General features: G+C 46.2%; 46 protein-coding genes and 2 tRNA genes (2 of these 48 cut by a window edge). 26 read left to right on the plus strand and 22 right to left on the minus strand.

The features are described 5' to 3' along the window. The 9 genes from IX95_RS19645 to hemL all read right to left on the minus strand — a co-directional run. Positions 1-395, minus strand: partial view of an ABC transporter ATP-binding protein gene (locus IX95_RS19645; protein ID WP_038163374.1) — the 5' portion only. 601 nt of this gene lie to the left of the window's left edge; only the first 395 of its 996 coding nucleotides appear in the window; its start codon is at positions 393-395; its stop codon lies beyond the left edge, outside the window. A 39-nt stretch (positions 396-434) separates the two neighbouring features. Beyond that, a complete protein-coding gene (locus IX95_RS19650; RefSeq protein WP_019276910.1) occupies positions 435-1,418 on the minus strand; it encodes an ABC transporter ATP-binding protein in 984 nt (327 codons plus the stop codon). 2 nt (positions 1,419-1,420) lie between these two features. Next, positions 1,421-2,446: an ABC transporter permease gene (locus IX95_RS19655; protein ID WP_038163377.1), complete on the minus strand. Its 1,026-nt coding sequence runs from the start codon at positions 2,444-2,446 to the stop codon at positions 1,421-1,423. Between the two features lie 2 nt (positions 2,447-2,448). Further along, positions 2,449-3,435, minus strand: coding sequence for an ABC transporter permease (locus tag IX95_RS19660; RefSeq protein ID WP_006958093.1), 987 nt, complete (start codon positions 3,433-3,435; stop codon positions 2,449-2,451). Positions 3,436-3,605: 170 nt separating this feature from the next. Further along, positions 3,606-5,288 (minus strand): ABC transporter substrate-binding protein, encoded by a 1,683-nt coding sequence (locus IX95_RS19665; protein WP_006958092.1) that lies wholly within the window; start codon positions 5,286-5,288, stop codon positions 3,606-3,608. 686 nt (positions 5,289-5,974) lie between these two features. Then, entirely contained in the window at positions 5,975-9,361 is a 3,387-nt protein-coding gene (locus IX95_RS19670) for a response regulator (RefSeq protein ID WP_038163380.1), read from the minus strand. 194 nt (positions 9,362-9,555) lie between these two features. Next, positions 9,556-10,578: a 16S rRNA (guanine(1207)-N(2))-methyltransferase RsmC gene (rsmC, locus tag IX95_RS19675; protein ID WP_038163562.1), complete on the minus strand. Its 1,023-nt coding sequence runs from the start codon at positions 10,576-10,578 to the stop codon at positions 9,556-9,558. 78 nt (positions 10,579-10,656) lie between these two features. Beyond that, positions 10,657-11,742, minus strand: a complete 1,086-nt coding sequence (locus IX95_RS19680) for an AI-2E family transporter (protein ID WP_038163383.1) — start codon at positions 11,740-11,742, stop codon at positions 10,657-10,659. Positions 11,743-12,006: 264 nt separating this feature from the next. Then, positions 12,007-13,299: a glutamate-1-semialdehyde 2,1-aminomutase gene (gene hemL, locus IX95_RS19685; RefSeq protein ID WP_038163386.1), complete on the minus strand. Its 1,293-nt coding sequence runs from the start codon at positions 13,297-13,299 to the stop codon at positions 12,007-12,009. 255 nt (positions 13,300-13,554) lie between these two features. Here hemL and erpA point away from each other — a divergent pair, with 255 nt between their 5' ends. The 3 genes from erpA (at position 13,555) to IX95_RS19700 (ending at position 18,286) form a co-directional block, all read left to right on the plus strand. Then, positions 13,555-13,896: an iron-sulfur cluster insertion protein ErpA gene (gene erpA / locus IX95_RS19690; RefSeq protein WP_019276906.1), complete on the plus strand. Its 342-nt coding sequence runs from the start codon at positions 13,555-13,557 to the stop codon at positions 13,894-13,896. A 184-nt stretch (positions 13,897-14,080) separates the two neighbouring features. After that, positions 14,081-15,160: an efflux RND transporter periplasmic adaptor subunit gene (locus IX95_RS19695; RefSeq protein WP_038163388.1), complete on the plus strand. Its 1,080-nt coding sequence runs from the start codon at positions 14,081-14,083 to the stop codon at positions 15,158-15,160. Between the two features lie 12 nt (positions 15,161-15,172). Beyond that, positions 15,173-18,286, plus strand: a complete 3,114-nt coding sequence (locus IX95_RS19700) for an efflux RND transporter permease subunit (RefSeq protein WP_038163392.1) — start codon at positions 15,173-15,175, stop codon at positions 18,284-18,286. A gap of 36 nt (positions 18,287-18,322) precedes the next feature. Here the strand turns inward: IX95_RS19700 and IX95_RS19705 are convergent, their stop codons facing one another. After that, entirely contained in the window at positions 18,323-19,609 is a 1,287-nt protein-coding gene (locus tag IX95_RS19705; protein ID WP_006958078.1) for a peptidoglycan DD-metalloendopeptidase family protein, read from the minus strand. A gap of 128 nt (positions 19,610-19,737) precedes the next feature. Here IX95_RS19705 and tyrS point away from each other — a divergent pair, with 128 nt between their 5' ends. Together tyrS and IX95_RS19715 are read left to right on the plus strand one after the other, a co-directional pair. Then, positions 19,738-20,925: a tyrosine--tRNA ligase gene (gene tyrS / locus IX95_RS19710; protein ID WP_038163395.1), complete on the plus strand. Its 1,188-nt coding sequence runs from the start codon at positions 19,738-19,740 to the stop codon at positions 20,923-20,925. Positions 20,926-21,318: 393 nt separating this feature from the next. Then, positions 21,319-22,164 (plus strand): magnesium transporter, encoded by an 846-nt coding sequence (locus IX95_RS19715; RefSeq protein ID WP_038163398.1) that lies wholly within the window; start codon positions 21,319-21,321, stop codon positions 22,162-22,164. Here the strand turns inward: IX95_RS19715 and dacB are convergent. Next, entirely contained in the window at positions 22,143-23,573 is a 1,431-nt protein-coding gene (gene dacB, locus IX95_RS19720; protein WP_006958075.1) for a serine-type D-Ala-D-Ala carboxypeptidase, read from the minus strand. The two genes, IX95_RS19715 and dacB, sit on opposite strands and share 22 nt — an antisense overlap. Positions 23,574-23,674: 101 nt before the next feature. After that, positions 23,675-24,721, minus strand: coding sequence for a porin (locus IX95_RS19725; protein ID WP_006958074.1), 1,047 nt, complete (start codon positions 24,719-24,721; stop codon positions 23,675-23,677). A 526-nt stretch (positions 24,722-25,247) separates the two neighbouring features. On the opposite strand from IX95_RS19725, the gene greA reads away from it, so the two are divergent. After that, the gene (gene greA / locus IX95_RS19730) at positions 25,248-25,721 is read left to right on the plus strand and encodes a transcription elongation factor GreA (protein ID WP_006958072.1); all 474 of its coding nucleotides are present in this window, start codon (positions 25,248-25,250) and stop codon (positions 25,719-25,721) included. A 76-nt stretch (positions 25,722-25,797) separates the two neighbouring features. Here the strand turns inward: greA and yhbY are convergent, their stop codons facing one another. Continuing rightward, positions 25,798-26,094 carry a ribosome assembly RNA-binding protein YhbY gene (gene yhbY, locus IX95_RS19735; RefSeq protein ID WP_006958071.1) on the minus strand — a complete coding sequence of 99 codons (297 nt, stop codon included), beginning with the start codon at positions 26,092-26,094 and terminating at the stop codon, positions 25,798-25,800. A gap of 113 nt (positions 26,095-26,207) precedes the next feature. Here yhbY and rlmE point away from each other — a divergent pair, with 113 nt between their 5' ends. From rlmE to rimI, 6 genes are all read left to right on the plus strand, one after another. After that, complete coding sequence (rlmE, locus tag IX95_RS19740; RefSeq protein ID WP_006958070.1) at positions 26,208-26,837, plus strand: 23S rRNA (uridine(2552)-2'-O)-methyltransferase RlmE; 630 nt, start codon at positions 26,208-26,210, stop codon at positions 26,835-26,837. A 107-nt stretch (positions 26,838-26,944) separates the two neighbouring features. Continuing rightward, positions 26,945-28,897 (plus strand): ATP-dependent zinc metalloprotease FtsH, encoded by a 1,953-nt coding sequence (gene ftsH, locus IX95_RS19745; protein WP_038163400.1) that lies wholly within the window; start codon positions 26,945-26,947, stop codon positions 28,895-28,897. A 51-nt stretch (positions 28,898-28,948) separates the two neighbouring features. Then, a complete protein-coding gene (folP, locus tag IX95_RS19750; protein WP_038163403.1) occupies positions 28,949-29,779 on the plus strand; it encodes a dihydropteroate synthase in 831 nt (276 codons plus the stop codon). Positions 29,780-29,805: 26 nt separating this feature from the next. Further along, entirely contained in the window at positions 29,806-31,146 is a 1,341-nt protein-coding gene (glmM, locus tag IX95_RS19755) for a phosphoglucosamine mutase (RefSeq protein WP_038163406.1), read from the plus strand. An 86-nt stretch (positions 31,147-31,232) separates the two neighbouring features. Then, the gene (locus IX95_RS19760; RefSeq protein WP_031342501.1) at positions 31,233-31,631 is read left to right on the plus strand and encodes a DNA polymerase III subunit psi; all 399 of its coding nucleotides are present in this window, start codon (positions 31,233-31,235) and stop codon (positions 31,629-31,631) included. Position 31,632: 1 nt separating this feature from the next. Beyond that, positions 31,633-32,073 (plus strand): ribosomal protein S18-alanine N-acetyltransferase, encoded by a 441-nt coding sequence (gene rimI, locus IX95_RS19765; protein WP_038163409.1) that lies wholly within the window; start codon positions 31,633-31,635, stop codon positions 32,071-32,073. A 1-nt stretch (position 32,074) separates the two neighbouring features. On the opposite strand, the gene IX95_RS19770 is transcribed toward rimI, so the two are convergent. Next, positions 32,075-34,126, minus strand: coding sequence for a putative bifunctional diguanylate cyclase/phosphodiesterase (locus tag IX95_RS19770; protein ID WP_038163411.1), 2,052 nt, complete (start codon positions 34,124-34,126; stop codon positions 32,075-32,077). A 222-nt stretch (positions 34,127-34,348) separates the two neighbouring features. Between IX95_RS19770 and prfC the strand changes: the two genes are divergently transcribed. Beyond that, a complete protein-coding gene (prfC, locus tag IX95_RS19775; protein ID WP_019274456.1) occupies positions 34,349-35,938 on the plus strand; it encodes a peptide chain release factor 3 in 1,590 nt (529 codons plus the stop codon). Between the two features lie 269 nt (positions 35,939-36,207). Here the strand turns inward: prfC and srmB are convergent, their stop codons facing one another. Then, complete coding sequence (srmB, locus tag IX95_RS19780) at positions 36,208-37,440, minus strand: ATP-dependent RNA helicase SrmB (RefSeq protein ID WP_006958062.1); 1,233 nt, start codon at positions 37,438-37,440, stop codon at positions 36,208-36,210. Positions 37,441-37,530: 90 nt separating this feature from the next. Beyond that, positions 37,531-38,250: a tRNA1(Val) (adenine(37)-N6)-methyltransferase gene (locus IX95_RS19785; protein ID WP_038163413.1), complete on the minus strand. Its 720-nt coding sequence runs from the start codon at positions 38,248-38,250 to the stop codon at positions 37,531-37,533. A gap of 305 nt (positions 38,251-38,555) precedes the next feature. Here IX95_RS19785 and brnQ point away from each other — a divergent pair, with 305 nt between their 5' ends. From brnQ to lysS, 3 genes are all read left to right on the plus strand, one after another. Continuing rightward, positions 38,556-39,869, plus strand: a complete 1,314-nt coding sequence (brnQ, locus tag IX95_RS19790) for a branched-chain amino acid transport system II carrier protein (RefSeq protein ID WP_006958060.1) — start codon at positions 38,556-38,558, stop codon at positions 39,867-39,869. A gap of 161 nt (positions 39,870-40,030) precedes the next feature. Continuing rightward, positions 40,031-41,129, plus strand: a protein-coding gene (gene prfB, locus IX95_RS19795; protein WP_096000866.1) for a peptide chain release factor 2 whose coding sequence is annotated in 2 segments (ribosomal slippage) — positions 40,031-40,105 and positions 40,107-41,129 — 1,098 coding nt in all. Because the reading frame shifts where the segments join, the coding sequence is not laid out codon by codon here. 50 nt (positions 41,130-41,179) lie between these two features. After that, positions 41,180-42,697 carry a lysine--tRNA ligase gene (lysS, locus tag IX95_RS19800; RefSeq protein WP_006958058.1) on the plus strand — a complete coding sequence of 506 codons (1,518 nt, stop codon included), beginning with the start codon at positions 41,180-41,182 and terminating at the stop codon, positions 42,695-42,697. A gap of 70 nt (positions 42,698-42,767) precedes the next feature. Here the strand turns inward: lysS and IX95_RS19805 are convergent, their stop codons facing one another. The 3 genes from IX95_RS19805 to IX95_RS19815 form a co-directional block, all read right to left on the minus strand. Beyond that, complete coding sequence (locus IX95_RS19805) at positions 42,768-43,646, minus strand: U32 family peptidase (protein ID WP_038163416.1); 879 nt, start codon at positions 43,644-43,646, stop codon at positions 42,768-42,770. A gap of 20 nt (positions 43,647-43,666) precedes the next feature. After that, a complete protein-coding gene (ubiU, locus tag IX95_RS19810) occupies positions 43,667-44,680 on the minus strand; it encodes a ubiquinone anaerobic biosynthesis protein UbiU (protein ID WP_038163418.1) in 1,014 nt (337 codons plus the stop codon). Positions 44,681-44,807: 127 nt separating this feature from the next. Continuing rightward, positions 44,808-46,847 (minus strand): sensor domain-containing protein, encoded by a 2,040-nt coding sequence (locus tag IX95_RS19815; protein WP_038163419.1) that lies wholly within the window; start codon positions 46,845-46,847, stop codon positions 44,808-44,810. Positions 46,848-47,045: 198 nt separating this feature from the next. Between IX95_RS19815 and ubiT the strand changes: the two genes are divergently transcribed. From ubiT to truB, 10 genes are all read left to right on the plus strand, one after another. Then, positions 47,046-47,573: a ubiquinone anaerobic biosynthesis accessory factor UbiT gene (ubiT, locus tag IX95_RS19820; RefSeq protein ID WP_038163421.1), complete on the plus strand. Its 528-nt coding sequence runs from the start codon at positions 47,046-47,048 to the stop codon at positions 47,571-47,573. Then, on the plus strand, positions 47,557-48,060 hold the full coding sequence (locus tag IX95_RS19825; protein ID WP_038163424.1) for a GNAT family N-acetyltransferase: 504 nt from the start codon (positions 47,557-47,559) through the stop codon (positions 48,058-48,060). The genes ubiT and IX95_RS19825 overlap by 17 nt, the downstream gene beginning before the upstream one ends. A 223-nt stretch (positions 48,061-48,283) precedes the next feature. Then, on the plus strand, positions 48,284-48,619 hold the full coding sequence (secG, locus tag IX95_RS19830) for a preprotein translocase subunit SecG (protein WP_006958051.1): 336 nt from the start codon (positions 48,284-48,286) through the stop codon (positions 48,617-48,619). Positions 48,620-48,634: 15 nt separating this feature from the next. Then, positions 48,635-48,718: transfer RNA gene (locus tag IX95_RS19835), tRNA-Leu, on the plus strand. A gap of 55 nt (positions 48,719-48,773) precedes the next feature. Then, positions 48,774-48,850, plus strand: a tRNA-Met gene (locus IX95_RS19840). Between the two features lie 211 nt (positions 48,851-49,061). Continuing rightward, positions 49,062-49,517, plus strand: a complete 456-nt coding sequence (gene rimP / locus IX95_RS19845; RefSeq protein WP_006958050.1) for a ribosome maturation factor RimP — start codon at positions 49,062-49,064, stop codon at positions 49,515-49,517. Between the two features lie 24 nt (positions 49,518-49,541). After that, positions 49,542-51,029: a transcription termination factor NusA gene (gene nusA / locus IX95_RS19850; RefSeq protein WP_019274466.1), complete on the plus strand. Its 1,488-nt coding sequence runs from the start codon at positions 49,542-49,544 to the stop codon at positions 51,027-51,029. Between the two features lie 22 nt (positions 51,030-51,051). Beyond that, positions 51,052-53,739, plus strand: coding sequence for a translation initiation factor IF-2 (gene infB, locus IX95_RS19855; protein ID WP_019274467.1), 2,688 nt, complete (start codon positions 51,052-51,054; stop codon positions 53,737-53,739). A 104-nt stretch (positions 53,740-53,843) separates the two neighbouring features. Next, positions 53,844-54,257, plus strand: coding sequence for a 30S ribosome-binding factor RbfA (rbfA, locus tag IX95_RS19860; protein ID WP_006958047.1), 414 nt, complete (start codon positions 53,844-53,846; stop codon positions 54,255-54,257). After that, positions 54,257-55,192, plus strand: coding sequence for a tRNA pseudouridine(55) synthase TruB (gene truB, locus IX95_RS19865; RefSeq protein WP_038163427.1), 936 nt, complete (start codon positions 54,257-54,259; stop codon positions 55,190-55,192). The genes rbfA and truB overlap by 1 nt, the downstream gene beginning before the upstream one ends. A 53-nt stretch (positions 55,193-55,245) precedes the next feature. Here truB and IX95_RS19870 read toward each other — a convergent pair whose 3' ends face one another. From IX95_RS19870 to gltB, 3 genes are all read right to left on the minus strand, one after another. Further along, positions 55,246-55,674: a DUF1499 domain-containing protein gene (locus IX95_RS19870; protein WP_038163431.1), complete on the minus strand. Its 429-nt coding sequence runs from the start codon at positions 55,672-55,674 to the stop codon at positions 55,246-55,248. A gap of 106 nt (positions 55,675-55,780) precedes the next feature. Further along, on the minus strand, positions 55,781-57,193 hold the full coding sequence (locus tag IX95_RS19875) for an FAD-dependent oxidoreductase (protein WP_038163434.1): 1,413 nt from the start codon (positions 57,191-57,193) through the stop codon (positions 55,781-55,783). 20 nt (positions 57,194-57,213) lie between these two features. Then, a protein-coding gene (gltB, locus tag IX95_RS19880) for a glutamate synthase large subunit (RefSeq protein ID WP_038163437.1) crosses the window boundary here: on the minus strand, positions 57,214-57,671 show its end. It continues 4,006 nt past the right edge of the window; 458 of the gene's 4,464 nt are visible here — the last part of the coding sequence; its start codon lies off the right edge, out of view — the gene reads right to left on this strand; it ends in the stop codon at positions 57,214-57,216.

Below are 57,671 nucleotides of genomic sequence, written 5' to 3' on the forward strand. Positions count from 1 at the left end.
CCCGGTTTGACCTTTTTATGGATCAGTAATGGGCGGGCAATATGATGGAAAATATTATGGGTTGGGTTTAGAGATCCAAATGGGTCTTGCCAGACCATTTGCACGCCTTCGCGATAGGCCATCAGATCAGAACGAGAGCCAATGGTCTGGATATCACGCCCTTTGTATTCAATGGTGCCGCTGGTTGGGGCATACATCTTTGCGATCATCTTGGCAGTGGTCGATTTGCCTGAGCCTGATTCACCAACCACTGACAGGCCACGGCTTTTGTACATTTTAAAAGATACGTCGTTTATCGCGCGCATCATGGGTTGCTGTAGCGCATTACTGTTAATCGGGAAGTCTTTAACTAGATTTTTCCCTTCCACTAGTAGTTCACCAAATTCTTTGCTCATCATTGTCTCCAGTAATCGTTATGTTTTTGTCTTCCAGCGCTAGAGTTTGGCTTGGGCTATTGGCTCACCATATAGGTGGCAGTTTGAGAAACGACTTGGCTCTATTTGTTTCAGTTGAGTTGGTATCTTGGTACAGGCTTCGTGGACACGATCGCATCGTGCTTGGAATCGACAACCTTGTGGAATTTCCAGCAGGTTGAGTGGGTTGCCAGGGATACCAGTCAACTTCGTTTTTGGACCAGTGAGTGGAGGGAAAGAGCTTCCCAGCCCTTTGGTGTACGGGTGGTAAGGGCTTTCTAAAATTTGCTTCGATGGCGCCACTTCGATCAACTCACCGGAGTACATAATGCCGATGCGATCTGAGAATTCGACCATCAGTGAAAGATCATGGGTAATGAACAAAATAGAGAAACCAAATTCTTCTTTCAGAGCGTAGATCTTCTGAAGAATCTCGCGTTGTACCACAACATCTAAAGCAGTGGTTGGCTCGTCCATAATGATCATTTTAGGATTCAGTGCGAGGGCAATGGCGATGACCAAGCGCTGGCGCATACCGCCAGAGAACTGGTGAGGGTAGTCAGTCAAACGGCTCGGATGAATGTCTACGATCTCCAGTAACCCTTCTGCGCGTTTGCGTGCTTGCTCACGCGTCATGTTGGTATGACGCATAATCACGTCGCAAAATTGCTCTTCCATTGGCAACACTGGGTTCAGCGCATTCATCGCACTCTGAAATACCATTGACATCTCACTCCAGCGAAAAGCTTGCATTCTTTCATCGCTGTAATTGAGGATGTTCTCGCCATTGAAGATGACTTCGCCACCGGTAATAAATGCTGGCGGCTTGTGCAGTCGCATTAACGAGAACGCGACCGTTGATTTTCCGCAGCCTGATTCGCCCGCTAAGCCAAAGACTTCTCCCGGAGCGATATCAAAGCTGACATTGTTGCAGGCGCGAACGTCGCCTGCAGCTGTGATGTAGTCAACACATAAGTTACGGATAGAAATGAGTGGTGCTGTCATGATTATTTATCTCCGCTCCAAAGTGCATTTTGTGGTGCCAGTTCTGGCTCACGTTCTTTTTTGTCTTGCTGAGCTAGCTTTTTCCAACGCTTCATCCCTTTGTGCGAGCGCAACTGTGGGTTAGCAATTTCATCTACAGCGAAGTTAAGTAATGCCAATCCAGTAACGAGTAGGATAAGTGCCGCACATGGTGCAAACAGTTCCCACCAAGCGCCAATTAGCATTGAGGAGGAGGTCTGAACGTTATAGAGCATGATGCCCCAGCTGACGGTGTTAGGATCACCTAGTCCTAGGAAGGAAATCGTTGCTTCCATCATGATGGCGTACATTACTGAGCCAATGAAACTTGCACCCACAATTGGGATTAGGTTAGGTAGGATTTCGACAAAGATGATGCGCCAAGACGATTCGCCGAGTACTTCTGCGGCTTTAACGAACTCTTTCTCACGTAGAGCTAAAGTTTGTGAGCGAATTACCCGAGCGCCCCAGGCCCATGCAGTCAGGCCAATGATCAGCGCGATGGTTAATGGCCCAGCTTCGCCAATGAAAGCGGCTAGTACGAATAGTAAAGGGTACTGTGGAATGACCAGCATGATATTCATAGCTGCAGTTAAAAAGTCATCGACACGGCCACCGAAGTAACCTGCGGAAATACCGATCACAGTCGCAAGGAAACACACGGTAATACCGGCACCAAAACCTACGGCAAGTGATACTCGAGCACCATGGACAAATTGTGACCAGACATCGCGTCCCATGCGGGTGGTGCCAAGTGTGTGATCGGCTTTTTTCGACATCAACAGCGTGCGGCGGTCTGTCGCCAGGTTTTCTGCCACCCAACCGTCTGGGTTAGCTTGTGCTGATTTCACAATGAACGCTGGGTACTCGTGTGGGTTACCTGTACGCTTGTCCGGTGCGTGTTTACTGAGCAGAGGTGCTGCAAGTGCAATAAACAAGAAGATGCCGATGATGATGCTACCAATCAAAGCGATTGGGTTACCTATGATGAGTTTGATGAATCCCTTCATGATTATTTGCCTCCCTTACGTAGGCGAGGGTCAAGAACGACATAAAGCATGTCAGCCAATAAGTTAAAGAACAGCATGAATAGCGTCATGATCAGTAGCTGGCCCTGAAGAACTTGATAGTCACGAGCTTTAATCGCATTGAAAAGCACTGAACCTAAACCTGGGTAGTTGAAGATGATTTCGATGATCAACTGACCACCAATCGCCATACCTAGCGCCATGGATAAGGCGGTTACACTAGGTAGTAAGGCATTTCGTGCTGCGTAATTGAAGACTACACGGTTTTCACTTAAGCCCTTACCTTTGGCCATTGTGATGTAGTCTTCTGCAAGTAGGTTGATCATGTTGTTACGCATGTTGACAAGGAAACCGCCGATTTGGACTACAGACGCACAGAAAAGAGGGAGGACAGCGTGGTAAGCCACATCTTTAATGAATGCCCAGCTCGTCCAATCTGGAGATGTGCCTGCTGTATAAGCGTAGCCAGTCGGGAACCACTTCAAGCCAATCGCGAAAATAAACATCGCAATCATGGCAATGACGACTTGTGGTACGGCTTGAATGATGAGCATGCCCGGTGTGATGAATGCGTCGTATTTGCTACCGCGCTTCCAAGCTGCGTAGATACCCAGAATAGAGCCGATCGAGAAAGATAGGATGACCGCTGTACCCGCAAGGAACAGTGACCAACCAAAGGCACTGCCTAGCAAGTCATTAACAGCGAGTGGGTAAAACTGGATTGAGGTGCCCAGTTCCCAACTGAGTATATTCTTCATGTAGGCGATGTACTGGACAAAGAGTCCACCATCGACAAAGCCCAGTAGTTCTTTCATGGCGGCAATGCGCTCAGGCGTCACCTGGACAGATGCGTTAGCAAACATCATGGTGACCGGATCACCCGGCATTGCACGCGGAATAATAAAATTAAGTGTCGCGGCAACTAAAAGTGCGACAAAGTAAAATGACAAACGTCTTAAAAAATAACCCATAACTTACACCTTACTCACCCAGATTTTCCCTGTTTCTGGTTTCAGGTCGCTCCTAGCGAAAGTCAAAATTGAGAGCGAACAATCCCCTGACGACTGGCGCCACACTTTAATAGGTCAAAGCTTTTGGGGATAAGGCGGCGCACGGAATGTACGCCGCATAGATAGAACGCTTACTTAACTGGTTTTAGGTCCAGAACGTGAAGTAGACGCTCAGGGATACCAGCCCAAATGTTTGGACGGCCCTTCGGATTTTCTTCATTCCACCAACCAGTGAAGCGAGTTGTGTTGTATTGATACATGTAAGCACCAGACATCACAGGTACAGTCACTTGATCTGCGGCAATGATTTGCTGGATGCCGTGAGCAATTTCTAGCTGCTCGTTTTTATCAGCTGTTTTGTAGAAGCTGTTAAGTAGGCCATCTAGCTGGTCATTTTTGTAGAAGTGCATGGCAAAGCGAGGCATGCCATCACCAGATTGCAATGCTGAGTTATAAGCACTGTTCCAGTACGTGTATGGATCCGCACCATGGAAGTAGTTGGTGTACGAGACGTCGTAGCTACCTTCCAGCATTGCTTGGTTATACACAGAGAAATCTGGTGTACGAGCTTTGGCTTTGATGCCCACTTCAGCGAGCTGTTCTACCGCTAGCTGAACAGTGTTGTTGAAGTCTGTCCAACCGTTTGGTGATTGAATCAGAAGCTCAAATGATTTACCTGATGGCGTGTCTACGAAGCCATCTTTATTGACATCTTTGAAGCCCGCTTTGTTTAGCAGCTCTTTTGCACCTTCAACATTGTAGGTGTTGTACGCTTTGTACTTGTTGTGAACATCTTCGTCAGACCAAGCTTCAAATGCGTAGCCAAGACCTGAAGCAAAGTCGTTCACTGTACCGCCACCGTAGTAAGCAATATCAATGATGGTCTGACGATCCAGTGCCATAGAGAACGCGCGACGGAAATCAACATTGTTCAATGCTTCATGCTTAGCGGCATCTGGGTTCTTGAAGTTGATGACGAATGCCTGAGTACCCGCTGGCGGATACCAGTATTGGTGGCTAGGGCTTGAAGCTGCATATGTACGGTCAATATCTGGAATGAAAGATGACGTCCAATCCATTTCGCCGTTAACCACTTTACCTAGGAACTGATCGTTGTTCGCGATTTGAGGCACACGAAGACAATCTACTTCTAAGTTGTCTGCATCCCAGTAGTTCGGGTTACGACACTGAATGTACAGTTGCGCTGTAAAGGTATCGATTTCAGTGAACGGGCCGGAACCTACAGGGTTTTCGTTAGTGAAGGTCGCTGGGTTTTTAACATCCTTCCAAATATGCTCAGGAACAACTGGCACCTTAGCAATTTCGTAAGGAACGTTAGAGTTCGCTTCCGTTAGGCGGAATTTGACTTGGTAGTCGTTCAGTTTTTCAACACCAGCCACCCAAGAGTTGATACCACTTTGGTCTAGTTCTGGCTTCTCTTTTACTAGGTTAAAAGAGTAAACAACGTCATTAGCATCAAAGGTTTCGCCATCTGACCATTTCACGCCTTTACGAATATCGAAAGTAACGCTCATTAGGTCATCAGACATCTTGAAGCTTTCAGCCAAACGGAATACAGGAGTGTTACCATGCATTTCATTAAACACAACAAGAGGCTCGTATAAGAAGTCTGTTGTTGTGTGAAGGTTAGTGGCACCTAAATACGGGTTAAAGTTACGTACAAAAGTGGTGAATTCTTTAGGGTGTACTGTTAGTTCACTGCGTTCAGCGGCGGTAGCGACAGAAGTAAATCCTGTTGTCGCTGCAGCAATAATTGCTGTTGCTAGTGTTGTTCTTTTAATGTTGGCAAGCATAGCTGTTCCTTACTATTTGCTTTCATTTCACTTATGGAATTGAATGTCATCAACTGATGGACACTCCCTAAAACCTACCTCAAGTATTATTTCACCATGCCGGAGGAGCAGGGAAATTGAGTGGCCTGTAGGCCTTAGGCAAGTTAAGAAAACACCTTTACGTTAAATTTGGCAATTGCCTATCTCGTCAAAAACGTTAAAAAGTACCTTATTGACGTCAATAACGTTAATTGGCCCCTTTTTTAATCAACAATCGAGCTATTCCTAAATTTGAACTCACTCGCACTACCATAGCTATGACTTATTGTTTGTTAGTGTTTACTTACCTTTCTGCTCATTTATATTAGTGGTATGTAGAAACTGATAGCTATATGAGATCATTATCACTAGTCTTTATCAAGGTTATTTTCTTGCGGAAAATTAATTCTGCCGTCTTGTTGTGATTGTGTTCGCAAACTGAGTTCTTTTCTTCTAGATAACGCTAAATAGGCGGTTTTTAAGTGGCTCTCCCGATGTAATTAGCGTGTCTTAGCGGAGCCTAAATCAGGTTGTTTTCTATTGTGTAAAAACTTTATAAGGCTAAAAAGTGCAGCGGGCTATTGATGGGACAGAGCCATTTATAGAAAGGTAGCGAGAGACAAAATAAAACCCGCTTAAAGCGGGTTTATATGGAATATGGGGGCTACTTAGCTGGTTAGGAGATGTTGCAGCTTATCGCGAAGGCTCTCAATATGAGTGCGCTCTGGGCTCATTTCTTTACAGTGTTCAAGGATGTACTCAAGAGAACTCAGTACCGTTCGCCAGCGCGGTGTTTTTGGTAACGTTTCGACTCGCAGGTATTTGTCCAGAGTCCGAGTCTGTAAGGTGCTACGGTCGAGGTACACACGCCATAACCCGCTTTGCTCTGCGAAAGCAAACTTGCTTTGACCAGTAACGCTTTCCCAATAAGTTAGCGCACTTGTCATTGCATCGACTAAGACTTCACGCATGACTTCTTGCTTGGATTTGCTGTCAGTGGTAGCCCGATCGGCTAACCGCGTAAACTCTCCACCTAACTCTTTTAACTCTTGCAGTTTGGCCTTATCCCCTTCAAACGCGTAGCTGGAAAGGGCTTCAACCGCGGTTTCTAGGTTATTGATCCGCGCGGCATTGACACTGCCCCCCACGTTAAAGATGTACATGGATTTGAGTCCAGAGCCTTCTGGAAGTTTGAGAATGTCTGCGGACAAGTGCTGGCGGACATCTTCGACATAAACATCAATGACGCCACAGTAGTGCGGTTGTTCGACGTTAAGGAATTTTGGTGCAATCAACTCATCTGCATTGGAGCGGCGTAATTGTTCTGTGGTGCGTTTAAATAGGCGAGACGCAGCATCATTGGTGAAGCGGATTTTATTGTCGTCACGTACGCAGATAATCGCTTCTGGTGCGGATTCCAATTGTTCCAATAAACGCCCCTGAGTTTCCAGTAAACTAGCTTCAACCATGGCGCGCTGCTTAAGCTCAGTTTGTAGTTGCTGGTTTTCAATCCGACGCTGTTCAGCTTTGCTCGCGGTCAAATGTGCTGTAATCCGTGCGGCGAGCTCTTGTTTGTTAAAAGGTTTTGATAAGTAGTCATTGGCTCCGGCTTCGAAACCTCGAACTCTGTCATCGGGCTGATTCAATGCTGTGAGCATGATGACGGGGAGCTGAGCATGATCATAGTCTTTACGCAACACTTCACACACCTGATAGCCACTCATTCCCGGCATCATGATATCGAGTAGCATCAGTTCTGGTTTTTCATGAACAACGGATTCAACGGCTTCTTCGCCATTTTTCGCGGTGCGTACTCGGTAGCCTTCGAGGCGAAGGAAGCTGTCTAAGACACGCAGATTGACCGGTTCATCATCGACCACTAACAGCAATGGCCCGTCAGGATTTTCCGGTAAATTTGAGCCTTCGATTATTTCTAGGTCACTGTTTTCAGGAGCAATGAAATGCGCGCCTTCGATATGGCTTGCGAGGCCTATCTGCTCGGTTGAGGCGATTGGCAAAGTGAAACTAAAGGTCGTACCAACCATAGGTTGGCTGCTGACGTAGAGCGTGCCTTGCATCAAATCAATCAACTGACGGCTGATAGATAGACCAAGGCCGGCTCCTTGGCGATAACGGCTACTATCACTGCCAGCCTGAATCAAGGGTTCAAAAATGTGTTCAAGCTGCTCAGCAGGGATCCCCTGACCAGTATCTACCACCTGAACGCGGATGTTATCATCGACCTGTGTGGCGGAAATAACGATTTTGCCTTCACTGGTGTATTTGATGGCGTTACCAACGAGGTTGTATAGCACTTGCTCTAAGCGTTGAGGGTCGGCGCATACCCATAGCGGATCGTTAGGAACCTGATTAATGATGCGAATGGGTTTGTTACCCACTAAGTGAGTCGACAGTTCGAGCACCAAGCGTGTTGCACCGGAGATGTCCACTGCTCGGGTTTCGATATCGAGATTACCGTAACGCATTTTGTGGTAATCAAGCAGGTCATCAACCAAGGTGGCCAAGCGTTGGCCGCTACTGATGATGATATCGAGCTGGTACTTGTGATCCGCGGTAATTGGCCCATTGGCGCCGGAGATTAGCGCTTCTGCGATACCTACCATGCCATGGAGTGGAGTTCGCAATTCATGAGAGGTGGTGGCGAGGAACTCATCTTTGAGTTTGTTCGCCAATTGCAGCTCGTCATTTTGCTTTTGGATCAGCTTTAGGTTGCTTTCCAGCTCTTCATTTTGCTGTTTTATGAGCAGTATTTTGTCGCGAATGGAGCGTTGCATGCGCTCAAAGCTGATGGCCAGTCGGCCTATCTCATCTTTTCGCTCTGTATTGATGATGTCTGTATCGAGATCGCCAGCCGAGACTTTTTCTGCCGCCCACGTCAGCTTCAACAAAGGCGCGGTAATAAAATTAGACAAGTAATGGGACGCGGCAACCACCAGTACAATTGCACATAGCATGGCAAATACGAACAGAGTTTCGAGTTGGTGGACGCGTGCAAAAGCTTCTTTTTCTGGCACTTCTACCACAATGGCCCAGTCGACACCTTTAAACGAAATCGGACTGTAAGCCGCGATGGTCGCCTCTCCTAGCGTGTTTGTGTATGTTCCAACATCGGTTTTTCCTTCCAATGCTAAATCAACAACTTCGCGGCTCTTATCGATGTCTTTTTGCTCATAAGCCATGGTTCTTGATTTATGGTCAGCGCCGACCAGCAAGGTTTTCATTGCTGAAGCGTTGTTGGTATCTGCTATTAGCTTAGTGATGCCATTATTTGGTAAACGGAACATGGCATAGCTGTGAAGATAACCTTGCTGAACGATGGGAGCACCGAGCCAAGCGACAGGTTTACCTCTGTCCATCTCAAAGTCTGAAATGATCACCGGTGTGTAATCTTCATTGGATTTACGCTTTTCAGTAACCTGAGTTTTCAGCTTGTGGAAGGTTCTGCCTAGATTGGTATCACGAAAGCGGCCAGTCAGCAGATTGGTGCCGTAGTTGTCGTGTTTAAAGATGGAGTAGGTGACGTTACCTTCTAAATCAACCAGCAAAGCGTCGTCAAAGTCTGAGCGTTTGAGCAGTTCTAGATAGGCTCTGTGATAGCGTTTATGCAGCAGTCGATATCGCTCCGTACCGGTATAAACATTGGACTGAGGCAGTATTGAGGTTTTGATCTGATCGCCTGAGCCAGGAATGTAACGCCGCTGAGCGTACTCGCGCGCCTGAGCCATATCCAGTCCTAAGCTGCGAAACGCATTGACTAAGCCGTAGAAACGCCCGCCACTGGCATAAGCCAGTTCAGAGCGAACAAAGCCCATCACTTCCGATTCTTTGGCGTACATGTAGTCAGTGACTTGTTGCTGTTTACTGTCTCGTACGGACATTAAGTGTGAAGTACTTTGCTCCTGTAAATCTTTGGTATGAGACTGGAGGAAAAAGATCGCGATGATCGTGAGTGGCGTAATACTCAATACAAGAAATGCCAGCATTAAAGTGTGTTGCAGGCGCTTAAATCTTTGTTTTCGGTACAACTTAAACATGAGCTAACTAGACTTTCCGTAATGAGGGCAGGCAATAACATGCCCAGTAAAAAACGTGACTATCCTAGAATGACAAAATTAACGAGTTTTTTTACTTTGACAAGTAAGTCTGAGTTAAAGCGTGGATGAATGCGCAATTTTTGCTGAAGGAGAGAAGCAGAGCCCGATATGAAGCGCTATATTGGGCTGAATGACTATTTTTTTGCGTAGTATATTGCGAACTTATTGGTCTTATTTAGCGTCTCACAATTACCAAATGCTTGCTGAATAATAGGTGGATACTTGAGAAAGCTATTGGCAACGATAAGTAGCTGACCACCCGAGCTTTGGTGTTTTGGTGCTTCGGCTAACAAAGTTTCGGTCGCACTGTAGCTGGTATCCAAACCCGCATGAAAAGGTGGGTTACTGATAATAAATTGATAGTCTTGGCTGGTATCAGAATAAATGTCTGAAGCAAATACTCGTCCTTTTAGACCGTTGGCTGCTAAGGTTGCTTTGCTGGATTCGACCGCCAGTGCACTGATATCGCACATTTCGAGTTCAATCTCAGCATTGAGCGTTGCCATGACAGAACCAATCACTCCAGCCCCACAGCCAAAATCTAATACTTTCCCTGACAGCGCGGGCAGGGTATCTAACAGCAATTGGCTACCAATATCGAACTGACCATGACTGAATACCCCAGGTAAGCTTTTGATCGTCAGTTCATGCCCTTGGTAGCTGACCTGATAGTGTTTAAACCAATCATTAAGATTAAAGTCTGCAGGTTGCTCAAGACATTGCCCCCAGTAAAAAGAACAACGTCTTGCGGAGTCGAACTTATTGATTGGCCCGTAGGGTTTAAACATCTTTTCAATGCTTTTTACACCTGAGCGATTTTCACCGACAACGACAACTTCAGTCTCTGGGCCTAGTTTAGCCAACAACATAGCCAGCAAAAACTCGGCTTCGGCTTTTGCTTTTGGCCAGTACAGTAGGATCATGTCGGCTTGAGTCTGGTCAGTAAACTCAGCGCCAAACACAGTTGTTACTTGGGGGGTAGACTCTAATTGACGGTAGTAACCATAGTTGGTGGTAAACACGGTGACAGATTCACAGTGTTTGCTGAGCTCTACTGGGAACAGGTCTTCTGACTCCCCAGCAACAAGAACATGTTTACCTTTAAAGTAGGCGAGTTGTCGTTGTGCAATTTGGCTCGGTGCAATATAGGCAGACATAATGGACTCTGGCTGAAAAAAGACGGGGGATTTTCGCATAATCCTCCGCATTCTTGAAGTTTTCCTGCTTCCTAGATCTTAGTTTTGATCTTGTTCATCGAGGAAATCCTGAAATTCTTCTTCATAAATATTAAACAGCACCATGGTAATGGCGAAGATCAAAGGGCCGTAGATCAATCCAATCAAGCCAAATAAGTGAAGACCGCCTAATAGAGAGAAGAAGATCATCAGAGTGTTCATTCCTGCGCTGCCTTGCATTAACAATGGTCTGAGCAGGTTATCAATTGAACCAACGACAGCGACACTCCAAATAGTAAGGAAAATCGCCCAAGTTGTATATCCAGTCAAGAACAGGTAGGCCGCCGCAGGTATCCAAATCAATGCGGTGCCGACTACAGGAATAAAGGAGGCAAAGCCCATCATCGTACCCCAGAACAGCCCAGGGAAACCAGCGAGCCACATACCGATACCGCCAGCAAGACCTTGCGCGATTGCGGTTAGAAATGAGCCCATTACGGCAGATTTGGACACTTGCTCAACTTCATCCAGCAATTTGTCTTCTTGGCTGCGAGACAGTGGCAGGATATGACGAATCTCGGCAATGATTTTGTCGTGGTCACGGAGTAAGAAGAACAAAACAAACAACATCAGGAAGAAGTTGAGTAGGAAGTTCGTCGCATCGCCAAGAATTTTTGCACTGATACCGACTAAGTTCGAGCCAAATGAGGTGGCGAACTGAGCCACTTTCTGACCGATTTCCTGAGGTTGAATCTCATCAAAAGGTAAGTAGGTATTAATGATAGACAAACCTTTTACTACCCATGGATGTTCGAACAGGGCTTGGATGCCACCGTGGGTCACCCACTGGTAGACGTTTTGTGAGAATGCTGAACCTTGTTGGACAATGGCGGCGAAAACAAAAAGAAGAGGCAGCACTATGATGACGGTGAGTAAGGTACAAGACAGCAACGACGCGATGTTTCTATGATTCGGCATTCGGTTTTCGATCCACTCATGGATAGGAAACATCAGCAGAGAAATGATAAACGCCATCACAATTGAGTTTATGTAAGGCTCAACTAATAAAAAGCAGGCAAAGCCAGCAGCAAGTAGCGCAACAATCAATACCCAATGGCTGGAAGTTATTTTGAGTTTTTCTGACACGTTTGTTGTCCAATTATTCATCGTGATAGAAGTATAATGGCTGTAAATTACTGAGTCTTCAACGCAAAATCAAAATGTTATCAGCGGAGGGAAAAAACTATGGGATGCTGCAATGATGATAAGTCCTGTTGTGGAAGCGCGAAACCTAAGCGGAAAATTCCTTGGTTTTCACTGATTCTTGTTCTGCTGGTCGTTTTAGTCGTATTTAACTGGCAATAAAAAAGGCTGCATGCGCAGCCTTTTGTTATTTATTACAACGATGAATTATGCTTCTTTGGCTAGAATTGCAAAGCAGCGATCAGCCGCTTCTAATGTCGCTTCAATTTCTTTACTGCCGTGTGCTAGCGAAGTGAAACTCGCTTCAAATGCCGAAGGTGCTAAGTAAACACCATGTTCTAGCATTAGGTGGAAGAAGCGTTTAAAGCGTTCGATATCGCATTTAGTGACGTCTTCGTAACACGTGATTTCTTCTTGTTCCGTAAAGAAGAAGCCAAACATGCCACCCACTTGATTCACGACCATTGGAATACCGTGTTGCTCAGCAAGAGATTTAAAGTCATCAGCCAATTGTTTGGTTTTTGAAGCGAGGCGTTTTTCGTTACCTTCTTCTTTTAATAGGCTTAAACAAGCGTAACCTGCAGCCATCGCTACTGGGTTGCCAGACAGCGTACCTGCCTGATAAACCGGACCTGTTGGCGCGATGTATTGCATCACGTCTTTACGACCGCCAAAGGCCCCCACTGGCATACCACCACCGATGACTTTACCTAGTGTCGTGATATCTGGCTTGATATTGTAATGACCTTGAGCACCGCCTAAAGCGACACGGAAACCTGTCATGACTTCATCAAAGATCAGCAGTGCGCCTTCTTCATCACAGATTTGACGTAGGCCTTCGTGGAAACCAGCAACTGGTGGGATACAGTTCATATTGCCCGCGACGGGTTCAACGATGATACAAGCGATTTCGCCTTTATTGGCAGCAAACAGCTCGCGAACAGAATCCAAGTCATTAAACGTGGCTGTTAGCGTGTGCTTAGCAAAGTCTGCAGGAACACCTGGAGAGCTCGGCTGACCAAGCGTAAGTGCACCGGAACCTGCTTTTACCAGCAAGCTGTCTGCATGACCGTGGTAGCAGCCTTCAAACTTGATGATTTTGTCTCTGTTGGTAAAACCACGTGCGAGACGAATGGCACTCATAGTAGCTTCTGTACCTGAGCTGACCATTCTGACTTGTTCCATTGATGGCACGAGTTCAGAGACCAGCTCAGCCATTTGGATTTCCATTTCAGTTGGTGCACCAAAGCTTAGACCACGCTGCGCTGCTTCAATCACCGCTTCGCGAATGACTGCGTGGTTATGGCCAAGGATCATCGGGCCCCAAGAGCCAACATAATCAATGTAAGCTTTACCATCAGCATCGAAAATCAACGGGCCATCTGCGCGTTCTACAAAGATAGGTGCACCGCCAACGCCGTTGAAAGCACGTACTGGAGAGTTAACGCCACCAGGAATAGTCTGTTGTGCTTTTTCGTAAAGCTCTGCTGATTTGGTCATGGATATATCCTCTTTTGATTGCTCGGACCAATTTGGCTGGCATTGTACCTGTCGATTCCTATTCAAGAAAACGCTTTGCGCCACATTATGGGCAGTTTTCCATCAAGAAAGCGGAGTTTTTATGAAAAAAATCCACGAAAGGTGGTGAATACTTGAACGGATAACTCAGGTATTAGATAATGGAGCGATTATAGAAAGATGATTTATCCAAAACTGTGCACAGTGATTGGATTTACATGAGTGAGAGAGGTCATCGTGAGCGAACTAAATATCCCACTAACATTTTCAGATGCAGCGGCACAACGTGTTGGCGCACTAATCGCTGAAGAAGAAAATCCAAACCTGAAGTTGCGTGTTTACATTACGGGTGGGGGCTGTAGCGGCTTTCAGTATGGCTTCACATTCGATGAGAGTGTCAATGACGGCGATACGACGATTGTAAACAGTGGCGTAACGCTTGTGGTTGATCCAATGAGCCTACAATATCTTGTTGGTGGTCAGGTGGATTACACCGAGGGTTTGGAAGGTTCACGTTTCTTCGTAAATAACCCTAATGCGACAACAACTTGTGGCTGTGGTGCTTCATTTAGTGTCTAAATTAAAAGTCAAATTTGCAGAGCCGCGCTAAGTCGCGGCTTTTTCTTTTCTGCCAAATATCTATGCAACCAGGTCAGAACTGAGACCTCGGCTAAATTACTGTCCAACTGTATTTTATTTTTTATTGGTTAATTTATATCCTGAGCTTATAAGAGTTGGTGCTTTTACTCAGCAAGGGATTGTTATGGGCAGATTTTCACTATTCCGTTTTCTCGCGGTCAGACCCTACATTGTTTCACTCGTTATTATTCTCATTTTATCGATTTGGCTCGGCCTTGGCACACTTAAAGCGGACGATGGTCAGCCTGAGCATCAACAAGAGGTTGTGCCATTGGCGAAAGTGGCCTTTCAGACTTTTACTGCTCAAAGTACCCATAAATCCATCGACTTATACGGCAGAACCGCACCAGAAAAACAGGCCAAGCTCGGCGCAGAGATCGCGGGAAAAATCGTTGAGTTAAAAGTACGTAAAGGATATAGCGTCAAGCAGGGACAAGTCATTGCTTTGATTGATAAAGGGGGTTTGGAGATCCAGCTTGAGCGTGCCAAGGCCATGCTTAAAGTGCGTGAGAAAGAATACAAGGCGGCTCAGTCACTTAAAGATAAAGGATTACAGGGTGAGGTGGCTTTCAGTAATGCGCAGGCAGCCTTAGTTGAAGCCAAAGCAATGGTGAGCAATGCCAAGATTGCTCTGAGAAATACAGCGGTCACGGCACCATTTAGCGGCATTGTCGACAGTTTAGATATCGAACTCGGTGATTTTGTTGGCGTTGGTGATCCGGTCGCTAGTTTGATTGACCTCAGTCAGATAGTGATTGAAGCCGATGTGAGCGAGCGGCATATCCAAGACCTCACGCTAAACCAGCCTGCGTCAGTCAGTTTTATTGGTGGCGAAAAAGTCGAGGGTAAGGTTCGTTACATTTCTCGGATTTCTTCAGCTTCAACCAATACTTTTCCGATAGAAATTATTCTGCCTAATCCACAGCAAAAAATTCCTGCAGGGATCAGTGCCGAAGTGGAGCTCAATCTTAAGCAGCAACTGGCGGTGAAAGTGACTCCAGCAATGTTGGCCTTGGATGAATCTGGCAATTTAGGAGTTAAAACGCTTGTTGAAAAACGAGTGCATTTTATTCCGATTCAGCTAGTAAAAGCGGAGCAGGACGGCGTGTGGCTAACAGGGTTGGGTGAGCAGGTCAGTATTATCACCACCGGGCAAGGCTTTGTGCGAGACGGCGATCAAGTGATCGCTGTCGAGCAGCAATAGTAAGGAGTCATTATGTACGCCTTAATAGATGCAGCCTTATCCCGTACCCGTACCATGCTGGTGCTATTGGTCTTCGTCCTGATAGCTGGTGTAATGACTTATCTGACGGTACCGAAAGAATCCAGCCCAGATATTACCATTCCAATTATCTATGTATCCGTGGGGCATCAGGGGATTTCACCTACCGATGCTGAACGTCTCTTGGTTCGCCCAATCGAGCAAGAGTTGCGTTCAATTGAAGGGGTTAAGGAAATGACCTCAACCGCTTCTGAAGGACATGCTTCCGTGCAGTTGGAATTCAGTGTCGGTGTGGATCTGAATAAAGCCATGGCGGATGTGAGAGAAGCGGTTGATTTAGCGAAGCCAAAATTACCAGAAGACAGTGATGAGCCGACGGTCAATGAGGTAACGTTCGCTTCCGAAGAGCCAGCGCTGACGGTGGTTTTGTATGGTACGGTGCCCGAGCGCACCATAGTGCAAATAGCCCGTCAACTCCGAGATAAGCTGGAGAGTTTCCGTCAGATCTTAGAAGTCGATATCGCTGGTGATAGGGAAGACATTGTCGAGATCATTGTTGACCCTTTATTGATGGAAAGCTACGGATTAGACCAAGCGGATATCTATAATCTGATTGCCCTCAATAACCGCGTCGTGGCGGCAGGCTTTGTTGACACCGGTTATGGCCGCTTCTCGGTAAAAGTCCCATCGGTATTTGATTCGTTGAAAGATGTTCTTGAGTTGCCAGTTAAGGTCGACGGGAAACAAGTGATCACTTTTGGTGATGTGGCAACGGTGCGCAGGGCGTTTCGCGACCCTGAAAGCTATGCACGTCTTGATGGTAAATCTGCGATTGTTTTGGATGTAAAAAAGCGAGCGGGTGAAAATATTATTGAGACTGTCGCTTTGATCAAGCAGGTGATGGAGGAAGGTCAAAAGCGCGCCGACTGGCCGAACAATTTGCAAGTGAAATACACTTGGGATCAGTCTAAAGACGTCAAAATGATGCTCAATGATCTACAAAACAATATTCTGTCAGCGATCATTCTGGTTGTTGTGGTGATCATCGCTATCTTGGGTGTCCGAACGGCATTATTGGTGGGCATCTCTATCCCCGGCTCATTCCTCACGGGGCTATTGGTTCTTTCTGTGTTTGGCCTGACAGTCAATATCGTGGTGCTGTTCTCGTTGATCATGGCGGTCGGTATGCTGGTGGATGGGGCGATTGTTGTCACAGAGTTTGCTGATCGCCGCATGCAAGAAGGAACGCCGCGTCGAGACGCATACCGGGATGCTGCTAAACGTATGGCATGGCCTATTACCGCATCTACCGCGACAACCTTAGCGGCATTTGCTCCGTTATTATTTTGGCCAGATATTACTGGCGAGTTTATGAAATACCTGCCTTTGACCCTGATAGCTACATTGGCAGCGTCATTGGCGATGGCATTGTTGTTTGTCCCTGTACTCGGTGGTTTGATTGGTAAGCCGCAGCATGTCACCAAACAACAACGTGAGAAAATGGTCGCTCTGCACGATGGCGACTTTTCCAAGGCCACCGGGCTGACCAAACTCTATCTTGAAACGCTTAACATCGCTTTACGCCATCCACTAAAAATTCTGTTAAGCGCGATTTTACTTGCTGTGGGAGTCGGCTTCACCTACGCCAAAGCGGGCTTAGGTGCAGAGTTTTTCCCTGAGGTAGACCCACCATTCTTTACTGTCAAAGTACGTTCTTATGGCGATCTGTCGATAAACGAAAAAGACGTCATCATGCGTGATATCGAGTCTGTCATGCTTGGTCATGATGAGTTTGAAAGCGTTTATACCAAAACGGGTGGTGACGATGAAATCGGACAGATCCAGATCACGCCCGTGGATTGGCAGTATCGGCGTAAAGTGAAAACGATTATTGATGAACTAAAGCAAACGACCGACCAATATGCTGGGGTAGAAATCGAGTACAAGTTCCCAGATGCTGGACCGCCTGTGGAGCATGATCTGGTTATTGAAATGTCGACGCGTATTCCGGGAGAACTAGATCGCGCGGCTAAAATGGTTCGTCACTGGGCAGATGCGTACCCTGCTTTCACCAATATTAGTGATACATCGAGCAAAGAAGGTATCGACTGGCAGATAGACATTCGTCGTGATGATGCCTCTCGTTTTCTCGCTGACGCAACATTGGTGGGCAATACGGTTCAGTTTGTCACCAATGGCCTTAAATTAGGGGACTACTTGCCAGATGATGCCACTGAAGAGGTCGATATTCTGGTACGTTACCCAGAAGATAAGCGTGATATTGGCCGTTTTGATCAGCTTAAAGTCAAAACCGCCGCAGGTATGGTTCCTATCACCAACTTTGCCAGCATTATTCCTGATCATAAGCAGGACACGATCCGGCGTATAGACGGGCATCGAGTGATCAATATTTTTGCCGACATGAAAGAAGGCTACAACTTAGCGCTGGAGCTGCCTAATGTTGAACAAGCACTTGCCGATCTGAACCTGCCAGATGGGGTCGAGTTTAAGATTCGTGGTCAGAATGAAGAACAGGAAAACTCCTCCGCTTTTTTACAGAAGGCATTTTTGATCGCTTTAGTGGTGATGGCGTTAATCTTGATCACTCAGTTTAATAGCTTCTATCAGGCGTTTTTGATCCTCAGTGCAGTGTTGTTCTCTACCGTGGGCGTTTTTGTCGGTTTGTTGATTTTCCAAAAGCCATTTGGCGTCATCATGTCGGGGATTGGCGTGATTGCTTTGGCGGGCATTGTGGTGAATAACAACATCGTTTTGATCGATACCTACAATCAGCTTCTCAAGCGCGGTATGGATAAGCGAGATGCGATTTTAAGGACGGGGATGCAGCGTTTACGTCCAGTTCTGTTGACTACTGTGACGACAATCCTAGGCCTGCTGCCTATGGTACTGGAAATGAACATCGACTTAATTAACCAGAAGGTTGAGTTCGGCGCTCCAAGTACCCAGTGGTGGTCGCAATTGGCAACCGCTGTTGCTGGTGGGCTGGCGTTTGCAACGGTGTTAACTTTGGTGTTGACGCCATGCTTGCTAATGCTGGGTCGACAGCACAAGGTCGAAGAAAACGCGAATATTATTGTAGAAGATTAAAAAAGCCCGCAGTAGCGGGCTTTTTCTTAAAACAATTTAACGAGTCGCGAGCAGTTCACCGTAGCGATCGAGTTTTTCGAGCCTTAACTTGGCGTTGGCGATAAAGGTGGCTTTATCTTTACCAGTTAATGATTTAGATTGCGGAAGCTTAACGGTTCTTGGGTTCTTGTGAACACCATTGACTAGGAACTCATAATGCAGGTGCGGGCCAGTCACTCGTCCTGTTCCGCCCAAAGTACCAATAGTTTGGCCTTGTTTGACACGCTGACCAGTTTTCACCGTTCGCTTGGTTAAGTGCAAGTATTTGGTGATGTAGGTATTGCTGTGTTTGATGAACACGTAATTACCGTTGAACTGGTTGTAGCTGGATTTTTGCACGATACCATCACCAGCGGCCCAAATTGGTGTTCCTACTGGGGCTGCATAGTCTGTTCCTCTGTGTGCACGTACTTTTCCTGTCACTGGGTGGCGACGGCGAGGATTAAAGTTCGAAGAGACACGGCGGAAATCCAGTGGCGAACGCAAGAAGGCTTTCTTCATTGCACGACCATTTTCATCGTAGTAGTTGCCATTCTTGTCATTGATAATCGCTTTGAAGGTATCGCCTTGGTTGGTAAAAATTGCCGCGATAATCTTACCACGTCCAACCACTTCTCCCTCTACCACTCGTTCCTGATACAGGATCTCAAAATGATCGCCTTTACGGATGTCGAGCGCGAAATCTATATCCCAACCAAAAATCCCCGCCAATTCCATAATCTGATTGGCAGTGAGGCCGGCGCCAACCCCCGCGTTCCAGAAATTAGATGTGATGTCTGCTTCTGCGTAGTTGTACTGGTAATGGACTTCTTTTTTGTCTAGCTGCGAAGTAAAACCAGTTTCAGAGCGGGTAATTAAAAAGGTTTCGTAAGCATTGAGCTGACGTTTTATCTGAACCAGTTGATCATCGGTGTCGAAACCGAACTGAAATGAGTCGCCAGGGCGGACACGCGTGAGCTGCTGTTTAATTTCCTTGCTGGTCGTGGTCAGATCATAAAGTAGACGGGAGGAGAGACCTGCGCGTTGAAAAAGCAGAGCCATGCTGTCACCAGAACCTATAGTGTGTTTCTCCCAGCGCAGCGACGCCGCCGTGTTTTCTGAATCAGAAGAGATCAACGCCTCAGCATTGATAGCAATAGGGTAATGTTCACCAACCTCATAAAGTTTCTCATCTGGTCTGAGATCTTGAGGTGATGGCAGAAACAGTGCGATGACAATCAGTGCACTAAACAAGGCGATACAGGCTCGGTGCATCCATGGAAGTCGAGCGAAAATAGACAACATTTATGTTCGTTCTAAAAAATTCAGTAAAAATAGCTAGCTGTTTAGTCTAACTGGTTTCAAAAAGCATCGCTATTCAAGTAAGATGGGAAATTACCAAATTTTTGCCAAATCTGTGGGAGTGAACAAGAATGGCGAGCATTGAAGCTGCACTGGCCGAGATTAAACGCGGCGTTGAAGAGCTAATTCCAGAAGAAGAGCTGATTGAAAAGCTGAAAGAGAATCGTCCTCTACGTATTAAGTTGGGTGCCGATCCAACCGCTCCAGACATTCACCTGGGTCACACGGTTATTTTCAATAAGCTACGCTTGTTCCAAGAGCTTGGCCATGAAGTGACGTTCCTTATCGGTGATTTTACCGCTATGGTCGGTGACCCAACGGGTAAGAACAGTACTCGTCCACCACTGAGCCGTGAAGATGTACTTCGAAATGCTGAAACTTACAAGGAACAGGTGTTTAAGATCCTTGATCCTGCGAAAACTAAGATTCAGTTCAACTCGGAATGGCTATCTGAATTAGGCGCAGAAGGCATGATCCGTCTTGCAGCGAACCAAACTGTTGCTCGCATGCTTGAACGTGATGACTTTAAAAAGCGTTACGCAGGCGGTCAGCCAATCGCTATCCATGAGTTTATGTACCCATTGCTGCAAGGTTGGGACTCCGTCGCGATGGAAACTGACGTTGAGCTAGGTGGTACCGATCAGAAGTTTAACCTACTGATGGGCCGTGAGCTGCAAAAAGCCAATGGTCAGAAGCCACAGGCGGTACTAATGATGCCACTTCTTGTTGGTCTGGACGGCGAGAAGAAAATGTCGAAGTCTGCTAACAACTACATCGGTATCAGTGAAGCGCCAAGTGAAATGTTTGGCAAGATCATGTCAATCTCAGATGATTTGATGTGGAGTTACTACGAGCTGCTGTCGTTCCGTCCTTTGGAAGAAATCGAACAGTTCAAAGCAAGTATTGCTGAAGGTAAGAACCCACGTGACATTAAAGTCTTGCTGGCAAAAGAGATCATTGCTCGCTTCCATAGCGAAGCGGATGCAGAGGCTGCCGAGCAAGAGTTCGTGAATCGTTTCGCTAAGAATCAAATTCCAGATGAAATGCCAGAGTTTGAATTTGATGAAGGCCTTCCGGTTAGCAACCTTCTGAAAGAAGCTGGCCTATGTGCGTCGACCTCTGAAGCGATGCGTATGGTAAAGCAGGGTGCTGCGAAGATTGATAGCGAGAAAGTCGCCGATTCTAAGTTTGCACCACAAGCAGGTACGTACGTATTCCAAGTTGGTAAACGTAAATTTGCTCGTATTACGATTAAGTAAGCGTCTGCTGAACATCGATAATAAAAAGCGCCTTAACGGCGCTTTTTTAATACGAGAAATTTGGCGAGTAATCAGAGATTTTTTCACTAAATTGACTGTAAAAAAGTCTGCGCTTTGTTATCATGCCCGCGCTGCCAAACTGGCAGTTCATTCGGAGATTTTTATGAACAATACCGACCATCCTCCTAGTATGAAGGGAGAAAAATAAACCGCTTCGGTATTGGCGATCTTCGTCTCTGCCTAAGTGGCAGAGTGACTCTTTTCTTAAGTAATCTCAGATTTTTCTCCTTCCTATCTAGTATTCAGTTACAGACTCATACTCAGTATGCGTTCGATTTGTTGTGCGTGCTGTAGCTGGATGGTCGTTACCTACTGCCAATCGGGAGATTCGCCATGACGGTAATGAGCAATACATACATTGAAAACAACCTACATTTCTCTTCGGAAGAGATTGGGGCAGCCCGTAATGCATTTCTGCAATATGAGCAACACCAGCAGGTTCATTTGTTGACAGTGATGCCTATTGAAGAAGCGGTGGCTATCTTGCACCACTGTTCAGTTGGTTATGTCCAGCAGTTGATTTCTGTGCTGGAAAATGAAGGCCATGACAAACTCGCGCGCCATTACGCGCACCAGTTAGGCCTGATTCATTCAGAGGTGGAAACATCCAACAGTTATCTTAGTACGTCCGTATTGGGGCACGTAAAACAACGCATTGGTTGGATCATTGCCTTGGCGTTGCTGGGTATCGTTTCTGGGCTGATTATTGCCCAGTATGAGGACACCTTGAGTCAGCTGGTATTGTTGGCGGTTTATATGCCTGTCATTGCAGCAGCTGGTGGCAACACTGGTTCTCAAGCTGCGACTTTGGTGATACGAGCCTTAGCTACTGGAGAGCTGAAAAAGCGCCAGTGGTTGGCGGTATTCTGGAAAGAAAGTCGTGTTGCACTGTGTTTGGCTTTGGCTATCGCTTTGGTCATTGTTGGCAGGGTCATGTTGTTCAGTGATGGGACATCAACGGGCGGCTTTGATCTGAGCAATATCGCACTGGCGATTGCTGTCGCACTGTTTATTCAGGTGACGATGTCGACAACCTTAGGTGGTTTGCTACCGATACTCGCTCGAGCATTCAAACTGGACCCAGCCGTATTGGTGAGCCCAGTGTTAGCTTCGATTGTCGATATATCCGGTATGTGGATTTACTTCACCGTTGTGAATTATTTCTTAGGTATCGCCTGACTGAACTTTACGATGTCCTGATAGAACAAGGTTTCAAATTGTGTGATAGGAGCGATGGTAGGTTTATCATCGCTCTTTTTCTTTGGCGGCAAATAATCCGCCACGTACTGTACGAACAAGGTGGTAGGCTTCCCTGAGCTATCGAGCCCAAATCCAGCCATATTGTAGCTGCCGTAAAGTGAGCCACTTTTAGCGATGAATGCACCTTTTATCGGTTCTTTACGCATACTTCGGCGATATTTTAGCGTGCCAGATTCACCCGACTTGGGCATCAAATCAATCATCTTCAATGTGCTGTCGTTGAGCCAGATATAGCGCAAGATTTTCGACATCGCCTGGCTGGTAAAACGGTTGTTGCGTGACAAACCGGAACCATCGGCCATTGGAGTGGCTTCTAAGTTTATCCCGGTGTTAGAAAAAATGATCTGCTTAATGGCTTCAGTACCATTGCTGAAGCTACCGGGCTGGATATAAAACTTGGCCCCCAGAGTTTTAGTTAGATTGTCGGCGATCAGGTTATCCGATTTTTTCAGCATGGTCTCAAGTAGCTCTGTGAGTGGTAAGGAGCTGTGAGTGGCTAGAAGGGCCTTGTTGGTTGAATGAGCAGGCTGTCCAATTCGTACCGTTCCTGAGAAAGGCAGATTTAATTGGTTCAACACGCTGTTTAACATTCGTTGAGTGTAAAGCTCAGGATCTTGTACCGCGAATTTGAGTGGCAGTGGTTTGCTGCGCTCGGTTAAACAACCTTGAAGCTGATAATGGTTATCTGGAGAGGAGATAAGTTCTAAATCACACTGAGTACTTTCTTGCTGGTCTTTGCTGACACTTGATGCCTGAGTGGTTACGTAGACAGGGAAGTGCTCCGGTACGTACACGCGTGTGTTGCCATCCTCTTGAGTATAAATAGAAGCTTGGACACAGTTACCATCAAGCGAAATGGCAGTTGCCGGCGCGCTATAGCAAACGCCTAGTATATCCCACGGCCAGCCGACAGCGCGGTCGTATCCAGTAAACGCACTGTTATCTAACCAGATGTCTCCATCAATTCGGCTAAGTCCATTTCTTTTGGCGACGACAAATAGTTGCTTCAAATCCTCAGTTGCCAAAGTCGGGTCGCCAGAAAAATGGATGACAACATCTTTACCGATTTGCTCAAGTTGGGTTTCAAAGCGAAAGTTATCACCGAGCTCGAGCTTTGCAGCCAAGGCAGTGACGAGTTTGAGTGTACTCGCCGGAGGAAAGTACTGATCACTATTGTGAGTATCAAGTAAGGAGTTTTGCTGGTCGAGTGATTCGACAAGTAGGGCAGCTCGACTGCCATCGGGCAGTTGACCCACGGGCGCATAGGCAAAAGCTGATAGAGAAAATAAAGAGATAAAAAACAACAGAAACAGTTTGGAAAGCTGCATAGCAAAGCGCCGTGAGATCTAAAGACAAGAAAGCAGTATAGCCAGTAAAAAAAACGCCCGCTAGAAGCGGGCGTTTAGAGTTCATGACATTAAGTCACAAATTAGAAGTCGTAACGTAGACCTAGAGCTAGCTCGTCTTCTGCATCTGCTTTAGAGATGTAAGATTTGTCGTCGTCTAGCAGGTTAAAGTTGTACGATACGTAGCCACGGAAGTTAGGCTTAAAGTAGTATGTTGCGTCGATAGCGATGTTATCTGCAGCATCTTCTTTAGTTGAACCTGTTTTGTTTTCTAGGTAGTTGTAAGACGTTGTGAATACAGTCTGGCCCATAGTGTAAGCTGCTGCTAGTTCGTAACCTGTCTTATCAGTTGTTGAGCTAGAACCTTTCACTTGGTCTTCGCCGTCAACAAATGTACCAGCGAAGTATAGGTCGTTGATTGCGTAAGAAGCTGCTAGCATGTACTGGTTGCGTTCAACAACATCTGTCGCAGTGAAGCCGTCAACACCTGTTTGGTTTCCATCAGCATAACCCGCGCCTAGCTTAACGCCAGTTTCGCCGATTGCGTAGATTGCAGATAGAGAGTAGCCATCTGCATCGTTGTCTGTGTAACCGTTGTTGCCATCAGCAGAACCATCCGCAAAGCGGTAGCTTGCTTTTACGCCAAGGTCAGCAAATTGGCCTTTGTAAGAGATCATGTTGTCTGAACGGTCAGCAATTGCGATTTTGTACGCTGCAGAGTTACCGTGATAAGCCATGATATCAGTGAAATCAGTGATAACACCTAGCGCACCGTCGTTCTTACCGTAAGTTACTTCACCGAAAGCACCGCCGATACCACCGTATAGGTAACGGTTAGTTAGATCAGATGAGCTGTTGTTGCCATCTGTAGCGCCGCCATTGTCATTAGTAGTGAACTCACCTTCGTAGAAACCCACACCGTATAGGCTGTCAGTGATCTGAGCTGTACCTAGGAAGTTTAGACGTACGCGAGAGTTGTCTTCTGCCTTGCCATCTTTAAGAGCTAGACGTGCTTCCGCGCGACCACCCATTTCGATAGTGTTACCGTCTTGGTTGTAGATTTCCGCCGCGTTTGCGCCAGTTGCCACTGCTGCTGCAGAAACTGCTAGAGCGATCAGAGTTTTGTTCATCTTATAAGTCCTAATTTACTGTCCATAAATAGTTTTTTGAGAAAACGCTCCGCCATGGCTTCGCCTTTCTCTTTCTTCCGTTCTATGGTTTCAAGTGCATAATCAATAAGAAACGTCACACACATTGAGTGTCATAGAGCATTTGGTGAGCATTGTTGTACCGCCAAAGTTCCTCGATGAGTTAGTAAAATGATATAAATCGGACTAATGAACAGTGTTTTATTTAATGTAAAAAATACTCAACTGTTTGTTTTTAAAGGGGGCGTGTTGCGTTTTTATCGTTTGTTTATGTTTCTATTATTTAGATCTTTTTATTCAATGGGTTAACTATAAAAAGACTTGAGAAGGCAATTTAGTTGATTGAACTATCATATATAAGACGCAAAAATATCGAATATTGAATTCAGATGATTTACTCGCTAACTTTGTTTACACTAAAGGAAATTGATTAGTTAACTCACTACCTAATCCACCGGATTGGGTAGTTTTGTTTTGTCCAAAGATAGCTTTGGCAATGAGGTAAACAATGGAAAAAGTCCCAATGACAGTGCGTGGCGAACAAAAGCTGCGCGAAGAATTAGACCGACTACTAAAGCTTCGCCCACAGATTTCTGAAGCTATTGCGGAAGCGCGTGAATTAGGCGATCTGAAAGAAAATGCTGAATATCATGCCGCACGTGAAGAGCAGGGTATTTGCGAAGCTCAGATCCGTGATATTGAGTACAAGCTGTCTGTAGCTCAGGTTATTGACGTTACTAAGATGGATAATTCAGGCAAGGTCATTTTTGGTTCAACCGTCACTTTGATTGACTGTGATACCGAAGAAGAGAAAACCTACCAAATCGTCGGTGACGATGAAGCGGATATCAAAGCTGGCCGTATTTCTGTTAGCTCACCAATCGCTCGTGGCTTGGTTGGTAAGATGGAAGGCGATGAAGTAGTGATTTCAACACCAGGCGGCGATCGTGACTTTGAAATTGACAGTGTAGAATACGTTTAATCGTAGATTGGCTGTTTGAGAAACCAAAAAGGTCGCATAGTGCGACCTTTTTTATAGCATTGAAACCGAGGTTCGCTTATTTACGTGGCAACTCGATTTTACGCTCTTCAGTCTGACGGTACATAACCAGTGTTTTACCGATCACTTGTACTTTTTCTGCGCCAGTTTCGCGTACGATAGCTTCAATAATCAGGTTTTTCGTTTCGCGATCTTCAGAGGCAACTTTCACTTTAATCAGTTCATGGTGATTAAGAGCGATTTCTATTTCCGCTAGAACAGCCTCAGTTAGTCCATTTGCGCCCATAAGCACAACAGGTTTTAGACTGTGCGCTAGGCCTTTTAGATGCTGCTTTTGTTTGGTGCTTAGGTTCATTACGCGGCCAATTTTCTTTACTATAAGGGTTGAAAAATACCATTTTAACGCCATCTACCCTTGAAGACTATAATTTATTGGGCAAGTTGGTCCCTCTATTAGTTAGGAATCGAATGAGTAAACAAAAACATTCGGCGAGCTCAGGCCGTTGGTTGAAAGAACATTTTGACGATAAGTTCGCCAATGAAGCGCGTAAAAAGGGCTATCGTTCTCGTGCTTACTTCAAGATGGAAGAGATTCAAACCAAAGACAAACTATTGAAACCTGGGATGACTGTCGTCGATTTAGGTGCGGCTCCCGGTGGTTGGTCTCAATATGCTGCTAAGATAGTAGGAGACGAAGGTAAAATCATCGCGTGTGATTTACTTCCAATGGATCCTATTGCTGGCGTGAGCTTTCTACAAGGTGACTTCCGTGAAGACGCTGTACTAGAAGCTTTGCTGGATCGAATTCAACCTTCTATGGTGAATGTGGTGATGTCTGATATGGCGCCTAATATTGCAGGTAACAATTCGGTCGATCAGCCACGTGCAATGTATTTGGTTGAATTAGCTTTAGATATGTGTCGACAAGTTCTTGCGCCCAATGGTAGTTTTGTTGTGAAAGTATTTCAGGGCGAAGGCTTCGATCAATACGTAAAAGACGTTCGTGACATGTTCAAAGTCGTGAAAATCCGTAAACCTGACTCTTCAAGGGCTCGTTCCCGAGAAGTTTTTATTGTAGCCACTGGTTACAAAGGTTAACTATTTGCTCAATCGAGCAGCAGTTAACACTGTAGCTACAGTCAAAAAACTGTAGTACCCTACCTTTAATTACAATTAGTTATCGCGAGGCTGACACCTTGAGTGACATGGCAAAAAATTTAATTCTGTGGCTTGTAATCGCCGTAGTCTTGATGTCGGTTTTCCAGAGCTTCGGCCCTGGAGAAAGTAACGGCAGGGCGGTTGATTACACCACGTTTGTACAGGAAGTTGGCCAAGGCCAGATTCAGGAAGCAACATTTAAGGGCGAGGAAATTACTTTCACTCGTCGTGGCGGTGGCTCGCGTTATGTTACTTACATGCCGGTCTATGACCAGAAATTACTGGATGACATGATCAACCAGAATGTGAAAGTGCAAGGTACTCCGCCAGAAGAGCAGAGCTTACTAGGTACTATCTTCATTTCTTGGTTCCCAATGATCTTACTGATTGGTGTATGGATTTTCTTCATGCGTCAAATGCAAGGCGGCGGCGGTAAAGGCGCAATGTCTTTTGGTAAGAGCAAAGCTCGTATGATGAGCGAAGAACAAATCAAAACCACATTCGGTGATGTTGCTGGGTGTGATGAAGCAAAAGAAGACGTAAAAGAACTGGTTGATTACCTGCGTGATCCAAGCCGCTTCCAGAAACTGGGCGGTAAAATCCCGACTGGTGTTCTGATGGTTGGTCCTCCTGGTACTGGTAAAACGCTGCTTGCTAAAGCGATAGCTGGTGAAGCGAAGGTACCCTTCTTTACTATTTCAGGTTCTGACTTCGTTGAAATGTTCGTTGGTGTGGGTGCATCTCGTGTCCGTGACATGTTCGAGCAAGCAAAGAAAGCCGCACCTTGTATTATCTTTATCGATGAGATTGATGCAGTAGGTCGTCAACGTGGTGCAGGTGTTGGTGGTGGTCACGATGAGCGTGAACAAACACTGAACCAAATGCTCGTTGAGATGGATGGCTTCGAAGGTAACGAAGGTATCATCGTGATTGCGGCAACTAACCGTCCAGATGTTCTTGACCCAGCGCTACTTCGCCCTGGTCGTTTTGACCGTCAGGTTGTGGTTGGTCTACCAGACGTTCGTGGTCGTGAGCAGATTCTTAAAGTTCATATGCGTAAAGTGCCACTAGCCGGTGATGTAGAACCATCTCTAATCGCTCGTGGTACACCAGGCTTCTCTGGTGCTGATTTAGCTAACCTAGTAAACGAAGCGGCATTGTTTGCAGCACGTGGTAACAAGCGCAACGTATCTATGGTTGAGTTTGAATTAGCCAAAGACAAAATCATGATGGGTGCTGAGCGTCGTTCTATGGTGATGTCTGAAGAGACTAAAGAGTCGACGGCTTACCATGAAGCAGGCCACGCAATCGTTGGTCGTCTGGTTCCTGAACATGATCCAGTTTACAAGGTTTCTATCATTCCACGTGGTCGTGCGTTGGGTGTGACGATGTACTTGCCAGAGCAAGACCGTGTGAGCATGTCGCGTCAGCATCTCGAGTCTATGGTCTCGAGCCTGTACGGTGGCCGTCTTGCTGAAGAGCTTATCTACGGTGCAGACAAAGTATCAACTGGTGCTTCTAACGATATCGAACGTGCAACTGATATTGCGCGTAAGATGGTGACTCAATGGGGCTTCTCAGAGAAACTAGGGCCACTTCTTTATGCAGAAGAAGAAGGTGAAGTATTCTTGGGCCGTAGCGTAACTCAGACTAAACACATGTCTGACGATACCGCCAAGCTGATTGATGACGAAGTACGTAAGATCATTGACCGCAACTACGCGCGTGCAAAACAGATCCTTGAAGATAACATGGATATCATGCACGCAATGAAAGATGCGTTGATGAAGTATGAGACCATCGATGCAGGTCAAATTGATGACCTGATGGATCGCAAGTCGGATATTCGTGAGCCAGCGGGTTGGGGTGATAACTCCGACAGCAAGCTGGAAGCTAAGGCAGAGCAACCAGAAGCGAAAGCTGAGCCTGTGAAAGAAGAATCCGCTTCTTCTTCTGAGTCTACAGAAGAGCAGACGACAGAAAAGAAAGATTCTGAATAACGCAAACCAATAAAATAAACCCCGAGGAAACTCGGGGTTTTTGTATTTTTTATGATTATTACAGCAAATAATAAATCCCTCGACTTATCAACGCCTCAAGTTATGGGTATTCTCAACGTCACGCCTGACTCGTTCTCTGATGGTGGAAAATACAATTCACTAGAGAATGCGATGATTCAGGCAGAAAAAATGATTAACGCAGGCGTTAGTATTATCGACATCGGTGGCGAGTCGACTCGCCCTGGTGCACCTGATGTGGCTTTGGAAGAAGAGCTTAGTCGGGTGATTCCGGTGATCAAAGCGATTCGTGAACGCTTTGACGTATGGATTTCTATTGATACCAGCAAAGCAGAAGTCATGCGTCAGGCCATTGAAGCGGGTGCGGACGTTATTAATGATGTTCGGGCACTGCAAGAGCCAGGTGCGCTTGAGGTTGCTGCAGAATCCGGGTTACCGGTGTGTCTTATGCACATGCAAGGACAGCCAAGAACCATGCAGGCAAATCCTCATTACGACGATTTACTTAAAGAAGTCGGTGAATTCCTGCAAGAAAGAGTACAAGCATGTGAAGCCAAAGGGATGAAAAAGAGTCAATTGATTCTTGACCCGGGCTTTGGTTTTGGAAAAACGCTTGAGCACAACTACCACATGTTGGCTCACCTTGAGCAATTTCATCAATTTGGCTTACCGCTTCTGGCTGGTATGTCTCGCAAATCGATGTTGTTTAAGTTGCTGGATAAAGCGCCTGCCGAGTGTGTTGCCGCTAGTGTCAGCTGTGCGACAATTGCTGCAATGAAAGGTGCTCAGATCATTCGAGTTCACGACTTCGAACAAACGCTTGATGCTGTAAAGATTGTCTCTATGGTGCAAAGTAACCACTGAGAAATAGATTATAAAAAGGAATAATTATGTCTGATAAAAGACGTTACTTTGGTACCGACGGTGTACGAGGAAAAGTGGGTCAGTACCCAATTACACCTGATTTTGTACTTAAGCTTGGTTGGGCAGCAGGACGTGTTCTGGCAAAGCAGGGCACCAAAAAAGTAATTATCGGTAAAGATACCCGTATTTCTGGCTACATGCTGGAATCTGCACTTGAGGCAGGCCTTGCTGCCGCTGGCTTGAAAGCTACCTTTACTGGTCCAATGCCAACGCCAGCAGTGGCTTACCTGACCCAGACATTCCGCGCAGAAGCTGGCATTGTGATTTCGGCTTCTCATAACCCTTACTACGATAACGGCATTAAGTTCTTTTCTTCGGAAGGTACTAAGCTTCCTGACGATATCGAACTCGCGATTGAAGCGGAACTTGATAAAGACATTGAATGTGTCGAGTCTTCATTGTTGGGTAAAGCCAGCCGTCTTGATGATGCTGCTGGTCGTTACATTGAGTTTTGTAAAAGCACATACCCTTCTGAGTTGAGCCTTGCTGGATTGAAAATTGTGGTGGACTGTGCGCATGGTGCGACTTACCACATAGCTCCAGCCGTCTTTAGCGAGCTAGGTGCAGATGTCATTGCTATGGGTATCGAGCCTAACGGCACGAATATTAACCACGAAGTGGGTGCGACGGATGTTAAAGCGCTACAGCAACGAGTAGTGGAAGAGCAAGCTCACCTTGGTCTGGCATTCGATGGCGATGGTGATCGCATCATTATGGTCGATCACCTTGGTAATAAAGTCGATGGCGACCAGATTGCTTACATCATCGCTCGTGATGCCTTGCGTCGCGGTGAACTGAAAGGTGGTGTGGTTGGAACCCTGATGACGAACCTGGGTATGGAAAATGGCCTCAAACAATTAGGTATTCCCTTTGTTCGTGCCGCAGTAGGTGACCGTTATGTAATGGAGCAGCTGCTTGAAAAAGGCTGGAAAATCGGTGCGGAAAATTCAGGCCATGTGATCTTACTTGATAAGGTGACAACCGGAGATGCCATTGTGGCAGCGCTGCAAGTACTGGCTTCAGTGGTTGGCAGTGACATGTCCCTGAATGAACTTTCTCAAGGTATGACGTTGTACCCTCAAGTTCTTGAGAATGTCCGTTTTTCTGGTGATTCTAATCCACTAGAAGCTGAAGTGGTAAAAGCCTCTGTCGTTGCGGTTGAAGCGGAACTTGGTGATAAAGGTCGAGTGCTACTACGTAAATCAGGTACTGAACCGCTAATCCGCGTCATGGTGGAAGGTGAAGACGCTGAGCTTGTGAAATCATCAGCATTAAAAATTGCAGACGCAGTGAAAGCTAGCTTCTAGGACCTTTCATTTCGTTTAGTCATATAATAGCGGTGCCTGCTTGTGATAGCATGGCACCGTTTTTTTATTCTAGCGATTTGCCAATGATGTCGACCCGAGAGCTTACATACTTACACGAAATGGGGATTCAAGCCTATGAGCTGACTCACCCAGAGAGATTGCAAGGCTATAGTACTGAAGGTATTCGTTTGCCTGATGAGTGCAAAATGCTCTTGGTTTCGCCTCAAAAACCGTCAGGTGAGACTGCAACTTTGTTTGAGAATATCTTAAAAACGATCAATTTGACGTTGGATCAAACTCGTTACTTAGCCCCTGAACATCTGGTTTTACTAAGTGCTACTAAGGTTGACTGGATCTGGTTCGCAGGCAGTGAAGTACAGATGGAACTTGGTATCAAAACGCTTCAATCTCCAAGCCTAAGTGAAATTGACGGCAATCAGCAACACAAACGCGCGCTTTGGCAGCAAATCCAAGCTTTAAAATAGTATGACATTACTTCCTCTAACAAATGCTCACCTAGACTCGGTATATTCAATAGAAACTCAGGCTCATACCCACCCTTGGTCAGAAACGATGATTCGTGACGTGACAAGCAGAGGAGCGTGTCATCATGTGTTGATGGATGAAGATAAGGTGGTTGGTTACTTTTATGCTCAGAATATTGTAGGCGAGGTGACTCTTCTAAACATTGCTGTTGACCCTGCCCAGCAAGGCAAAGGATATGGCAAACAACTGATTGAGTCGTTTTTGACTATGTGTGAGCAAGTAAAAGCGGAAAGCGCGTGGTTAGAGGTGAGGGGAAGTAATATTCGCGCGGCTAACTTGTATGAGGCGGTAGGCTTTAATGAGGTTGATCGCCGCGTTAACTACTACCCAACGGCGACCGGAAAAGAAGATGCCATTATCATGAGTTACATCTTCTTCTAGATTATTTCTGTACCGCTTTGATGGTAGGAGACCCTTCTACCGGATAGAAATTCGCTTCAAAACGTGAAATCAATTCGGAAGCAGGCAAAGGTTTGTCGAACAGATAACCTTGGAACTGATCACAACCGAGTTGTTTGAGCGTATTCAATTCGTTGGCATCTTCCACCCCCTCCGCGATGACTTCCAGATTGAGCCGTTGTGCGGTCATTATTATGGTATCGACGATCGCTTGGTCACTCTCGTCCAAATGAAGTTGGGTGACAAATGAGCGGTCAATTTTAAGTACATCGACTGCCAGGTGTTTTAGATACCTAAGTGAAGAGTACCCAGTACCAAAGTCATCGATCGATATTTTGAGGTTGTGCTGCTTAAGCTCACTCATTCTCTGAATTGCACTTTCTACGTTTTCTAAAAGTAAATTCTCAGTGATCTCCAGTTCAATGTGTTCTCCATCAATGTCTGCCTGAGCGAGGACATCATGAATGTGTTCAACGAAGCTGTTCTGCGAGAATTGCAGCGGGCTGATGTTGATGGCCAAACGGCGGAAGGTATCAGGAAGCACGCCTTGTTTGCGCCAGCGTGAATATTGGTAGCAGGCCTGTTCGATGATCCAGTTACCAATTTGTAAGATCTGTCCGGTTTCTTCAGCAATTGGCATAAACACGCCGGGAGGCAAAACGCCTTTCTCTGGATGGTTCCAGCGGATCAACGCTTCAACGCCAACGATTTGTTGTGCGCCATTAACCTGAGGCTGGTAATAGAGCTCCAATTGACCTTTATTTAGTGCTTCATGTAAGCCTTTCTCTATTTCTAGGAAAGACTCAACCTGCGCCTGCATTTCAGGTTCATAAAACATGTATTTGTTTCTGCCTGCCACCTTGGCGCGATACAACGCCGTATCCGCCTGACGCAGTACATCAATGTTGGTGCTGTTCACGGATGGGAATATCGAGATACCAACACTGGTTGTACAGTACAGTAAGTGATCATCAATGGAGTAAGGGTTAGAAATCAAAGCAAGAAGCTGCTGAGCGGTCTCATGAGCTTTATCCGCAGAGATCGAAGGCATCAAGATGGCAAACTCATCGCCGCCGATGCGAGCGGCTGTGTAGTCATCAATGAGCCACGCCTCAATGCGTTTAGAAATCGCTTTTATCAGATGGTCGCCAATTGTGTGGCCCAACGAATCGTTAATCGTTTTGAAACGGTCTAAATCGAGGTAGAAAAGCACACCAGATGTATTGGTTTTGTTGGCATTATCGATCGCTTCTTCGAGCATTTGCAGCAGTAAACTACGGTTGGCTAAGCCTGTGAGCGAATCGTAATAAGCCAATTGATTCAGTTTTGCTTCTGCCGCTTCTCTGTCTTTCCATAAATTATGGAATGTTTTCGCCAAGTGTCCGAGTTCATCATCTCGATACAGATTCGGCATTGGAACTTCGGCTTTTTTATCTTGCAGTGAACGAACCCAGTCGATCAACGTCACCAGTGGCTTCGAGAGCTTCTGGTAGAAGAACAACAATAAGATCGTCGTCAGCAAGATATTCCGGAACAGATCAAACAGCAGTATCTGACTGGTCTTGGCGATAAAGTCCTTGGCGATATTGGCGCCATTGACCGAGAAACTCAGTGTCCCGACGACAACATGCGAATTGGGTTGATGTAATTCGGTTTTATAGACAGGAGTAGTTGGAGTCAGGTAGCGCGACAGAGCCTCCGTAAACGAACTTTCAAGCGACACACCTCTCTCCCGTTCGGTTAGGGTGTCTCCAAAGTCATCAACGATCGAAACCTGATAGATAGCCCCATCCATCATCAGGCTCGATGCGACCTGCTCAGCGAGTAGCTGATTCAGGTGATAGGCTGCCTGACTGGCATTGGAATAATTTTGTAGCAACTTAAATTGGTAGTGTTCTTCAATCCGCTTTTGCTCCTGATGAAGATCCACCAAAATTTGATACAAGCTGAAAATTATTCCTAGTATCACGGATACTAAAAAAACGGTTTTCGCTTGTCGGAATGCTAATGAATTTATTTTCTTGCTCGCAGGCATAATTTTATATGGTTCCTTCTACTCCTTTAGTTATAGCCCAAATTTATTGATATTTTAATTTGTATCTTGTTTGGATGTGAATTGTTGAGGTTTTATTTGCCTTTGTTGCTCCAAAGAGCAATATAAGGGAGAATACCGCGCAAAACCGAATCAATCTGCCAGCTTATATGTCATGACCAATTTTGGCTACAATCTGGCGTTCATACCGAAGAAGATCCTTTGATGTCAAATACAGCATTTATGGGCGAAGTTTCTAAGCGCAGAACGTTCGCTATCATCTCGCACCCGGATGCGGGTAAGACCACCATTACTGAAAAAGTATTACTTTTTGGACGCGCTATTCAAACCGCAGGTACAGTAAAAGGTCGTGGCTCTGCGCAGCACGCAAAATCTGACTGGATGGAAATGGAAAAAGAGCGTGGTATCTCGGTAACGACCTCGGTGATGCAGTTTCCATACAACGAGTGCCTAGTTAACCTGTTGGATACACCAGGACACGAAGACTTCTCGGAAGATACTTATCGTACCCTAACCGCGGTTGACTCTTGCCTTATGGTCATTGATGCCGCGAAAGGTGTTGAGGATCGTACACGTAAGCTGATGGAAGTTACCCGTCTGCGTGATACGCCAATTGTCACTTTCATGAACAAACTTGACCGTGATATCCGTGATCCAATGGAGCTACTGGACGAGGTTGAAAGTGAGCTAAACATTTCCTGTGCCCCGATTACTTGGCCGATCGGTTGTGGTAAAGAGTTTAAAGGTGTGTACCACATCCATCGCGATGAAACGATTCTCTACTCGACAGGTCAAGGCCACACCATTCAGGATAAGCTGGTTGTTAAGGGGTTGGATAACCCTGAGCTTGATGAGGCTGTTGGTGCTGAGCTAGCGGAGCAGCTACGCGAAGAGCTAGAGCTTGTGATTGGTGCATGCCCTGAGTTTGATCAGGAGTTGTTCCTTGCTGGTGAATTGACGCCAGTATACTTTGGTACCGCACTGGGTAACTTTGGTGTTGACCATATGCTGGATGGTTTAACGGAATGGGCGCCTGCGCCAATGCCGCGTCAAGCGAATGAGCGTCAAGTTGAAGCGAACGAAGAGAAATTCTCTGGCTTCGTATTTAAGATTCAGGCCAACATGGATCCAAAACACCGTGACCGTATTGCTTTCATGCGTATTGTATCTGGTACCTACACACAGGGTATGAAGATGAACCACGTGCGCCTTGGTAAGCAGATCAATATCTCTGATGCGGTAACCTTCATGGCTGGTGACCGCTCTCGTGCTGAAAATGCCTATGCGGGCGATATTATTGGCTTGCACAACCACGGTACCATCCAGATTGGTGATACCTTTACTCAAGGTGAAGCGCTGAAATTCGCAGGTATTCCAAACTTTGCGCCTGAGCTATTCCGTCGTATCCGTCTAAGAGATCCATTGAAGCAAAAGCAGTTGCTTAAAGGTCTGGTACAGCTGTCTGAGGAAGGGGCTGTACAGGTATTCCGTCCACTACAAAACAATGACCTGATTGTTGGTGCGGTCGGTGTGCTTCAGTTTGACGTCGTTGTTGCGCGTTTAAAAGCTGAGTACAACGTGGAAGCGATTTATGAGAGCGTTAACGTTGCAACCGCACGTTGGGTTGAGTGTGAAGATGGTAAGAAACTGGATGAGTTCCAGCGTAAGAACCAAACCAACCTCGCCCTAGATGGTGGTGATAACCTGACGTACATTGCGCCAACTATGGTGAACTTAAATTTGGCGAAAGAGCGTTTCCCAGATGTTGAGTTCCGAGCGACTCGCGAACACTGATCTTCGTCGTATTTGGGAGGAGCACTGCGTTAACTGCACAAATTCACCCCAATCACATAGTTAGCTATGCTCATGGGGATGAATTTGCTTGTTGCCTTGTTCTTCCCCCAACTACTTAGAAGATCTTTCGAGAACTTCTATTAAAAAAATACCGCCTTATCTGAGGCGGTATTTTTGTTTTCATTGTAAATGAGCATGCTCTTTTAGCCGATTGAAACTAAAAAGGGTTGATGCTCTCACATCAACCCTTTCAAATTGCTAGCTTGTTACTACTTTTTCTTCTTCGCGACTTTCTTTTTGCCTTTAGAAGTAGTTTTTTTCTTGTCGTCTTTTTTCTTCTTCTTAAACACTGGTTTTTTGTGTTTCGGACGAAGCTCTTTAATAAAGCGCTCTTTGATCTCTTCTTTTACGTAGCGAGCCACACGGTCCATCATGGTTTGGTCATGGGCTTCAACTAAAGAGATCGCATTGCCTTTTTTGCCTGCGCGGGCGGTACGGCCGATACGGTGGAGGTACACATCTGCACTGCGTGGCATGTCGTAGTTAATGACATGGCTGACATCTGGCAAGTCGATACCACGGGCAGCGACGTCTGTTGCCAGAAGTACGTTTACGGTACCGTCACGAAAACGCGCAATGGCATTGTTACGACGATCTTGCGGCATTTCGCCTTGAATCCAAGCACACGGAATTTGCGCTTTTTCCAGTTCAACGCGCAGCTCGGCTAATCGTTCACGAGTTTTCAGAAAGACAATAGAGCGCTCAGCTTGGTCGTTGATGATCGTTTTCAATAGCGCTAGTTTATGCGCCATATCATCGGCACGGTGATACCACTGGGCAATCTTTTTACGCTCTCGGCGAGATGGCTCAGCGTCGATCTCAGCAGGTTCTTTAAGCAGATCTGCGGTAAATCCTTCCACGCCTTTGCCTTCCAGCGTTGCAGAGAAGAGCAACGTTTGTTTACGCCAGCGACATTCTGAAGAAAGGCGATCAACTGTCGGGCCAAAGCCCATGTCGAGCATGCGATCCGCTTCATCAAGGATCAGCCATTCAATGGCACGGCAGTCAAAACGTTCCGCTTCGATGTATTCCATCAAACGACCAGGCGTTGCAACAACGATATCTTGTGTCTTAGCGAGAATATCGGCGTGTTCTTGATACTGCACACCACCAGTGATGGTGAAGATGTTCAGATTAGTGTTTTTTGCGAGAGCACGAGCTTGATCAGCGACTTGCATTGCCAACTCGCGAGTAGGAGTCAGGATCAGCACACGAGCAGGCCCCGGCTTACGACGCGGGAAGTCCTGCAAGTATTGTAGAGCTGGCAGAACAAAAGCGGCGGTTTTGCCTGTACCAGTTGGCGCAGAAGCGAGAATGTCTCTGCCGTCCAAAGCTTGTGGAATTGCTTCGGCCTGGATCTGGGTTGGGCGGGTATAACCCATTTCTTCGATTGCAACGAGCAGGTTTTCATCTAGCTCTAGTTCAGCAAAATTTTTGATCACTCTGGTGTCTCCACAAGCTGGTAAGTGAGAACGATAAATTTAAGGGGACGTATTATAGAGGGTTCGGTGATAAGGATCACACCTTAATTTCTACATCTTTAAATAAAACGCTTTAGTTAATGCGACGAATTCATCGCTGTAGCCATTATCCTTTTGAATTATCAGTTTTTCTATCTTGGCGTTTGATGTGTATTGGCTAAGTTGAATCAGCAAGCGGCCAACGGGTTTCTTGGCTGTTGGCTGTACTTCACATAAACCCGCCAGATGCCAACCAAGTGTTTCTGCCAAGGAGATAAACATACGTCCTTCTGCTTCTGGGAGGACAAACCAAGCCTGGCCCTCAGCGCTCAGTAACTTAAAACAGCGTTCAAGCAAAGCTTCGTGGCTCAAGGTTAAGGTATGCCTTGCGGTCGCTCGTTGCTGGTTTTGGGCGTGCTCTCCTGAATTGAAATACGGCGGATTACATACAATAGCGTCATAGCGTGTTCCGAATGGAAAGTTGAGCACGTCGCCTTCCAGTAGTGTTAGTCGGGAAGACCAAGGAGAAGAGGTGAAGTTCTCTTTCGCGGCCTGCAACGCGTGCTGATCAATATCGATCGCGTCAATGACACAGTCAGGGTTTCGCTGTGCACACATTAAAGCCAATAAACCTGTGCCTGTTCCAATATCTAAAAGGGTATTCGCTTGTTTAATGCCGCACCACGCACCGAGTAAGACGCCATCGGTGCTGACAGGCATACCCGAGTAACCACCAGCAATTTTAAACTGCTTGAATGAAAAGTCTTTTGTCTTGGATTGGGTGTTTTTCATTTTATTCTGCATGTGGTTATTAATTGAGTGATTAAGTCTATTGTTGGATCTTTGTATGGTCTTTTGTTCTATCTATGTTGCATTTGTTTGATTTATTGATCCAGATATTAAACTGATTAATTCCTTTGTTATAGTTGATATCACTGGTTTTTGATTGAAAGTATAAATTTATATGGTGTTTTTTGCCCTAGGGTTGCGGTTGGGTGTGTGTTTCGTCATTATTCGCCTCCAAATTTATAGATTGGGTAGCCAACTCGGACTGCTCAGCATGCACAACATCAATCAAAATAATTAAAGGGTCTCTTGTGAATCAGACTTTAAAATTAACAGATATTATCGCGGTAGGCTTTATGCTTTTCGCTTTCTTCTTAGGTGCAGGTAACATTATTTTCCCACCACTAGCAGGACAGCTTGCAGGTGAGAATCTCGTACCTGCTATGACAGGTTTTCTTCTAACGGCGGTAGGCCTCCCTCTTATTACTATCGTTGCTATCGCCGTTGCCGGTGGTTCTTGGGATCATCTCACCAAAGACTTGCCTAAACGCGTGGCGATGACCATAGCGGTACTGATCTTTATCATTATCGGTCCTGCATTTGCCGCGCCGCGCACAGGTTTAGTGGCTTACGAAATGGCGGTAAAGCCATTTTTTGTTGATGCGGCTCAATCGCACCTGACGATTTTTTCTATCTTGTTCTTTGCTGTGGCCATGTCTTTTGCTTGGTCACAAGGCAAGCTGATTGATGTGATCGGTAAAGTACTGACTCCAGTACTTTTCTTAGGCTTGATTGTGCTTGCTGTCGCTGTGTTTATCGACCCTCAAGGTGAAATGATCGCAGCACAAGGTGAATACCTGACACACCCACTGCAAAAAGGTTTCCTTGAAGGTTATAACACCATGGATACCTTTGCCTCGTTGATGTTTGGTGGGCTTATCGTCGATGCACTTCGTCAAAAAGGCATTTCTGATCAAAAAGCGACCGCAAAATACCTAATCAGAGCCGCATGTGTTGCTGCTGCTGGTTTGGCTTTCGTTTACGTCTCTTTGTTCTACCTAGGTGCAACCAGTGCGGCTGTGGCTGCTGGCGCAGACAATGGTGGTGTGATTCTTAGCGTGTACGTTCAATCTCTGTTCGGCCCATATGGTCAAATTGTATTGTCAGTGATTGTGCTTCTTGCGTGTTTAACGACGGCTATCGGTATTATCTCAGCGTGTTCTGATTACTTTAGCTCGCTGACTCCAGTGTCCTACAAAACTTGGGTTGTGGTTAACGGTGTGGCGTGTGCAGTGGTCGCGAATGTTGGCCTTTCTCAACTGATTGCTTTGTCTGTTCCTGTGCTATTCGCGCTATACCCAGTGGCTATCGCTTTGGTTGCACTGACATTTATTCGCAAGATGCTACCAAACCCACAAGTGGCTTACCGTGTTGTTATCCTTGTGTCACTGCTGTTTGCTCTGATTGATGCAGCAAAAGTAGCGGGTGTGGATGTGTCTGCGCTGAATATGCTACCGCTGTTCGATATTGGCATGGGTTGGTTGCTACCAACAATTGCTGCGATGATCTGCATGTTTTTCATTGGAAAATCAGCTCAATCGGAGCTAGCAGAAGAAGCGGCTTAAGCTGAAACGCTCAATAGATAAAAATCCCCTGTCATGCCTCGTGTGACAGGGGATTTTTCGTTGAATCGTCGGCAGGTTGCAGTGCAAAAAATTCCTGTATCTTCGTCACACTTTTCAGTACAATTCTTCGGTTAAATTCTACTCATAAATGTTGAGCAAACATGTTTGAAATCAATCCTATTAAAAACCGCCTTAAGGACGTGTCTGAGCGCACTAATGTCCTGAGGGGGTATCTTTGACTATGACGCTAAGCAAGAGCGTCTAGAAGAAGTCAACGCAGAACTAGAACAACCGGATGTGTGGAACGAACCTGAGCGTGCGCAAGCGCTAGGCAAAGAGCGTTCTGCCCTAGAAGCGGTTGTGGAAACGATTGACCAACTTGAGCAAGGTGTGGAAGACGTTGATGGTCTTCTAGAGCTTGCGGTTGAAGAAGAAGATCAAGAAACCTTCGATGAAATTGAGCCAGAGCTTGCTGAGCTTGAAGCTAAGCTAGAAAAGCTCGAATTCCGTCGTATGTTCTCTGGCGACCATGATGCATCTGACTGCTACATTGATCTACAGTCAGGCTCTGGTGGTACAGAAGCGCAAGACTGGACATCGATGATGCTACGCATGTACTTACGTTGGGCTGAAGCAAAAGGCTTTAAGACGGAAGTGATCGAGGTCTCTGAAGGTGAAGTTGCTGGTCTTAAAGGTGCAACGGTTAAGATCTCTGGCGAATACGCTTATGGTTGGCTACGTACGGAAACAGGTGTTCATCGCTTGGTTCGTAAATCGCCATTCGATTCAAGTGGCCGTCGTCATACATCGTTTGCTTCTGCGTTTATCTACCCAGAGATTGATGACAACATCGATATCGACATTAACCCTTCTGATCTACGTATTGACGTATACCGTGCATCCGGTGCGGGTGGTCAGCACGTTAACACCACGGAATCGGCGGTACGTATTACGCACGTTCCAACCAATACTGTGGTTCAGTGTCAGAATGATCGTTCTCAGCACAAGAACAAAGATCAGGCGATGAAACAGCTTCGTGCGAAGCTATTTGAATTAGAGATTCAAAAGCAAAATGCAGAGAAGCAAGCCAATGAAGACGCTAAGTCAGACATCGGTTGGGGTAGTCAGATTCGTTCATACGTACTGGATGACTCGCGCATCAAAGATCTGCGTACTAGCGTTGAAAACCGCAACACTCAAGCGGTTCTTGACGGCGACCTAGACAAATTTATCGAAGCTAGCCTGAAATCAGGCCTGTAAGCTTTTCACCGAAAAACTATTTTCATAAAGAAAGACAGGATACATCAAAAATGACTGATGCTGTTCAAAACGACAATGTACAAGAAGAGAATAAGCTGATTGCTGAGCGCCGCGCTAAACTGGATCATATTCGTCAGAGCTGCAAAGCAAACGGCCACCCAAATGACTTCCGTCGTGAGCACCTAGCTGGCGATCTTCAAGCGGAATTCGGTGAAAAGACGAAAGAAGAGCTAGAAGAGCTAAACCATGTTGTGGCTATCGCGGGCCGTGTTATGGCTAAGCGTGGTCCTTTCCTAGCGATTCAAGAAACCTCTGGTCGTATCCAAGCCTACGCTGCAAAAGATGTTCAAAAAGAGCTGAAAGAGAAGTACCAAGGCCTAGATATCGGTGACATCATCGGTGTGAAAGGTGCTCTTCACAAGTCAGGTAAAGGCGACCTTTACGTGAACATGGAATCTTACGAGCTGCTAACGAAAGCACTTCGTCCACTTCCAGAGAAATTCCACGGCCTGACTGACCAAGAGATGCGTTACCGTCAGCGTTATGTTGACCTGATCGTCAACCAAGATTCACGTGAAGCGTTCATCATCCGTTCTAAGCTGGTATCGGCTATTCGTAACTTCATGAGCTCAAAAGGCTACCTAGAAGTGGAAACGCCAATGATGCACGTGATCCCTGGTGGTGCAACGGCTCGTCCATTCATCACTCACCACAACGCACTAGACATCGATATGTACCTGCGTGTTGCTCCAGAGCTTTACCTGAAGCGTCTAGTGGTTGGTGGTTTTGACCGCGTATTCGAGATCAACCGTAACTTCCGTAACGAAGGTCTATCGCCACGTCACAACCCAGAATTCACTATGATGGAATTCTACCAAGCGTACTCTGACTACAAAGATCTAATGGATCTGACTGAAGAGATGCTAAGCACAGTTGCAATGGACGTTTTAGGTTCAACGTCTATGCCTTACGGTGACGAAACAGTTGAGTTTGGTGGTAAGTACGCTCGCATGAGCATGTTTGAAGCAATCAAACACTACAACCCAGAGCACGCTGAGATCCAAGCGCTAACAGAACAAGATCTTACTAACCGTGACAAGATGGTTGCTATCGCAAAATCGGTACACGTGGAAGTAGAAACGTTCTGGACATGCGGTCAGCTTCTAGAAGAGATCTTTGGTGAGACTGCTGAACCTCAGCTAATCCAACCAACGTTCATCACTGGTTACCCAGCGGATATTTCTCCTCTTGCTCGTCGCAGCGATGACAACCCATTCTTCACAGACCGCTTCGAGTTCTTCATCGGTGGCCGTGAAGTGGCGAATGGCTTCTCAGAGCTTAACGATGCAGAAGACCAAGATGCACGCTTTAAAGCACAGGTTGATGCGAAAGATGCAGGTGATGATGAAGCTATGTACTACGATGCGGACTACATCACAGCACTTGAGCACGGCTTACCGCCAACGGCAGGTCAAGGTATCGGTATCGATCGTCTAGCGATGCTGTTTACTAACACGCACACTATCCGTGACGTGATTCTATTCCCAGCCATGCGTCCACAAGCTTAATTGCTAGTGTAAAAACAGCGAAAAGGCCGATATCACTGAGGTGATATCGGCCTTTTTTATGATGTAAAGATCAGAGGTTTTTTACTTCCAGCCCGGCGAGCTGATGCCAGTAACCGTTACATTGGCGGCTATCAATTTTCATCGGACTTTGCCCAGATTCGTTAGCCCGAAAATGGTTTAATTCTGAGAGGGTTTCGATGCCAAGTGGGCTGAGGCGAACGACATCGACCAATCCCTTCATATTTGGCAAGTCATTGATCAGGTTGTAGCAATATCCTGATTGAGTCTGAATGCCGTTGAGGTTAAACACTTGCTGACCTTCCTGACTGCTGACCTTGATGCCTGTTGGGTATTTGATACAGCAAGTTTCGCAATCGTCTTTAGCACGATTTTCAGCACGAGCAGTGAAGCAGCGAGCAGAGTAGGCCAGTGGCAAATAGCCATGGCTGAATACCTCGACTTCAAACTTGCCTTTAATACCAATTTCATCACATTGGTTAAGTACATTACCTAACCATTCTCTAGATAGCTCGACTGGCATACACCAGCGCGTCATACCCTGTTTAAGAAATAATTTCAGCGTGTGTGCGTTGTAGGTATTCACCGCAGGGCCGACGACAAACGGAACCTTGTGTTCAGAGGCTAGCTGAATGGCAGAGACATCGTTGGCTTCGATAGCGAATTCGCCATTATCAATGTACTTCTTCATGATGTTGACTTCACTAGGCGCTTCAAGCAGCGCCATGGTAGACAGAACCACTTGTTTGCCGGACTGACTGAGCGATTTCGCAATATCGATCCAATGTGCAGGTTTCATTTCTCGGCGTTTGGAACAAACGCTCTCGCCAAGATAAATGATGTCGGCGGAGCTGGATGCAGCCTGCAGATAAAACTCTTCAACATCTTGCTTAGGCCAGAAGTAAAGCAGGGGGCCAAGGGCGTATTTCATCGTGTTTTCCTTTCTGTACTTTACTGCCATTTACGGTGGTAAGCACCGAGGGTTGTCTGAGTGCCTTCTGATACGTTAGCCAGCGCAGCATCCCAGGCCGCTTCAACTTGATAAGCTTCAGGGTTGGCTAAGTAGCGGTCGATAGCTGCACGCCAGGTACGAGTCACTTGCTCGACATAAGCGGGACTTCGTTGACGGCCTTCGATTTTTACAGAAGCTACATTTGCGGCAAACAAGTCAGGCAACATAGAGAGTGTGTTGAGGCTGGTGGGCTCTTCCAATGCGTGATAAGCCTGAGTGTGCTCGTCTAACTCTGCTGTGAATCGTCCCTTACATAAAGTGGGGTAGCCAGCATTTTCTCCGTCACTATAGCGATCAATCAGAATGTTATTGAGCCGAGATTCCAGTCCTTTGTCTGTCTCCTGCCAACGAACAAATTTCGCAGGCGAGCAGGCGCCAACGGTATTGGGAGACTCGCCCGTCATGTACGAAGAAAGGTAACAGCGGCCTTCAGACATAATGCACAAGCTGCCGAAGGCGAACACTTCTAGGTCGACATCTTGCGGAATGTTGCGTGACAGCTGTTTGACCTGATGGATAGACAGCACACGCGGCAGTACCACGCGTTTAACATTGAAGTTCCGTTTATAGAAGTCGATTGCAGCGACATTGGTCGCCGATGCCTGAACCGACAAATGCAGTTCGAGTTCAGGGTATTTGTTGGCGGCGTAATCCAGTACGGCGATATCAGCAATGATTAACGCATCAATGCCACTTTGGGCGGCGCGATCGACAGCGTCAGTCCAACGCTCAAACCCATCTGGATGAGCGAAGGTATTCAGCGCGACGTGAATTTTTTTCTTATGGTCATGGACGTACTGAACCGCTTTGTCCAGTTTTTTGCCAGTGAAGTTAAGACCTGCGAAATGGCGCGCATTGGTATCGTCTTTGAAGCCGATATATACAGCGTCAGCACCGCAGTCGATGGCTGTTTTGAGAGCAGGTAAGTTACCTGCAGGGCAGAGGAGTTCCATTGCGCCTTCCAATCTGTCTTTGCGAAAAATTGCTCCGCATTTTATGAAGGAATATGAACGGCAAGTTTGATGTAAGGCAGGTTTAGGTAAGTTTCTGAGTCAAATACTCATTTAGAGTGAGTTGCAATCAGTTTTTGTGGCGACGATGCTGAGCAAATAGCTCTTCGACTTCTTGCTTTGGTTGCGGGCGATAGAAATGGAAGCCCTGAATCGAATTACAATTGAGGTTAGAGAGCAGAGTCGCTTGTTGCTGGGTTTCGACCCCTTCTGCGACCACTGTCAGGTTAAGCGATTTACCCAGATTAATGATGTTTTCGATTACTGTCACCTGTTTCGGTAGCGTATCGATGTCATTGATGAACGCGCGGTCAATCTTAAGCTCATCTATCGGGAAGCGGGCGAGATAAGAAAGTGATGAGTAGCCGGTACCAAAGTCGTCAATCGATAAAGCAAAGCCCAGTTTTTTAATGGCGTTGAGTATTTGCAGCGTGTGTTCACTGTCGCTCATTACGGCACTTTCGGTCAGCTCAAACGTGATGCAGTTAGGATCAAGCTCTGTAGTACGCAGTAACTTCTCCATATAATCGATCAGTTTTGGATTGCCAAATTGCTCTGGAGAAAGGTTTATCGCGACGCGCCCCGGCAGAATACCTTGAAGTTTCCAACGCTTGACCGTGCTGAAAACTTCTCGCATGACCACTCGACCCAGATGTTCAATCAAGCCTGCTCGCTCGGCGACAGGGATAAAAGCGCCAGGGCTAATGTAACCTTCCACGGGATGTTTCCAGCGGATAAGGGCTTCTGCGCCATTAATGCTGAAGTCACGAGCGTTGACCTTAGGCTGGTACCACACTTCTAAGCCATTCTGTTGTAAGGCTTTTTGTAGTTCAATTTCCAACCATAAACGCATACGCGCTTCTTTGTTCATCTGATCATTGAACTTAATTAGACGATTACGGCCCCGGTCTTTGGCTTCGTACATCGCGGTGTCGGCGTTTTGCAGCAGAATACGTGCGTCATTTCCATCTCCCGGATACGTCACACTGCCGATAGAACACGCTAAGCGTTTGCTGAAATGGTGCAGATCAAATGGCTGGTTAATGAGTGAGATTATGCGTTCAGCAAGAATCTCCGCCATTCGATTGTTTTCTGGTTCCGGCAATATCAGGCCAAATTCATCGCCTCCTAAATGCCCTACTACCGCATGTTGCGGTAAAAGACGCTTAAGACGAGATGACACTTCTTTAATCACTTTATCACCAATATGGTGACCTAAAGAGTCGTTGATGTTCTTGAAATTATCGATATCGAGGTAGAGCAGTAACAGTGGTGTTTCATTATGAATGAACTGCTCTAGACGTTTGGTAAAACCAAAACGATTGTAGAGGCCAGTTAAAGAATCAATGTGTGCATCTTCTAACGGCTTGTTACTCAAGTGTTTTGGAGTTTCATCGGCATCTTGAATCAGCACCAATTGAGTATTGCTGCCTAGTACCATCGCGTCATCAGCGTGGAGCTGAACACGGCGCTCGAAGCCACATCTTGGGCCAGTCAGACAGGTCAAAGGTGCTTTCGCCAGTGAACTGCTGAGCGATTTACTGAAAACCGTTTTGGTTTTCTCATCGACAAATAGGCGGGAAAGTTCTTCACCTAACAAATCACTGTTATCTTCAAAACCGAGCAAACGCACTGCCGCAGGGTTGGCAGATATGATGCAATCCTCTTCGACCAGTAGCAAGCCATCAGGCAACAAAGTGGTGAGTGTTGAGAACTTACCTTCTGATTCTTCTAAAGAACGAACCAGAATATGTTTTTCTGATGTGTCGACCGCATGAAAGGCAACGTATTCAATTTTTTTGTCGATTTCGATGGGGGCTAAGCTGAAATGCAGACTGGTTTCGAGGTCAATTTCGTTCAGCGTGATTTCTGCTTCGAGGGATTCTCCGTTGAAGGCACGCTCATAGTAGGGCTTGAGTTGGTTATAGAAATGCTTACCTAAGGTTTGCGTATCGCTCATACCGATCAGTTCTTGGTTGGATAGGCCTGCGATATCGCAATAGCGACCATTAACCATGGCATAGTTATGCTGGCTATCCAAAATGGCGAAAAAAAACGGGCTGTTCGCCGTTATCTTCGTGAACCAATGCTGTAGTTGTTGCGAAAGCATCAAGGGTATTACCGACTCTCCAAAGAGCAATACGAGTCACAGAGCTGTGAATAGAAGCGATACCAATAACTATAACTGTGATTGCCGCTAGATTAAAGGGCTAGCGGTATCAGACTAATTTTTTGATACACAACAGGAATCGCTCCATCATCATCCATTATGATGAGTATCCTATTTACAAAGTAACGGATAACGCTCGTGATTAACAAGATTCGCACCCAGCTAGTTGAAAATGCCGCATCAATTTTGCGATCTCCAGTCCACTTATTACCTAAAAGTGTACAAAAAAAAGTCTTGTTAGAGGGGCTAAAAAGCGTTTTTAGAGAGTCTCTTGAGGATGGTGATTTTGAATTTCTAGAAGGTAAGTGGCTGAAAATTGAGATAAAAGATATGCAGCTAAGTTGGTATGTTAGTTACCAAGATAGCCAGTTGATGGTTGCGGATTCAGCCGCTAAAGAAGACGTTGCTTTTCGAGGCAATCTCAATGATCTGGTTTTGATTGCTGGGCGAAAAGAAGATCCTGATACTTTGTTCTTCCAGCGCCGCTTGTCTATAGAAGGAGATACGGAGCTGGGGTTAGAGATAAAGAATTTGATGGACAGTGTCGATTTAGAGCAGCTGCCGAAACCGTTGCAAACACTATTAAATCAACTAGCCGATTTTGTGCAGAAAGGGTTACAATCGCCACTCGCACAAAGTGAGGTTATCAATGCTTATTCGAACTGAAGCTCCGGCTGACATTCTTGCCGTCGACAGGCTACTGAAGTCTGCTTTTGAAACAGAAACTGAAGCGGATTTAGTGATGAGGCTAAGAGAGAACGGACGTAGAACCTTATCATTGGTTGCCTGTAATGATGAAGGAGAAGTGATTGGGCACGTCATGTTCAGTCCAGTTACATTAAATGGTGAAGACTTAAACTGGCAGGGCTTGGCTCCACTCGCTATAAAAGCAGACTACCGCCGACAAGGTCTGGCGGCAGAGTTAGTTAAGGAAGGGCTGGAATCGCTAAAAGAGTTTGGCTACCCGGCTTGTGTGGTACTGGGTGAACCTGAGTATTATTCTCGCTTTGGCTTTGAAGCGAGTGAAAAGTACAGCTTTTGTTGTCAGTGGGAAGCGCCTGCTGGCGCATTTCAAGTGTTAGCACTGGCAGAGAATGAGTTTACCGAACGCAGTGGCCGAATTAAATACAGCCCTGAGTTTTCAGCGTTTTAGACAAAATGTACTGGCAAGTAAAAAGAAAAGTATGACTTTTGTCCTTTTTTTGACCGCTTAGCCATCAAGTCGTCTTTTTTTGAAAAATTCTACTTGTCAGCGTAATAACCTTTCGCTAGTATTGCTCGGCCTTCGATAAGGAGGTCGCTAGCCTTGTTCAAAAACATCAAAAATGAGTTTTCGAGCGGCGCTGGCTCAACAATTTGGAACATAGGTGGAAATCATGTTTACAGTTCTACTTGTGATTTACCTGTTGGCAGCGGTTGGTGTAATCGGCCTAGTGCTGATTCAACAAGGTAAAGGCGCAGATATGGGAGCCTCATTCGGTGCAGGCGCATCAAACACAGTGTTTGGCGCAAGCGGCTCAGGTAATTTCCTAACCCGAATGACTGCAATTTTTGCAACAGTATTTTTCATCCTTAGCTTAGTGCTAGGTAACATGTCGACCCATAAAACTGAATCTCAGTGGGTTGACCCGACTCAAGGTCAAGTTATCCAGCAAGCTGATGATGCTGCGAGTGAAGTTCCAGCCCCAACAGGCGACGAAATTCCTCAATAAGCTAAAGATTTAGCTGCCGAGATGGTGAAATTGGTAGACACGCTAGCATGAGGTGCTAGTGCCTTAGGTGTGAGGGTTCGAGTCCCTCTCTCGGCACCATTGTTTACAAACTTGTAAAACACCTTGGAGAGCGTATAATGCTCGACAAGTCGGACGCGGGGTGGAGCAGCTTGGTAGCTCGTCGGGCTCATAACCCGAAGGTCGTCGGTTCAAATCCGGCCCCCGCAACCAATCCTTTACTGGATGTGGACAAGTTTGCACAGTCGCAATAGCAACTGTGAGTTAAGCAAATTTTGATTGCTTAACACATCAGGGTCCAGCATCAAAAAACCCCGACTTTCGGGGTTTTTTGTTATCTGAATTTCTGCATTGCAGAAGTTCAGACATTGCTTGGAATTTAAATTGGGCTCTGAGCCCTTTTTTTGTTTCTGGAGTGGTTTAAATGACTGGTTTAGAAAGACAACTTACTGAAATGCTTGAAGCGCCAGTAGCAGCATCAGGTTATGAGTTAGTTGGATTAGAATTTATTCGCGCAGGCGAACATTCAACGCTACGTATCTTTATTGACCATGAAAATGGCATCTCTGTGGATGACTGTGCAGAAGTTAGCCGTCAGGTTAGTGCAGTAATGGACGTTGAAGATCCAATCACCGTGGCTTACAACCTAGAAGTGTCTTCTCCAGGTTTAGAAAGACCACTTTTCAAAGCAGCACACTATGAACAATTTATTGGTCACGAGGTAAGCATCGTTTTGAAAATGGCTGTTGGTAACCGTCGTAAGTGGAAAGGTGTTATCCACGCAATCGAAGGTGAAACAGTAACAGTTACTGTGGACGGCAACGCAGAAGAGTTTGCTCTAAGCAACATTTCAAAAGCTAACCTGATCCCTAAATTTTAATTAAGGTCTTAGAGGCTATTTAAAATGAGTAAAGAAATTTTAGCGGTAGCAGAAGCGGTATCGAACGAAAAAGGGGTACCTCGTGAGCGCATCTTTGAAGCCCTAGAGATTGCTCTAGCTACATCTACAAAGAAGAAACACGAAATCGAAATCGATGTTCGTGTTGAAATTGACCGTAAAACGGGTGAGTTCGATACTTTCCGTCGTTGGTTAGTAGTTGAAGAAGTAGAAAGCCCAACAAAAGAAATCTCTCTTGAAGCTGCACAGTTTGATGATGAGACGATTGAGCTTGGTGACTACGTAGAAGATGAAATCGAATCAGTAACGTTTGACCGTATTACTACGCAAACAGCGAAGCAGGTTATCGTACAGAAAGTTCGTGAAGCTGAACGTGCACAGATCGTTGAGCAGTTCATCGACAATGAAGGTGAGCTAGTTACTGGTGTGGTTAAGAAAGTTAACCGCGAAACTATCGTACTTGATCTAGGTAACAATGCTGAAGCGGTAATCCTACGTGATGACCAGCTTCCTCGTGAAAACCACCGTCCGGGTGACCGCGTTCGTGGTCTTCTGTACCGCGTAGCGCCAGAAGCTCGTGGTTTCCAACTATTCATCACACGTTCTAAGCCAGAAATGCTGGCGGAGCTATTCCGTGTTGAAGTACCGGAAATTGCAGAAGAGATCATCGAACTGAAAGGTGCGGCTCGTGATCCTGGTTCTCGTGCGAAGATTGCTGTGAAGACTAACGACAAGCGTATCGACCCTGTGGGTGCGTGTGTTGGTATGCGTGGTGCACGTGTACAGGCAGTCTCTGGCGAGCTTGGCGGTGAGCGTATTGATATCGTGCTTTGGGATGATAACCCAGCTCAGTTTGTTATCAATGCAATGGCGCCAGCAGACGTAGCTTCTATCATCGTTGATGAAGATGCTCACGCAATGGATATCGCGGTTGAAGCCGATAACCTAGCACAAGCTATTGGCCGTAACGGTCAAAACGTACGTCTAGCTTCTCAACTAACAGGTTGGGAACTGAACGTAATGACGGTTGAAGATCTGCAGAAGAAACACGCAGAAGAGTCTCAAGCGTCAATTGAAAACTTCATGAAGTACCTAGATATCGAAGAAGATTTCGCTCAGCTGTTAGTTGAAGAAGGCTTCTCTTCTCTTGAAGAGGTAGCTTACGTACCAGTAAACGAACTGCTTGAAGTCGATGGTCTAGACGAAGATCTTGTCGAAGAACTACGTAATCGTGCAAAAGATGCCCTAACTACACTGGCTCTGGCTCAGGAAGAATCTTTTGAAGGCTTAGAGCCTGCAGAAGACCTACTAGCTCTAGAAGGCCTAGAGCGTGAAATGGCATTTAAACTGGCAGCGAAAGGTGTAGCAACACTGGAAGATTTAGCTGACCAGGGTATCGATGATCTCGAAGGTATTGAAGGTCTAACCGAAGAATATGCGGGTGAGCTAATCATGGCAGCACGTAACATCTGTTGGTTCGGCGAAGACGCATAATTTTCAGCAAGGAGAAAGCGGCATGACAAAAATTACTGTTAAGGCACTGAGTGAAGAAATTGGTACACCAGTGGACCGCTTATTAGAGCAACTTGCTGATGCCGGTATGACGAAAGCGGGTACAGATCAGGTTTCTGAAGAAGAGAAGCAGAAGCTTCTGACTCACCTTAAGAAAGAGCACGGTGACACTTCTGGTGAAGCTGAGCCTACTCGCTTAACTCTACAGCGTAAAACTCGCAGCACACTTAGCGTAAACGCAGGTGGCGGCAAGAGTAAGGATGTTCAAGTAGAAGTTCGCAAGAAGCGAACTTATGTGAAGCGCAGCATTATCGAAGACGACGCAAACCGCGAGGCTGAGGAAGCAGCAAAGCGTGAAGCTGAAGAGCTTGCGAAGCGTGAGGCTGAAGAGCTAGCAAAACGTGAAGCTGCAGAGAAAGCACAACGCGAGGCCGAAGAAAAAGCGAAGCGAGAAGCGGACGCAAAACGTGACGCTGAAGAAAAAGCCAAACGCGTACAAGCTGATAAGGCTAAGAAAGACATGAATGCAAAAAATGCGGAAGTGAACACGCAAGCGAAAAAAGAAGCTGACGAACTTAAACGTCGTCAGGAAGAAGAAGCCCAACGTAAAGCAGAACAAGAAGCGGCTAAGCTTGTTGAAGAAGCGCGTAAATTAGCGGAAGAAAATGAAGCTCGTTGGACTGAAGCGGAACAGAAGAAGAAAGAGTTGGAAAACTCTGACTACCATGTAACGACTTCATCATACGCACGTGAAGCGGAAGACGCTGCAGACCGCAAAGAAGAAGGTGGTCGTCGCAAGAAGAAGAAGAAAACTTCTACTAACGATGATCAAAACCGCGGCGGCCGTAACCAGCGTGGTGGTAAAGGCCGCAACAAAGGTAAACTGGCGAAGCCTGCATCAATGCAGCAAGGCTTCGACAAGACAGCTACTGTTGCGAAAGCTGACGTTGTTATCGGTGAAACCATCGTTGTATCAGAACTTGCTAACAAGATGTCTGTAAAAGGCACAGAAGTTATCAAAGTAATGATGAAGATGGGCGCAATGGCGACGATCAACCAGGTTATCGACCAAGAAACAGCACAACTTGTTGCTGAAGAAATGGGGCACAAGGTAATTCTGCGTAAAGAGAACGAGCTAGAAGAAGCTGTACTGTCAGACCGTGACAGCAATGCAGAAGCAGTACCTCGTGCTCCAGTTGTTACCATCATGGGTCACGTTGACCATGGTAAGACATCGACACTTGACTACATCCGTAAAGCACACGTTGCTTCAGGTGAAGCTGGTGGTATTACACAGCACATCGGTGCATACCACGTTGAAACTGAAAACGGCATGATCACCTTCCTGGATACTCCTGGACACGCGGCGTTTACTGCAATGCGTGCTCGTGGTGCTCAGGCAACAGATATCGTTGTTCTTGTTGTCGCAGCAGACGATGGCGTAATGCCGCAGACAATCGAAGCAATCCAGCACGCGAAAGCGGCGGGTGTACCTCTGATTGTTGCTGTGAACAAGATCGATAAAGAAGACGCGAACCCAGATAACGTTAAGAATGAGCTAGCTCAATACGATGTTATTCCTGAGGAGTGGGGCGGTGAGAACATGTTCGTTCATATCTCTGCGAAACAGGGTACAAACATTGAAGGCCTGCTAGAAACTATCCTTCTACAATCTGAAGTTCTTGAGCTTACAGCGGTAGAAGAAGGCATGGCGTCTGGTGTGGTTGTTGAATCTCGCCTAGATAAAGGCCGCGGTCCTGTTGCCACTGTACTGGTTCAGTCTGGTACTCTAAACAAAGGTGATATCCTTCTTTGTGGTCAAGAGTACGGCCGTGTTCGTGCAATGCGTGACGAGAATGGTCAAGAGATCTTCACTGCGGGTCCTTCTATCCCAGTAGAAATCATCGGTCTGTCTGGTGTACCAGCATCTGGTGACGAAGCGACTGTTGTTCGTGATGAGCGTAAAGCACGTGAAGTTGCAAACTACCGTCAAGGTAAATTCCGCGATGTTAAACTAGCACGTCAGCAAAAAGCGAAACTAGAGAACATGTTCTCTAACATGGCTGCTGGTGAAGTGGCTGAGCTTAACGTGGTACTTAAAGCAGACGTTCAAGGTTCTGTGGAAGCTATCGCAGACTCGCTACGTAAACTTTCTACTGAAGAAGTGAAAGTGAACATCGTTGGTTCTGGTGTTGGTGGTATTACGGAAACAGATGCCGTTCTAGCAGCTGCGTCTAACGCTATCATCCTAGGTTTCAACGTTCGTGCTGATGCAACAGCTCGTCGTGCAGTCGAAACGGAAAACCTAGACCTGCGCTACTACTCAATCATTTACCAATTGATTGATGAAGTGAAACAAGCAATGGGCGGTATGCTTGCTCCAGAATTCAAGCAAGAAATCATCGGCCTTGCAGAAGTACGTGATGTATTTAAGTCACCTAAACTTGGCGCTATCGCGGGTTGTATGGTTACTGAAGGTACTATTAAGCGTAATAACCCTATTCGTGTACTACGTGAGAACGTGGTTATCTACGAAGGTGAACTAGAGTCACTACGTCGCTTTAAAGACGACGTTCAAGAAGTTAAGAACGGCTACGAATGTGGTATCGGCGTTAAGAACTACAATGATGTTCGCGTTGGTGACCAAATCGAAGTCTTCGAGGTTGTTGAAGTTAAACGTACTCTAGACTAATTGACTAACTTTACCGATGGTGAACGTCGGTAATAGGTTGTTGAATACGCCATGGGGGGCTGGAATTTATCCATCCCCCCATTCTTTCTAATAAGAGAAAAGATATGTCAAAAGAATTTAGCCGCACGCAGCGAGTATCGCAGCAGTTGCAAAAAGAACTGGCCATGATCCTACAACGTGAAGTTCGTGATTCACGCTTGGGTATGGTTACTATCTCAGACGTAGAAGTGTCTCGTGACCTTGCGTATGCAAAGGTGTTCGTGACCTTTTTATGTGTGGGTGAACAAACACCTGAGTCATGCTTAAAAGCGCTTCGTGAACACGAAGTTCATATCCGCATGATGCTAGGTAAGCGCATTCGTCTGCGTCTGACACCTGAAATTCGTTTCGAATACGACAACACTTTGGTTGAAGGTATGCGTATGTCTAACCTTGTCAGCGAAGTGGTAAGTGAAGACAAACGTAAGCAGCAAGACGCTGGCCGTGATGGCGAAAACTCGGAAGAGGATAACGCATAATGGCTCGCCGTCGTAAAGGTCGTCCAATTGATGGAGTGATCCTGTTAGATAAACCGACAGGTATTTCATCCAATGATGCGTTACAGAAAGTCAAACGCATCTATTTTGCAGAGAAAGCTGGGCATACTGGCGCTTTGGATCCGCTTGCGACTGGCATGTTGCCAATTTGTCTTGGAGAAGCCACAAAGTTTTCGCAGTTCCTTCTCGATTCGGATAAGCGTTATCGTGTTATTGCCAAGCTAGGCGAGCGCACCAATACGTCGGACTCGGACGGTGAAGTTGTCGAAACTCGCCCAGTTGATGTTGATATGACGAAACTGGAAGCATGTATTGACAAGTTCCGTGGTGAATCGGATCAGGTGCCATCGATGTTTTCCGCGCTCAAGTATCAAGGTAAGCCTTTATACGAATACGCTCGTCAAGGTATTGAAGTCCCGCGTGAAGCTCGCAAGATCACGGTTTATGAAATCATCTTACACCGTTTTGAAGGTGACGAAGTTGAGATGGAAGTGCATTGTTCAAAAGGCACTTATATCCGCACGATAGTTGATGATCTTGGTGAAATGCTTGGTTGTGGTGCACACGTGACTATGCTTCGTCGTACGGCAGTCGCTAACTATCCTTACGAAAAAATGGTGACGCTTGAGCAACTTAATGAATTGCTGGAGCAAGCTCATTCTGATGAAGTGGCGCCACGTGAGGTACTCGACCCATTGCTGTTGCCAATGGACACTGCGGTGGAAGATTTACCGGAAGTGAACCTAAATGCGGAGCAGACAGACTTAGTTCAGCACGGACAGCCTGTGTATGTTCTTGGTGTACCAGAAGGGACGCTACGCATGACCTCTGGTGATGAGCGTACCTTTATTGGTGTTGCGGAATTGAACGATGACGGAAAGGTTGCGCCTAAGCGTCTGGTTGTTTTTCGCGATTAAATAGCGCGGCATAGTAAAAACCGAAGCGTTCGCTTCGGTTTTTTTATGTCTGGTTACTGAACCTGCTCCGCGCTACGCAATAATGCTCTCAGTTGCTCAGCGCGTTTTCGATTGACGCCGAAATCTGAGTATCCCGTGCGGGATTCAGAACGAACTAATAAGGTGTTTCCTTCTATGCGTAATTCAAGATCATCAACAAAGCGCATGATTTTTGATGTGCATTCTATCCTCAAATAGCCTTCTTCTTTTACCGCTGTTTTTGCACCGGGTAATTGAAGTGCCGCATTTTCAATAACGTCGATACTGGCGTGGCTGGTGAGAGTGAACGGAGCGAGTTGGTGTTTTTCTCTGTCGTCTTGCGTGGAAACACAGTTCGGTTTATCACCACATGGTGATGAGGTGCGATCAGTCATAGTTTGGACTCCTTGGCTACAAGCGGATAATAGCATCACGGAAGTGATTAATAGCGCGTGCCTTTTCATTCACAATATCCTTATTGTTATAATCTGAGTGTATTAGTTAAAGAGCTACTATAAAAAAGGGTTGACGCACAAACGTCAACCCAAATTTCATATCAATGGTCATTTATCAGACTTCAAGGTAATCAAGGATTCCTTCTGCAGCTTTGCGTCCTTCATCAATGGCGGTCACGACTAAGTCCGAGCCTCGCACAGCATCCCCACCCGCGAAGATTTTTTCATTGCTGGTTTGATACTGAAACTCTTGTTCAGAAGGCGCTTTTATTCTCCCCCACTGATCGAGTTCCACATCATAAGGTGCTAACCATTCCATCTTATGTGGCTGGAATCCAAACGCCATAATTACAGCGTCTGCTGGCAGAACATGTTCACTCCCTTCAACAGGCTCTGGGCGACGACGTCCGGCTTCATCGGGTTCTCCAAGGGCTGTTTTAACCACTTTCACACCCGACACTTTGCCAGAGGTATCTACTTCGACACCTAAAGGTTGAAGGTTAAACTTAAAGTCGACGCCTTCTTCTTTGGCATTTTTCACTTCTCGACGAGAGCCGGGCATATTGGCTTCATCACGTCGGTAGGCACAAATGACGTTAGAGGCGCCTTGTCGGATTGATGTGCGCACACAGTCCATCGCAGTATCACCACCCCCGAGCACGACCACTTTTTTACCTGCCATATCCACGAACGGTTGTGTGTCTTCCAAGTCCATGACTTTATAGGTGTTGGAAATCAAAAACGGCAGTGCATCGTATACGCCCGGCGCGTCCTCGTTTTCTAATCCAGCTCGCATAGACTTGTATGTTCCGACACCGAGAAAAACAGCATCATAATCATCGAGTAGTTGCTGCATCGCTATATCCTGACCGACTTCAACGTTGAGGCGAAATTCAACGCCCATATCAGTGAAGATGCGGCGGCGATTTTCCATCACGCCTTTTTCCAGTTTGAACGATGGGATGCCAAAAGTGAGTAGGCCACCGATTTCAGGGTAGCGATCGAAAACAACAGGTTTGACGCCATTGCGCACTAAGATATCTGCGGCAGCAAGTCCCGCTGGGCCTGCGCCGATAATGGCCACCTTTTTGTCTGTCCATTCGACCTGTGACATATCGGGTTTCCAGCCCATTTCAAACGCTTTGTCGGTAATGTACTTCTCTATATTACCAATCGTGACAGCACCGAAATCGTTATTGAGGGTACAAGAACCCTCACACAATCGATCTTGTGGGCAGACTCGGCCGCATACTTCTGGCAGGCTATTTGTCTGATGTGATAGTTCCGCTGCTTCAAGAATACGCCCCTCATTGGCCAGTTTCAGCCATTGCGGAATGTAGTTATGCACTGGGCACTTCCACTCGCAGTAAGGGTTACCACAATCGAGACAGCGATCGGCTTGGGCAGTTGCCTGCTGCTTCGTAAAGGGTTCGTAAATTTCGACGAATTCAATCTTACGAACTTTAATCGGTTTCTTCGCAGGATCGACACGTTGTACATCAATAAATTGGTATACGTTCTGGCTCATGATTCAAACATCCTCCATGATTACTGCGCTTGAACGCGAAGTTCTGCGGCACTACGACTTTGGTGACCAAGCAGGGTACGAAGGTCCGCGGCTTTAGGTTTCACCAGATAAAACTTTGGAATCCATTCATCAAAGTTCGCCAGAATATCTTCAGCGTGAACTGAGTTTGTCTCTTCAAGATGCTCTGCAATCAGGCCACGTAAATGTTCCTGATGGATATAGAGATCAGCCAGAGCTAGTGCTTCGACTGATTCATTGTTCACTCGGCCTTGGAAGTCTTCGTTCTTATCAAGAACGTAGGCAAAGCCGCCTGTCATACCTGCACCAAAATTGACTCCGGTTGCCCCAAGAATTGCCACGATACCGCCAGTCATATATTCACAAGCGTTGTCGCCTGCGCCTTCTATGACCGCGATGGTTCCAGAGTTGCGTACGCCAAAGCGCTCACCAGCAGTACCTGCAGCAAATAGTTTGCCAC

It is taken from the genome of Vibrio sp. B183, from assembly GCF_000740665.1.
Lineage (GTDB): Bacteria > Pseudomonadota > Gammaproteobacteria > Enterobacterales > Vibrionaceae > Vibrio > Vibrio coralliilyticus.

Excerpts from the sequence above, each read along its gene's own strand:
- IX95_RS19650 (WP_019276910.1), bottom strand. The coding sequence starts at position 1,418 with ATGACAGCACCACTCATTTCTATCCGTAACTTATGTGTTGACTACATC.
- IX95_RS19655 (WP_038163377.1), bottom strand. The coding sequence starts at position 2,446 with ATGAAGGGATTCATCAAACTCATCATAGGTAACCCAATCGCTTTGATT.
- IX95_RS19660 (WP_006958093.1), bottom strand. The coding sequence starts at position 3,435 with ATGGGTTATTTTTTAAGACGTTTGTCATTTTACTTTGTCGCACTTTTA.
- IX95_RS19665 (WP_006958092.1), bottom strand. The coding sequence starts at position 5,288 with ATGCTTGCCAACATTAAAAGAACAACACTAGCAACAGCAATTATTGCT.
- IX95_RS19670 (WP_038163380.1), bottom strand. The coding sequence starts at position 9,361 with ATGTTTAAGTTGTACCGAAAACAAAGATTTAAGCGCCTGCAACACACT.
- rsmC (WP_038163562.1), bottom strand. The coding sequence starts at position 10,578 with ATGTCTGCCTATATTGCACCGAGCCAAATTGCACAACGACAACTCGCC.
- hemL (WP_038163386.1), bottom strand. The coding sequence starts at position 13,299 with ATGACCAAATCAGCAGAGCTTTACGAAAAAGCACAACAGACTATTCCT.
- IX95_RS19695 (WP_038163388.1), top strand. The coding sequence starts at position 14,081 with ATGGGCAGATTTTCACTATTCCGTTTTCTCGCGGTCAGACCCTACATT.
- IX95_RS19700 (WP_038163392.1), top strand. The coding sequence starts at position 15,173 with ATGTACGCCTTAATAGATGCAGCCTTATCCCGTACCCGTACCATGCTG.
- IX95_RS19705 (WP_006958078.1), bottom strand. The coding sequence starts at position 19,609 with ATGTTGTCTATTTTCGCTCGACTTCCATGGATGCACCGAGCCTGTATC.
- tyrS (WP_038163395.1), top strand. The coding sequence starts at position 19,738 with ATGGCGAGCATTGAAGCTGCACTGGCCGAGATTAAACGCGGCGTTGAA.
- IX95_RS19715 (WP_038163398.1), top strand. The coding sequence starts at position 21,319 with ATGACGGTAATGAGCAATACATACATTGAAAACAACCTACATTTCTCT.
- dacB (WP_006958075.1), bottom strand. The coding sequence starts at position 23,573 with ATGCAGCTTTCCAAACTGTTTCTGTTGTTTTTTATCTCTTTATTTTCT.
- IX95_RS19725 (WP_006958074.1), bottom strand. The coding sequence starts at position 24,721 with ATGAACAAAACTCTGATCGCTCTAGCAGTTTCTGCAGCAGCAGTGGCA.
- greA (WP_006958072.1), top strand. The coding sequence starts at position 25,248 with ATGGAAAAAGTCCCAATGACAGTGCGTGGCGAACAAAAGCTGCGCGAA.
- yhbY (WP_006958071.1), bottom strand. The coding sequence starts at position 26,094 with ATGAACCTAAGCACCAAACAAAAGCAGCATCTAAAAGGCCTAGCGCAC.
- rlmE (WP_006958070.1), top strand. The coding sequence starts at position 26,208 with ATGAGTAAACAAAAACATTCGGCGAGCTCAGGCCGTTGGTTGAAAGAA.
- ftsH (WP_038163400.1), top strand. The coding sequence starts at position 26,945 with ATGGCAAAAAATTTAATTCTGTGGCTTGTAATCGCCGTAGTCTTGATG.
- folP (WP_038163403.1), top strand. The coding sequence starts at position 28,949 with ATGATTATTACAGCAAATAATAAATCCCTCGACTTATCAACGCCTCAA.
- glmM (WP_038163406.1), top strand. The coding sequence starts at position 29,806 with ATGTCTGATAAAAGACGTTACTTTGGTACCGACGGTGTACGAGGAAAA.
- IX95_RS19760 (WP_031342501.1), top strand. The coding sequence starts at position 31,233 with ATGTCGACCCGAGAGCTTACATACTTACACGAAATGGGGATTCAAGCC.
- rimI (WP_038163409.1), top strand. The coding sequence starts at position 31,633 with ATGACATTACTTCCTCTAACAAATGCTCACCTAGACTCGGTATATTCA.
- IX95_RS19770 (WP_038163411.1), bottom strand. The coding sequence starts at position 34,126 with ATGCCTGCGAGCAAGAAAATAAATTCATTAGCATTCCGACAAGCGAAA.
- prfC (WP_019274456.1), top strand. The coding sequence starts at position 34,349 with ATGTCAAATACAGCATTTATGGGCGAAGTTTCTAAGCGCAGAACGTTC.
- IX95_RS19785 (WP_038163413.1), bottom strand. The coding sequence starts at position 38,250 with ATGAAAAACACCCAATCCAAGACAAAAGACTTTTCATTCAAGCAGTTT.
- lysS (WP_006958058.1), top strand. The coding sequence starts at position 41,180 with ATGACTGATGCTGTTCAAAACGACAATGTACAAGAAGAGAATAAGCTG.
- IX95_RS19805 (WP_038163416.1), bottom strand. The coding sequence starts at position 43,646 with ATGAAATACGCCCTTGGCCCCCTGCTTTACTTCTGGCCTAAGCAAGAT.
- ubiU (WP_038163418.1), bottom strand. The coding sequence starts at position 44,680 with ATGGAACTCCTCTGCCCTGCAGGTAACTTACCTGCTCTCAAAACAGCC.
- IX95_RS19815 (WP_038163419.1), bottom strand. The coding sequence starts at position 46,847 with ATGCTTTCGCAACAACTACAGCATTGGTTCACGAAGATAACGGCGAAC.
- IX95_RS19825 (WP_038163424.1), top strand. The coding sequence starts at position 47,557 with ATGCTTATTCGAACTGAAGCTCCGGCTGACATTCTTGCCGTCGACAGG.
- secG (WP_006958051.1), top strand. The coding sequence starts at position 48,284 with ATGTTTACAGTTCTACTTGTGATTTACCTGTTGGCAGCGGTTGGTGTA.
- rimP (WP_006958050.1), top strand. The coding sequence starts at position 49,062 with ATGACTGGTTTAGAAAGACAACTTACTGAAATGCTTGAAGCGCCAGTA.
- nusA (WP_019274466.1), top strand. The coding sequence starts at position 49,542 with ATGAGTAAAGAAATTTTAGCGGTAGCAGAAGCGGTATCGAACGAAAAA.
- infB (WP_019274467.1), top strand. The coding sequence starts at position 51,052 with ATGACAAAAATTACTGTTAAGGCACTGAGTGAAGAAATTGGTACACCA.
- rbfA (WP_006958047.1), top strand. The coding sequence starts at position 53,844 with ATGTCAAAAGAATTTAGCCGCACGCAGCGAGTATCGCAGCAGTTGCAA.
- truB (WP_038163427.1), top strand. The coding sequence starts at position 54,257 with ATGGCTCGCCGTCGTAAAGGTCGTCCAATTGATGGAGTGATCCTGTTA.
- IX95_RS19870 (WP_038163431.1), bottom strand. The coding sequence starts at position 55,674 with ATGAAAAGGCACGCGCTATTAATCACTTCCGTGATGCTATTATCCGCT.
- IX95_RS19875 (WP_038163434.1), bottom strand. The coding sequence starts at position 57,193 with ATGAGCCAGAACGTATACCAATTTATTGATGTACAACGTGTCGATCCT.